Here is a 57,671-nt window from a genome sequence, read left to right as displayed (position 1 = left end):
CCAATCATCTCGTCGTCAAGGGCGCTGCCATGCTCGATGGTGTCCACGCCAGCCTTGAGAGCGGCCTTGACCCCCTCCGGGCTCTGAGCGTGCGCTGCGACGAGCACACCAAACTCATGGGCCTCATCGCAGACGGCAGCCATTTCCTCCTCGGTCATCTGCGGGCTGCCGGCCTCGCCAAGCTTGGTAGCATCGGTGACGCCACCGGTCGCAGCCACCTTGATGGCATTGACCCCATGATCCAGGTTCTCCCTGGTCCGGCGTCTGGCCTCTTCGGGAGAGGAGCAGGACAGGGCGATGAAAGGATCGCCATGCCCTCCGGGAATCGCCAGGAGGGGGCCAGCAGCCAGCATGCGTGGACCAGTCAGCTCGTCGGCGTCAATCCTGTCGCGCAGACGAACCGCCTCATAACCCACATCACCCAGGGTACGAATGGTCGTCACTCCCGAGTTCAACAGCGTGGAAACGTTGCCCTTGATCCTGGCATCCATAAGGACTTTCCCGGCAGGGCTGTGCACCACTTTCAAACCAGCATCGACCACACGCGGCGACAGCTCCGTGCCGCCAGACAGGGGCTTGCCGTCGGCGAAGAGGTGGGTATGGGCATTAATGAGGCCGGGTGCCACAAACTTGCCCGTAGCGTTGATGCGATGGTATCCGGAAGGCACGTAGGCCAGCGGGGTCGGACAGACCTGCTCTATCCGGCCGTCCGCGGACACCAGAACAGACATATCCTTCTGGACCGTGCCTTTTTCATCACCGGTCGCGATACTGGCATGCTCGAGCACAAACGGCTCGCGCTCTTTCCTGCCTTGAAGACGCCCCATGGTCGTACCTGCCTTCCCATCTCCGATGCACTCATTGCGAGGAATCGGGCATATATGGCCAATAATATCCATGGCAGGACGAACCATTCAAGCTTGACAAGCCTGACGCGTAGGCGAAGATACCATTCAGACGCAGCCTGATAGCATGATTCGGACCAGAATTTCCGAAACGCAGCAGACATCCGAAGTCATCGCCAAAGACCGCTGTCGGCCTCTCCGAGCAGAAAACATCATCTGGAGTCCGGCACGCTGTTGATGACAAACTCTATTTCGGAATATGCAGGCGGTTGAAGAGCCACGCCGAATGCCACCACCGAACCGAATCCGTCAAAGACGGTGGAGTCCATAGCCAGCACAGGCCGGGCCTTGTCCACATGAAAGTACCCGGCGATCCGCGAATCGACATTTTCAATGCGAACCACGACTTCGTTCCTGGCGAGTCTGACGTCGTAACGACCTTCGATAAAGTCATAGAGGGATCCATGGGAGAAATCGTGCTCAAGTATCTCCGGAAACTGAGCATCCGGCAGGTAGGTGCAGACGTATTGCTGCAGGTTGCCATTGACATAGCGCAGTCGCTCCAGCTCTATCAGGTCCGCATCAGCCTCCAGACCCAGCTTTGTTGCAATATCAGCATTCGTGACAATCCTGTTGCCCAGCACCCGAGTCTTGACCGTTCTGCCCAGATCATGCTGCTGGCGCCAGAATCCTCTGATGCGGCCATTGATCACCTCACGGGAGGAAGCGGGCGACTTCAGCTTGAAGGTTCCTTTGCCCTGACTGCGAACGATCAGCCCCTCACGAATCAGATCTTCTATGGCATGGCGAACCGTGATCCGACTGACCTTGTACCGTGCGCAAAGTTCGGACTCAGTAGGCAGCTGCGCCCCATCCTTCATCCGTTTGATGCTTCCGCGCAAATGGTCCCGCACGGATACATACTTGGGAATTCCATCTACCATTGCAGAACCGACCCCCCACCCGACTTCATCGCATTCATGAATTGCAATCCTGCCTACCGTGCCAACCGGGGATTGTCATCCTCAACGATATCGCACAAGCTCCGCGTTTACGCGCTACAGCAAACTACTGCGGAGCATCCAGCGACTGCGGAGGGGCCATGGTATCGATTTCGCAAAGCCCGTCGAACACCATGGCCCTTCATCGCCATCGCTGTTGACTTCAGACAGGATCAGGTTTCAGCCTCAGGCAGTGGCCTTGGCTTTGTCGGCTGCATCAGCAGCAGTCGAAATGGCCTTCTTGCGCTTGTTCATGAAATAGGAGACCACATAGACCAAGATCAGCACGACTATTATTCCCACAATCATGGCAATTTGCCCACCTGCCTTGTCGAGATAGCCCAGGAAAAGACCGGCAACGCCGAAATCGGGGCCGGAATACGTGGCGGCTCCCTTGCCAAAGGAACCCAGCACTGGAAGGAGCAGGTAGGGCAGGAAGGTAATGGCTAGTCCATTGACAAAGGAACCGAGAACGGCACCACGTCGCCCGCCCGCGCCGTTGCCGATCACGCCTGTGGCTCCACCTGTCATGAAGTGAGACACGACTCCGGGGATGATGACGGTGGTGCCAGCCAAAGCCAAGATGGCCATGCCCACAATGCCGCCGACAAAGCTTGACAGGAATCCGACCAGGACTGCGTTGGGAGCAAAGGTGAAGGTGACGGGGACATCCAGGGCAGGCTTGGCGTTCTTGACCAGATGTTCACTGATGCCCTTGAAGGCTGGAACAATCTCACCTAGGACCACACGGACACCCGCCAGGATAATATAGACGCCGGCTGAGAAAGTAGCTGCCTGAATGATCACATAGACGATGAAGTTCTGTCCGCCGCTGAGCTTGCTCTCGATATAAGCAGAACCCGCGAAGAGCGCCACAATGACATAGATCACGGCCATAGACAGGGCCACGATGACCGTGGTATCGCGCAGGAAGCTCAGATTCTTGGGAAAATTGATCTCCTCAGTCGATTTGGATGGATGCTTCTTGCTGCGAGTGAGCGTAGCCACCAGACCACCCAGAGCGATGCCCGAGCCACCAGTGTGCCCAAGGGCCACATCATCGGTGCCAGTGACTTTTTTCATGAAAGGCTGCACAATCGCAGGGGAAAGAGTCATGACCAGCCCCTGGGCGATGGATCCCCATAGCAAGGTCTGCCAGGTAGGGAATCCTGCTGTGACGAAAATGACAGTTATCATCGTGGCCATATAGAAGGCCACGTGTCCTGACAAGTAAACATATTTGAAGTATGACGTTGCCGAAAGCAAGATGTTGACAATCATCCCAAAGAAAAAGATCAGTGCTGCAATAGAACCGTATTTGACCAGGACCCTACCGACAATGGCCTCATTGTTGGGGACAACGCCCTGGACGTGGAAAGCATGCTGGAACATATCCCCAAAAGGAGTCAATGCGTTGGTCACCACGCCCGCGCCTGCAGTCAGAACCAGAAAACCCACGAACGTCCTAACAGTTCCCTTCATGATGTCTGTGGCAGACTTGCGCTGAAGCGTCAGGCCGATCAGGGAGATCAGGGCGACAATGACGGCAGGCTGTCGGAAGATGTCTAAAAGGACTTTCAGCGCACCGTTCATGCCGTCTGCTCCTCTTCATGGATATCCAGACCGTGGCGCTTGAGAGCCTCGGCCAGCTTCTCTTTGATCTCCTTCATGTCAATCAGGCTGTTCAGAACGACCACGTCACCCAGATCCTTGGCCGCATCAGCAATGTCACGCCCGACAAAAATAACATCAGCATCGCCTTTGTTGACAGAGCCCAGATCGCTATGGTCGGTCTCGACACCGGTCACGCCAAGTTCTTTTAAGGCCTTGTCGATGTTGAGCTGAGTGATGAAGCTCGACCCCAGTCCAGTGCTGCAAACCGTCAGAATCTTCATATTGATTACCTTTCTTCCTTGAGAATCGCCCTTAATTCTTCAACGTTCGTGGCCTTGCCCAGCCGTTCCTGATTCCGCCCGTCACTCAAGAAGGTCGCCAGTGATTGCATCAGGCTTAAATGACTTTTGGAGTCCTGCGCAGCCAGGCAGAAGAGCGTGCTGATCGGGTGGTCCTGGGAATCATCCAGTAAGAAAGGCCTGCCCACTTTCAGCACCGACAGGGAAGTGGCTACAACACCCGCCTCAGGTCTGGCATGGGCCATGGCGATGCCTTGACCCAGATCAATATAGGTACCGCCCGGTTTGCGTATCGAAGCCTTGATGGCATCGACATAAGAAGGCTTGATCTTTCTAAGATCAAGCAGCGGACCGGAAACCACGTCTACTGCTTCTTCCCAATCGGCTACGCCGTCCCTGTACATGACGGTGCCTTCTGAGAAATACTCGTCCAGCAATTTGCCTCCTCGCATACGATGAAGCCCATCCGCTCCGTAGCGAATGATCGTGGAAGAATGCCTCCACGAAACTTCAACCTCGAACTCCAGAAACATTATAACAACATGACAATATGATGTCTAAAAATGCGTGTTCAAATGTCGAATCCCGGGCCGGTGAGAAGGAACCCGGGTTTTGAAGCATACTATTGATCAGGCAGCGAAAAGAACCTTGAAAATCGCGGCTCCGACGATGGCACCAATGATGGGCGCCACTACCGGAATCCAAGCCTCACCCCAGCGTGAGTCCCCCTTATTGGGCACAGGCAGTATCCAGTGCAGGAAGCGCGGCACCAGATCGCGTGCGGGGTTCAGACCAGGGCCGGTGGGACCGCCCAGAGAGGTGACCAGCCCCCAGACGATCAAGCCGACAACGATGGAGGCGGCAGCCAACCCCTTAGACCCCCATGGACCCTGTAGACAGCAGAGGGCTCCCAAGACCAGCACAAGCGTGCCAAAGAACTCATTAATAAAATAATTGACCAGCGATCCCGCGGCATCAGTGGTGCAGAAGGTGCCCAAAATCGGCATAGGTTCCTTGGTCATTCGGTAGTGCGGGAAGTAGCAGACATAGACGACCAGCTGGCCCAGGGCCGCCCCGACCAGCTGCGCCAGAATATAAGGCAGTACCTGGCTCCATGGGAAGATACCGATGACGGCTTGTCCCAGAGTCATGGCCGGGTTGATGTGGGCTCCGGATATCCCTCCGAACATGAGCACGGGAAACATGACTCCGAAGCCATATCCCATGGCAATTGTGAGCCAGCCGGAACGGTGGCCCTTGGTACCATCCAGATCCACGTCGGCGACCGCGCCGTTCCCGAAGATCATCAATATGGCGGTGCCGACACATTCAGCGGCCAACTTGGTCATGAGCGAATATTCCATTCGACCCTTCACTCCTCTCTCAATGCCGCCTTGGGGCCTTCACCCCAACCGGTCATACATGGGCCAAGGCATGGGCATCATTCAATAAAAAAGGTGATGGCACTAGGCAAGTAGCGCTCGTGATCTCCATTGATTCAAATAATTCGTTGAAATCCGATATCGCACCAGCTCCAACCGCGTGTCACCATCAACACGACTGCACTCATACCGGCATAAATATTCTATACCAGCCACTGCTGATTATAGCGCATTGAGAACCACGCACAGCAATCCATATCCCAGACGGATCGCGTACTCTCGGCAAACCACCGAAGTACCCCCCCCCCGCTGACTCATCTATCCACTTGATTCGTAAACACAAGACTCACGAACTCTCCTTCTGGTCAGGAATGACCGACCGCTGTTTTTGCAGGCTTCTATGCCAAGAGTGCGCACGGAAAGCTACGCTAAGGCTGAGATCGCTGGCAGGGAAAGCAATAGGCAGGGAACTTGAGAAACCCGCTGGCTGATAAACAGATAGGCTTTGCACCCCGCTTCGTCAAACTTTTTCCTCTGCCAGGACTTTTGTCACATAGATGTCGCGCAGAATCGATTCTCGTACGGATACACCGGGCATAAAAAAGCCCCGCAACCTTTACGGATGCAGGGCTTTGACTCTGTGCCCCCACGGGGGCTCGAACCCCGGACACGCTGATTAAGAGTCAGCTGCTCTAGCCAACTGAGCTATAGGGGCAGGGCACTTTCAAGAGCCAAGTAGATACTATACACGGTTTCGGCAGGCCCGCAACACGGCGCGTCACAGGTCTGCCGAATCCATGCATTGCCTGCTCAGACGATCTTGGGCATGGGCGTGGTCAGGGAAGTGGTCAGGTTCACCTGCAGGAGACCGGCACCCGTATGGGCCTCGACCTTCTTCAGAGTGACCGTGCGCCTGTCCTGGTCGGCCCGGTCATCGTCGGTCATGGTAGCTGGCGACTTGACCGCCACCACCACCAGATCCTCAAGAGGAATGCCTGCCTTGTTGCAGAGGTCAGAGGCCGCCTGAAGGCTGCCCTGGAAGCCCTCACGCTCAATAACCCGATCAGCCGGCACGCCGTAGGCGCTCTGGGCGATCCAGCGAATCCGATTCGGCACGGACATACCATGGAGGCTGGTCGTGCCCGCCTCAGCTTTCGCGGTCTCCTGCAGGGCCTTGATCAGATCGTCCAGCTGGGGCTCAAGGGCCTTGCCCCCGTCACGGAAGAGGTTGCCAGCGATGGGCCTGCGGAAGCCCAGACCATCGGCGGTCTCCCGCAAGGATTCCACCTGCTCGTCCTCACCCTCCCAGAGGTTGATCAGCGGGAAGGTGGGGATGCCCAGTCCTTCCAGACGATGCACATGGAAGGGATAGCGCCAGCTCAGCTTAGGATCGTCCCGCCAGGTGGTGGCACGTGTGACGACCACGGCGGCGGCCGGCCATTGGGCCCCATATTCACGGGCGGCGATGTCCAGCCACTTCTGGGCGCCGGCATCGGCTCCATAGCCCGCCTCGACAACGACCACGTCGTGCCGGGCGCAGGCCATCTCCACGGACACCAGGCTGGGAATGCCGATGGAGACGTTGGCGAATGGCCCGCCATGCACGTAGACTGGAGAACCCTCCAAGGTCTGGGTGAAAGCGGGCTTGACCGCATCAGTCAGGATGCCGGTGATACGCCAGAGGTCCGCAAACTCTCCGAAGGTAACTGGACGGCCATCCAGGGTCCCCGCGACCATGGCGGCCACGCGCTGCTCAATCTCCTTCATGCTCCGGGAGAGCACTACAATCTGCATGAGCTCGCAAGTGGGCGTCAGCACGGTCCGCTCAGGCAGGTCGCCCTTGCCTCGGTCCACGGTGATCTGCCGCAGGGACCGCGAGGGCACCTCGCTGACCCGGGGCACTAGGACAGTGTCCAACCGCCCCTCGTCCACTGCCTTTTCCGCAAAGGAGACCAGCAGGTTCTGAGCGGATTCGATGGCAGCCATCTCCCCACACAGACCCCAGTCCACCAGCTCAGGATGCGTCAGGGAGGATTTGCCGCCACCGGAGGCGCCACCCTTGGACCCTGCGGCGGTAATGCCCATGCTGGGCTGACGCAGGACGGCAGCGGCGTCCACGCCCCGGGCGCGCAAGGCGTCGATCAGGGCGATGGTGGTGGTGGTCTTGCCCTCTCCCCGCGATGCCTTCAGCGGAGTGTCAGCGGTGACCAACAGCACCCGTCCATGCTTGCGCGGCATATCCGGATGATCCCGCAGATCCTTCAGGTAGCCGAAGGCATCGATCTTGTCAAACAGGCCGTATGGCCTGACGTAATCGCCGAAGCCCGTCATGCGGCTCTCCTCCCTTATGATCCTTGTCAATCGGATGGCTCAGTTGTCGGACAGATGGTAGCCGTTGCGCATGCCCATGCTGGCCGTATAAAGCACCTGGCTCAGCAGATCGTCGGTTTCCTTGCGCAGACGTTCGGCCATGTCCTCGTTGGCAGCCTCCAGCACTTGGCGAACCTCTGGGTTGTCAGTGCCCTTGTCGGCGCCTTCCAAACGGGCCACCTGCTCGTCTGCAGCGGTGATCATGCGATGACCCTCAGCGCCTACGCTCTGCTGATAGCGTTCGACGGCCGCCGAAGTACCCGCAAAGGCCGAGTCGCACAGGGCGGCGACCAGCCGGTCGGACCAGTAGAGGCTGTCGGTGGAGACCCGCCCCGTGGTGTTGGCCAGATAGTCGGGTGTGCGATCCACATTGGTATAGAAGGGAACCAAGGCATTGAAGGCGTTGGACCCATATGAAATCCACTGGATGGCCCTGCATGATTCAGGCTGGTAGGGGCGCAGCTGGATCAGGGACAGCTGGTCGTTGCGATTGATGCCGATGGGGCGGTAAAGTCCCTTGGTATGCTCGTCGCCGGTCCGCCCATAGGGATCGTAGGGTGTGCCCTGATAGTGGGAGCTGAGCAGGTACTTGACATCCTCCACGGCAATTAGCCGCTCAGGCTGACGGCACCAGGGAATGTTGTCGCTGGCGGGAGTGTGATCGGCATCCGGCCCGTCCCAGATCTCGTCATAGGGATTGAGGAAGCGCTGCATGTACCAGGCCCGAGGCGTGTTATATACGTGGTCTGAATCACTGTGGGATCCAAAGGCGTCACGCGGGTTGAAGGGCGAAGCCGACTCCACGGACAAGTCCAGGTGGTTGTCGGCGATGAACTCCCGCAGGTCGGCCGAGCAGAGGTGGTCGGTCTGGTCTCCGAAGGCGTCGTCCAGATCGAGCTCGTCGATGCCCAGCTGGTTGGGCATGGTCACATAGGAGTCATCAGGCACACGCTTGGCGATCCAGTGATGGCCGCCCACAGTCTCCATCCACCAGATCTCGTCCACATCGCTGAAGGCGATGCCATTCATCTCGTAGGTGCCGTAGCGCTCCAGCAGGGAGCCCAGCCGCTGAACGCCCTCCCGAGCCGAGTGGATATAGGGCAGGACGATGGTGACCAAGTCCTCCTCGCCGATGCCTCCGGGCGCTGCGGCCAGGTAGTCCTTATCCCCAGGACGGCCCTGGGCAGTGGTGGGCTCAACCAGAGGATCTGCACCCAGAACACGTTCGTTGGTGGTAATCGTCTCGGTGGCTGACATGGCCACGTTGGCGCTGTTGACGCCTGCAGCAGCCCAGAGCCCCTGATCGTGCAACGCGTCGGGCACCGAGGTATATCGCATGGGATCCTCGGGCAGGTCTATCTCCAGGTGGCTGATCACACTGTGGTAGTGCCGTGGCTGCTGGTCAGGAGTGACTAACACGAAGCGCTTGGGACGAAACTCTCCGTTGGACGAGTCCTCATTCCGAGCGATGATGGTGGACCCGTCATAACTGGCATTCTTGCCTATCAGAAGCGTGGTGCAGGGCATATGAGCGTCTTCCTTTGTCTGATCGCGGTCAGCGTCATCACCAGTCAGAATGTCGGTGGATGCCTTTCGAACCGACTGCGTGGCAGGCAGGGATGACGGCCGTCTGCGCACTTGGGGGCATGGCCTCACTCTAGTGCTAGACCGCCCCAACCAGGTCAGGCATCAGCTGGCAGCCAGGCCCGAGCTGCTGCGGCCACCGGCTGGGCGGAATGGATGGCATGGGCCAGGGCATTCAGCCAGAACCCCTCCTCTAGGCCCGGCAGAGCCTCTCGTGTGGCCCAGACCGACAGCACATAGTCATGAACCCGGTCCGGAGGCGTAGGACCGTTGTAACGCATAAGCACGGCGGGGTCGTCAGCGATCTCCTCCTCCATGACCAGGGGCGAGGCCGCCGAGGTGCGCCCTTGAGGCACACCGGGAATCAGGTTAGACAGATTTCTGGAGAAGTCTTCGGGAATCGCCAGAACAGAGCTTCCGGTCCCCTCGGGCTGCAAGGCGAGCAAGGCCTCGATGGGCAGGTTGGCCAGGGACCAGTGAATCCAAGGGAAGCCGCACACGGGCACGGAGTCAGGATCCACCAGCATCCAGTGCAGGCAGCGGGCCTCCTGAGGCACGTCCTCAAGGCGGAAGGGGAAGGAGACTACAGGACGTCCCTTGCGGGTAAGGGACTGAGGGGCGCGCTTGGCATACCGATCGGGAATGGTGCCGAAATCAGTGATAATCCTCATGATTCGATTCTCGCCCGCCCAGCCGACGAGGTCAAGTTCATCCTTGAAAACAGCCGCGAACAGCGTCCAGCATAATAAATCCCGCCGCCCTACGCTAAAAGTGCAAGGGCCGCCTGGATCCTTCCGCATGGAAATGATCCGGGCGGCTCTGAATTGGACTGGAGAAGGGAATCAGCAAGACCTTTCTCCTTGCGCTTATGTGGCGAACTTGTGCATGCCTATTCGGCCTTTGCGGCCTTGGCCTGGGCACGGGCGGCCTTGGCGGCTGCACGAGCCTGAGCCTTGGCCTCCTTCTCTTCAGCCTCGACACTGGCGATGAACTCAGCATGCTTGGTGGCAGGCATCCATCCGGTGTTGACCACCTTGACCTGCCAGATCCAGGCCAGGGCGAAGATCACCACAGCCAGGACCACCAGGACCACGGCCCCGGCAGGGACACCCAGCTGGGCCAGCTTGCCGACCACGGTGCCGTACCAGGCGAAGTCCGCATCGCCGAAGGTGGCGTTGGACAGGCCGAAGCTGCCCAGAACCGTCATCAGGATGGCCGGCAGGAAGGTGATCAGCAGACCGTTGATGAAGCCGCCGACCACAGCCCCGATGCGGCCGCCGGTTGCGTTGCCGAAGACGCCGGCGCCGCCGCCATCGAAGAAGTGGGGCACCATGCCCGGCAGGATCAGAGCCAGACCCCAGACGGGCCCGAGCCAGACGGCTATGATGACCAGAGCCACCAGACCGCCGGCGAAGGAGGACAGGAAGCCGATCAGGGATGCGTTGGCACCGTAGGGGAAGACAATGGGGATGTCCAGGGCAGGACGGGCGCCAGGGACCACCTTGTTGGCGATGCCCTGGAAGGCGGGCACCAGCTCGCCCAGGATGATGCGGACGCCGTAGAGGATGATGCTCACACCGATGCCGAACTGCAAGGCCTGAGCGAAAGCGGCCATGAAGAAGGCACCCCAGTTGGCCGGATGTGATGGGAAGACGGCGAATGCGGCCTTGGCCGGCACCACTAAAGCGGTCCAGACAGCGAAGACCAGGTAGAGGACGACCATAAGCAAGGTGGTGGAGACCATGGAATCACGCAGGAAGCTCAGCCCCTTGGGGAAGTCGATGTCCTCGGTGGAACGCGACTTCTTGCCCACAGCGCTGCCAACCGCGCCCGAGACCACGTAGCCCAAGGTGTTGAAGTGGCCGATGGACAGCTTGTCGCTGCCGGTCACCCGGTTCATGTAAGGCTGGGCGAAAGCGGGCATGGCCACCATGATCACGCCCATGAGCAGGGCGCCGATCAGCACGATGAGCAGGTTGTTGCCCTTGCCGAACCCGATCGAAAGGACCAGGGCCAGCAGGGTGGACATGAAGACCATATGGTGACCGGTCAAGAAGACGTACTTGAGTGGGGTGAACCGTGCCAGCAGGATCATGACGATGAAGCTGAGCACGATGATGTAGGCGGAGGCCGCGCCGAACTGGCTGGAGGCCTGGGCCACGATCACCTCGTTGGTGGGGACGACCCCGTGGGCGCCAGTGGCCTTGAAGACCAGCTTGCCGAAGGGATCCAGGGCGTTGGTCACCACAGTGGCGCCAGCGCCTAGAATCAGATAGCCCATGGCCGCCTTGAGGGCACCCGAGATGACCTGGCCTGCGCTCCGTTTCAGGGCGATCAGGCCGATAGCCGCCACAATGCCGATCAGATAGGCGGGCACATTCAGAATCTCCTGGCTGATGAAGTTCAGCACCGCAAGGAAGACATTCATTATTGGTCCTTACTATTTCTCTCTTGTTCTCAACTCGAAAGAGCGGGCGTCCCATCGGCCTAGCGATGATGAATGCCCGCCGGGCGCATCAGTCGGCGTACTGCTCCAGGATGCCCTTGATCTCGTCCTTGTCCATGAAATTCTGGACGGTCTCGACCGGGGTGGTGGTCCCCTCCAGCTCGGGTGCCAGCTGAGGTGAGGTCAACACCAGATCGTTCATGTTGGCCGTGCCCTTGGCGCTACCTGCGTCGGAGGTGGTCACAGTCACATCCATGCCCAGCTCCGATGCCACCTGCTCGACGTTGACCTTGAGCAGGACCGAGGTGCCGATGCCGTTGCCGCATACGCAGAGAATATCCATGAGTTGCTCCTTTGTTCCTTGTTTGCTCTTACTGCTTCTTGTTCACGATTGAAGAATGGCGCGGACCTCGTCAGGGGTGCCGGCCTTGGCCAGTTGCTGGGTCTTTTTCGCGTCGGTCAGCGCACCGGCGATGGCGGACATCACCTGCAGGTGCTCCTGCTCATCCCGTCCGGCCAGACCGATCACCAGGGAGACCGGATCGTTGGCCTTGTTGCCGAACTCGACAGGCGTGGACAGCCTTACCCAGCTCAGGCCGGTTCCCAGGACCGCCTCGCTAGGGCGCGAATGGGCCAGAGCCAGACCGGGGGCGATAACAATGTAGGGGCCCATCTTCTCGACGGTCTCGATCATCTGATCCGTGTAGGCATCGGTGGTGAACCCGGAGGCCACCAGCCTGTCGCCCGCCTTGCGGATGGCATCCCGCCAGTCAGTCGCCGGTACATCCAGGGCAAAGGATGTGTCGGGAAGGAAGGCTTGGAAATCCGTCATGTCTGCTCCTTGCTCGTGCTGTTTGACTTGCTCGATTGCACCGGATCCGATGGATCTGCACAAATCCGGCCGGCTGCTCACCACCCCTGGGGATGGTAGAACTCTCCGTCCAGAGCCCTGGCGGCCAGCGCCTTGGCCTCGTCCATGGTGTGCTTGGCCAGCTCGGCGCGAACATCATCCAAGGCGACCGGCGTCATGGACAGGCTGGTCACGCCGATGCCCGCCAGAACCACGGCCAGGTCCGGATCGGCAGCAGCCTCACCGCAGACTCCGACAGGCATGTTATTGGCCTGGCCGGCGTCAGCGATGAGCTTGATGGCCCTCAGGACGGCAGGATGCCAGGCGGTCTGATAGGAGGCGACCGAACCCAGTGTGCGGTCGGCAGCCAGCGTGTACTGGGTCAGATCGTTGGTGCCGATGCTGACGAAATCGGCCACCTTGGCCACCTTGTCGGCCATCAAGGCAATCGAGGGAACCTCGGCCATGACGCCCACGCGCTTGAGCCCCTTGCTCTTGCCCAGACGGACGAAGTAGTCGGCCTCGTGTTCGTCGGCGACCATGGGCGCCATAACCCACAGGTCAGCGTCAGTCTCGGCATCGGCCCGGGCCAAGGCCTCCAGCTGATCCTCCAGAACCTGGCTGTGGACCTTCAGCGTGCGCAGACCACGCAGCCCCAAGGCCGGATTGGGTTCGTCGGCCTGGGTCAGGAAGGGCAGCGGCTTGTCGGCGCCGGCATCCAGCAGGCGAATGACCACCTTGCGACCGGGGAAACGTTCAAGAAGAGCACGGTAGGCCTTGGCCTGCTCCTCGACGCCGGGCGCCTGCTCGTTGCCCAGGAAGAGGAACTCCGAGCGGAAGAGTCCAACGCCCTCGGCTCCATACTCCAGGGCCGGATCGGCATCGGCAGGCTTGCCGACATTGGCCAAGAGGGGAATTCTGGTTCCGTCCTTGAGCTGGCCTGGGTGACCCCGCAATGCCTTGGCCTGATCCGCATCGCGACGGGCCTGCTCAGCCTTCTCAATCTGTTCCTTGGTAGGATCGGCTGTCACCCTGCCAGCAGAGGCATCGACAATGACTGTCTGTCCGTCGGACAGCCCGGCTGCATCCTGGGCGCCGACGACGGCGACGATCCCCCGGGACCGGGCCAGGATGGCGGTGTGGCTGGTGGGGCCGCCCTCAATGGTGACGATGGCCAGGACCTTGGTCATGTCCAGGCTGGAAGTGTCGGCTGGAGACAGGTCAGGGGCGACCAGGACGAATGGCTTGTCGCTTTCCGGGACGCCCGGGGCCGGCACCCCGAGCAGTCGTGCGATAACACGCTGGCCCACATCATGCAGGTCGTTGGCCCGCTCACCCATGTAGCCGCCGATGGCCTGGAGCTTTCCCTCGAAGTCGGCAAATGCCTCATAGACGGACCGCTCGGCGGTCCTGCCGTCGTCCAGCAGGGATCGAATCGAGGTCTTCAGGGCCGGATCCTGGGCCATCTGGGCCAGGGCGATCAGAATCGGAGCGGCGTCCTTGGCCCCCTGCCCATCCTGGGCGGCCTTGGCGCGCACAAGCAGGTCCTTGTTGACCGAAGCCAGAGCGGATTCGACTCTGTCGAATTCAGCATCCGCCGTCAGGTTCCCGGACCTGGCTTCATCGCCGGGCACATCCAGTCCGGCCGCCATATGGATGACCGGGCCAACGGCAACGCCGCGGCCAATGCCCACGCCTTGAATCTCCATGTCGCACTCCTTAGTGCCTGCCACTTCGTCCGCGCTGAACCGGGGGCCAACTCGGAGGCAGAAGTGGAAACGTTCTTTGAGCAACGGTGTTCAGTATACACACATTCATTTTATTTTCAACGGTAATCGATTTCTGGCATCTGTGGGCTATCGTGGTATGATATCCAGCGTATCCATCACCCGGATGCCGGTCCATCAAGGCCGGCCCCACCACGGAGAGAGCTGATCATCATGGCAACAGCACAGCGATCCACCATCATCACCGATCCAGTCGGCATCCACGCCAGGCCCGCTTCGGAATTCTCGCAGGCCGCCGCATCAAGCGGTTGCAAGGTCACCATAGCCAAGGGCGACGGAGCTCCTGTGGAGGCGGGCAGCATCCTGATGGTCATGAGCCTGGGCATCGCCAAGGGCGACCAGGTCACCGTGACCGTCGATGGGGACGATGCTGGATCCGTAGCCGATGCTCTGGTCACCAAACTGACCCAGGCCGAATAACCCCCAGCCCGCATCAGGCGCCAACGGAAAGGACCTTCAAGCAGCCAATGGGACGATCGGCGGACAGTCAGCCCTCCATTGCCAACGTCGCAGCCTTGGCGGGCGTCTCGACGGCAACCGTATCCCGCGTTCTTTCCGGCCATAGACGCAAAAACGACGACATCAGTCGGCGGGTTCACGCAGCAGCCGAAAAACTCAACTATTCTGCCAATTTTGCTGCCAGTGCCCTGCGTTCGGACCGCAGCAGGACTTTGGGCCTGGTCCTGTGCGGTGCCACTGGGAGCGTGGCAGGATCCATCTTGGATCTGCTGAGCCGGCGACTGACCAGACAGCAACGTTATCTGATGGTCGCCTCCGTAGACAGCAATCAGGCCTTGGAAGCTGCCATGAGGTCAATGGCGGCCCGTCGGACCGAGGGGATCATCGTCGTTCCCTCCCTGGATGAAGACCCGTCCGGAGTGCCAGTCGATTTGCCCGCCGAATTGCCGGTCGTCCAAGTAGGAGGCAAACCTCTCTCCTATCACACCAGCTGGGTCGGCATGGACCAAGCGGCCTCCATGAAGATGATCATCGCCCACCTGGCCGAGCAGAACGCGCACGCCGTTGCCTATCTGAGCCGCGAGTTGAACACCAGCGCCGCCACAGAGCTTTTCACCACCTTCTCCGCCCTGACCAACACTCTGGGCATTACGCCAGAACCGGACTGGGTCCAGTTCGGCCCCTGCAGCATGCATCGTGGCCATGATAATGTCATGGCCATGCTTGCCGATAGCAGCAACCATCCGGATGCCATCATCTGCGGGGACGACTCGCTGGCGCTGGGAGCCCTGATGGCCTGCCGGGAGCTAGGGATCCAGGTTCCCGATCAGCTCAAGGTTGCAACCTTCGTTGACAGCCCGGCCTGTCTGATCAGCAGTCCGACCCTGACCGCAATCAGGCCGCCATTGGAGGACATCGTCCGGGAGGCTCTGCGGCTGGTTGATGCCAAAGGGCCATTCATCCTTCCCTCGCATGTGGCCTTGCCACCCCAGCTGCAATGCAGGGAATCGACCTGGTCACCAAGAATTGGCAGCAGCGACATGACCTCGCCCGGCACCTTCACATATTGAATTCGGTTTACACCAGCAGGGCGCATAGGAGGGCCTCAAAGACCAGCAATGGGGCGCCGTTGGCCGCGAGCCTTCCGCGAGCACGGGCGATCAGCTGAATGCGGTCAATGGCCCCCTGCCTGGAAAGTCTGACGGACAGATCAGCAATTGCCGCCCGATTCTCCAGATTGACCAAGCCGACTTTCTCCTCGGCGCCATTCTGCAGGACGCCCACATCCCGGTAAACGCTGGCCAGGGTGCTCAGGTTGCGGTCCAGCACATCCCGGGTCAGTCTGGTGACCCGCCGACGGACCTGATCCTTGCCGCCCAAGGCATGATAGGCCCCACGAAGCTGCCGGGGAATGCGTTCCTTATCCCTAAGACCGTTTATCTGCCGAAACTCCCGCTCGTTCCTGGCCACCTCATCGTCCACGGTGGCAGTGGCCTGATCGCGGGCCGCATCCACCACCCGGCCAGCCAGGACCACAGCATCCGAAGCGCGTCTAAGGCCCAGCAGGCCCACGACCAGCTCATCACGGTCGGCCAGAACCTGATCCCTTGTGGCGTAGAGGCGAGCGATGCCGATGTGCCCCTGGGCCAGACGGGCGGCCTTAGCAGCCAGGGGCTGGTCCACCCCCACCTGGTCAGTCAGGAAATCAACCACTGCGGTGTTGGATGGCACCGCCAAGTTGAGCACCCTGGTCCGTGAGCGGATGGTGGGCAGCACATCCTGGGCGCTGGGTGCGCACAGAAGCCAAATCGTATGCTCGGCTGGCTCCTCGATCTCCTTGAGCAGCACATTGGTGGTCCGCTCCAGCATCCGGTCCACGTCTTCGATGATGATGACCCGCCAGCGCGAAGTTGAGGGCATCTGCTCCGAGGTCATGATCAGCTCCCTGACCTCGTTGATGCCGATGGTGACCTTGTTGGTGGACAGTATGGACACATCCGGATGGGTTCCGGCCAGAACCTGCTGAGTGACGCGAGTAGGCTGGTCGCTCAGTCCCTGATCCGGACTGATCAGGGCTGCCGCAAAAGCCCGGGCCAGATTGGATCGCCCTGATCCAGGAGGGCCGCAGATCAACCAGGACTGGGCCACCTCGTCATGACCCCGCGCCTGAGCGGCCACCGTCCGCTTGAGCAGCTCGACCGTGGGCTGCTGGCCCACAATGGCGTCCCAGACGCTCATCGGGTCTTCCGCAGGAGCCGGGACCGGAGCAACCAGCGAGCGCGAGAACCTGCAGGAACCGAATTATCGTCAGCGTCACCGCCGACTGTCCCTGCCTCCATGGGCTGGTCATCCTGGTCAGCATCAGCCTCCGGTGCCTGAGCGGACGTATCCGCAGCCTCGGTCCAGTCCGACTCGGCACCCTGCTCATCATCCTCATACCCCGCCGTCGATTCATCCTCGTCGGCATCGTCCTGAGCATCAGTGTCGTCATTCTCATCATCGACCTGTGGCAGATCTGGCTCGCGCCCTTCGACCAACTTGTCCAAATCGTCCTGGATGATCTGCCAGACCTGGTCGATGGATTGGGTGGCGTCGATAACCAGGAACCGGTCGGGCTCCCTCTGGGCCAGCTGCAGGAATGCCTGACGCACATGCTGCTGAAAGTCGTCGCCAGCCGACTCCAGCCGATCGGGCTCATGGTCCAGACGCGACTTGGACTGAGACGGATCCGCGTCCAGCAGGTAGGTGCGCCTGGGCAGAAGGCCCTGACTGGCCCACAGACTCAGCCGACGAATCACACCCACCGACAGATCACGGCCTCCGGCCTGATAGGCCACTGAGGAATCCAGGTAACGGTCGCAGAGCACAATGTCTCCGCGATCCAGAGCCGGACGCACCACCTGGACCACATGCTCAGCCCGATCCGCCGCATAGAGCAGAGCCTCGGTCCTGGGGGCCAGATCGTCGGAGGCGTCAACCACGTCGGTACCTCCGGTCACGGCGACCGAGGGAAAAGCGGCCAAGCCGTGGAGGACGAGTTCCCGAATGGTCAATCCGACAGGGGTGCCGCCTGGCTCGCGGGTAACCAGGGATCGCAGGCCTCGCTCCTGCAGATAGTTGTGTGCCTGTTGGACCTGGGTGGTTTTGCCTGCACCATCCACGCCCTCGAAGGAAATGAACAAACCATCGCTCATGCCTGATGCTCCGTAGTCTTGGAAGTCTTGGTAGTTTTAGTCTTCGTTGTGGCTTTGCGGGCACGATTGGCCGACTTGCCAGCTACAGATTTGCTGGACGCCGACTTGCGGGCGGTGGACTTTCGTGCAGTCGACTTGCGGGTGGCCCGGCCCCGTCGCTTGGCGGGTCCAGCCGCGCGCTTCTCTGCCAGCAGGCGGAAGGCCACCTCCGGCTCGATGGACTGGGCCGTGTACTGCTTGGGCAGGGTCCTATTGGTCTGCCCGTCAGTGATGTAGACACCGTAGAACCCGTCCTTGATGGTGACGGGCTTGCCGCTGTCAGGGTCCGTACCCAGCTCACGAAGGGGAGGCTTGGCCGCGCTCCGGGAACGCCGTCCGTACTTGGGCTGGTCGAAGAGAGCCTTGGCCCCGGCCTGGTCGATGGTGAAAATCTGCCCCTCGTCAGTCAGCGAACGCGTCTCGGTGCCGCCATCGGCCTTAGTAGCCGTCAGGTAGGGGCCATAACGGCCGTTGCTGGCCGTGACGGTGGCATGGTCGACTTCTCCCGTTTTTGCATTGGTCAGTTCGATGCTGCCCACCGTCCTAGGCAGACTGAGCAGCTTCAGAGCTTCCTCCAGGGTGACCGTGTCTGGATCCATGGTCTTGAAGAGCGATGCCATCTTGGGCTTAGGACCTGTCTGTTTGGTTGTCCGTGCGGTCTTGCCGGTCGGCTTTTTCTGCTCGGCCGCTTCCTCCTCGGGGCTGATCAAGGCCACGTAGGGCCCGAATCTGCCCTTGCGCACCTCGACCCGACCGCCGGTCTGCGGATCCTTGCCCAGCTGACGGGGACCGCCAGCGTTGGCTGCAATCAGTTCATGGCCCGCAGCCACGGTCAGCTCGTCCGGAGCCATGGTGGGCGGCAACGAGGCCCGCTTGGGGTTGCCATCGGCATCCAGGTCGGCCGTATCCTCAAGATAGGGACCGTAGCGGCCGACCCTCACCTGCAGGCCATCGCCTATCTCGATGGTGTTGATCTTGCGGGCATCGATGTCTCCAAGCTGGGCCACCTGCTCCTGCAGGCCCTGGTGGGCCTGGTCAGCGTTCTGAGCGGCGCCCGGCCCTGAGCCGAAGTAGAACCGGGTCAGCCAGTCCTTGCCTCGCTCCTTGCCATGGGCGATCATATCCAGGCCGTTCTCCATCTGCGCCGTGAACTGGTAATCCACGTACTTGGGGAAATTGGTCTCCAGCAATCTGACTACCGAAAAGGCCAGCCAGGAAGGTATCAGGGCACGGCCGCGCTCGTAGACGTATCCACGGTCGATGATGGTCGAAATGATGCTGGCATAGGTAGAGGGCCTGCCTATTTCCTTGGCCTCCAGGGTCTTGACTAGAGATGCCTCAGTGTAACGGGCCGGCGGCTGGGTCTCATGGCCCTCGGGATCGACGGAGGCGGCACGAAGCATGTCCCCCTGCTGGACTGGAGGCAGGGATGAACCCTCATCGGTCTGCTCAGAGCCTGCACCCATGGCCTTGAGGAAGCCGGGGAACTTGATGACGGTACCTGAAGCCTGGAAGAGGGCCCTACCCTCTTTGCCCGTCTGCGCCGACAGGCGGATGGTGGCTGTAGACCCGGTGGCGTCGGCCATCTGCGAAGCCAGGGTGCGCCGCCAGATCAGGGTGTAGAGCTTGAGCTGGTCAGGGGCCAGACGATCGGCCAGATCCTGAGGCTTGTGGAAGGTGGAACCGGCGGGCCGGATGCACTCGTGGGCCTCCTGGGCGCCGGCAGTCTTGGTCACATACTGCCTGGACTCAGCCGAAAGGTATTCGGCGCCGTACTCACGCTCGACCCCCTTGCGGGCAGCGGCAATGGCCTCCTGGGAGAGGGTGACCGAATCCGTACGCATATAAGTGATGAACCCGTTCTCATAGAGCCCCTGGGCAGCGCGCATGGTGGCCCGTGAACTCATGCCCAGCCGGTTGCCAGCCGTCTGCTGCAGGGTAGACGTGGTGAAGGGGGGCTGGGGACGCCGCCGATATGGCTTGGTCTCCATACCCGTCACTGTGAAGTCCTGATCCTTCAGCGCATCAGCAAGGTTCCGGGCATGCTGCTCGTCCAGCTGCAGGACTTGCTCCTTGGTGGCCGTTTCCGTCAGCTGACCCTTGGATGTGAAGTCCTTGGAGACAGCCAGCCGCCGCTCCCCCAGACCGATCATTCGTGCCTGAAAACCGCTCGACGAAGCCGATTCCCCGGCATCCTTCTGCACCAAACGCGCCAACAGATCCCAGTAGGAGGTTTTGACGAAGGCCATACGCTCACGCTCACGCTCCACGATCAGCCGGGTCGCCACAGACTGGACACGCCCGGCGCTTAGCCCCGGACCTACCTTGCGCCAGAGCACCGGTGAGAGCTCGTAGCCATAGAGCCGATCCAGGACCCTGCGGGTCTCCTGGGCATCAACCATGTGGGCATCCACGTCCCTGGTGTGCTTGAGCGAATTCTTGATGGCCTCTGGGGTGATCTCATGAAAGACCATGCGTTTTACCGGCACCTTGGGTTTGAGGGTCTGGACCAGGTGCCAGGCGATGGCCTCCCCTTCCCGATCCTCATCAGTGGCCAGATAGAGCTCGTCAGCGTTCTTCAGCGCCTTCTTGAGCTCGGACACCGTGTGTTTCTTTTTATCGTCCACGATGTAATAGGGCTTGAAGCCATCATCCACGTCTACGCCGAACTTGCCGTAGGCCTTCTTATGGGAAGCCGGGATCTGCGATGGCTGGGCCAGGTCGCGGATATGACCCACTGAGGCCATGACCGTGTAGCCCTTGCCCAGGTACCCGCCGATCTTCTTTGCCTTGGTTGGCGACTCAACAATGACGAGCTTATTGCCGGATGCCATGGCCTCTCCTTATATCGTGGTCTTTCGCACGCCATCTTACTCACGAGGTTCCGTCACCATGCAAATCAAGGGATCATGTGCACGGGTGTGGAATCCCTGCGTCTGATGGCGGATGAGTCAGCGGCGATCAGTGCTCCCAGGGATCAGCCTCAGTCGTTCTGGGGCGGAGCCGGAGGCCGACCGACAAGGCCCATCCTGGTCAGAGGCGAGGCCGTGATCTGCCTTATCGCCAGAACCAGTCCCAGGGTCAGCGACAGCACAGATGCCATCATTATGACGGCCGAGCAATGGACCCCGTAGGCCGTCCACCGGGCTCCGATCTCCAGCCCAGGACTGACCTGCCAGATGACATAGCAGGCGTAGAGAATCCCCAGGAAACCCGCAACCAGCATCAGGGTGGAGACAATCTGAATCGAAGCCGATGACATTCTGGTCCCAGGAACATCCATCCCGGTTCCCCGCGTAGCGGCCAGAGCAATAAGACAGAGACCGGTCGGAATAAGAATGCCCATAATCACGTCTGAGGGGCGATGCCAGCCACCCTGCACCAACGAACAGCCCACGGACAGGTCAAAGGCGAACCCCACCAAGGCGACCGGGGCCCTCCAAACGCGCGGCACCACACAGAGCAGGGCCAGGACCACCGCCAGAGCCAGGATGGTATGCCCGGATGGAGTTGAGTTGACTGCGGAGGCCTGGGCATGGATAAGCACAGGACGCGGCAGAAAGCGTTTGAGAATGCGGGCCACCCCGTAGACCATCAGAGCATATACGGCAACCTGGCCGAGCAGCCACCACCGGTGTCGCGCCAGAACAACCGCAAAAGCTGCAAGACCCAGCACCACGCAGATCACCACAGTCAAATAAGGAATAGTGAACAGTCCCAGGTAGGCCTTGACCAGGGGCGCCTGGTCAAGGAAACCGCGGAAGTTGGTCAAGGCCATGTCGTCATAAGTCTGCCCGGGAACAGTCCAAACAGCCGCCCACCAGACAAAAGCAGCCAGACCCAGACAGGCCAGACCCGCGACCATGCACAGAACCAGGGCTGAAATCCGAGGTCGGGACGTCAAGGGATCACGGTCAACATGACTGCCGTCCCCTTCGGTCTGTTCATTCGGGTCCCGGTACCAGGTCTCCTGTGCTTCGCCCTGCTTATGCTTGCTGCTCATACCTCAAGACTCTATCCAACGCCTTGGCCGACACCCGACGCTACCGGCCGACGAGCGCGTTCCTTTCACGACCTTCGCGATAATCCAGCGTGTAAAACGGCGATATACAAGCAATCAGCACTACCAGCCAAAAGCCATTGCGGGTTCCGCTGCAAAACTATATGACCTCCCCCTCAATTTGTGTACGAAGTTAACAAAAGATGCTATAGTATGTCCCATACTTGCCAGCATCGGAGCCAGAGGCGGTTAGCGCGATGGCGGCATATTCCAACAGACGGAAAGAAGCGCCATGTATCTCAAGGTGGATCGGGAACCGACCCGGTGTGAACGCGTAATCCGACAACCTGTCAGCCCATATGTGGACACAGCCCTGTCGACTTGCCGGATCCGCAGTCACGAGAAACTCGGAGAACCTGTACCGCTGACGCTCTTCCTGGTGGACACACGCAGCGAAAGACCGGAATTCCGGCCATTCAGAATTGGAACGACCTGGTTCGAGCTGAAAGGAAAGATACCCGTCGGCATGCAGAACCCTGCACTCGACCTGTCCATTGAATTGGACATCGATTTGGGCTGGCATTCCGATTTCGCAGGAGGGCGCATTGAAGGAATGGTATTCCGACCCGATGGCACGGTCATCAAGGCCGTCCACACGCTAAACGCCTGGGTGCCCCTGATAGGCTCAGCCAGAGTCGATTCGGCCATTGCTGCCGATGTCTCCTTCATCCTCTGTCTGGAGTCGCTGATTTTTCCCGACTCGGACACGGATACAGGCATTCACGACTTTCGCCGGACCGCCTCAGCCAGCTGCAGCTTAGTCGACACCCTGGACGAGGCCAGTAGAGTCAAGACGCCAATCCTGAGCGACGTACCCGAAATCGAGCCGCCGGTGGTCCTGGACTCCCTCCAAAGAGCCGTGGTCATCTTGATCAAACTGGCCGACGACGGGACCGGAGACCTGATCAGCGCCTCTACGAGGCAGCCGGATCCACCGCCAAAGTCCGTTTGCAACCATCTTCGGCTTTCGCCGAAGCCGTCATACGTGAAACAGACACCCTTGAAGGCGATAATCTGCCTGCTGACGAGCCTAGAGCCCTCACCAGCCCCAACGGTTCGGCAATCAGCTCAGCTGAACTCGTCTTCTCCCCCTTCCAGTTGGCCACCCTGCGAGTGACCCGCTGACCAAATATCTCACCCTCATGTATCAACAGATGGAAAGGAACGCAATCATGAACACAACCAGGATCACGAAACTTGCAGCAGCCTGTGGGGCTATCGCCATGATGACGGGACTGGCATCCTGCGGATCCTCAGATACTAGCGCCGACAAGGCAGACGGTACAATCAGCTTCCAGACCAAGAACCTTGAGAGCGTCTACAAGAGCTACTTCCACAAATTAATCGCCAAGTTCGAAAAGCAAAATCCCGGCATCAAGGTCAAGTGGATCGACCAGCCCGGCGACGGATACGCCAATAAGCTCTCGACCGATGCCGCTGCCAACCAGTTGCCCGATGTGATGGACATGATGCCCAAGGATGCCTACATCCTGGCTAAGTCCGGAGCCATCGACAATATCTCCAAAGCCAATCCAGGCATCGAAAACGAGTACACCAAGGGAACTTGGAAGAGCGTGACCTTCAAGGGCTTCGGCGCCGACGGAACCTATGCATACCCCTGGTACCTGACACTCGGTCCAACTTTCTACAATAAGAGGATCCTGACCGAATGCGGCATGAATACAGCCAAGCTGCCGGACTCCTGGGAGTCCTACTTCGAGGCCTCCCATCAGATGGCCGGAACCTGCAAGGACAAATACCAGTGGTCCGCGATGCTCCCTACTATCGGCAGCTTCGGCGAGTACGGCGCTGAAATCATGAACAAGGACCAGACTAAGTTCACCTTCAACTCGCCCAAGGGCGTGGAGCTGGTCCAGCACTATGTCGATATGTATAAGGACGGCATGATAAGCAAGGAGGCCGTCGCCGCGTCAGGATCGCAAAGCACCGACCTGTTCAAACAGGGATCAGTGGCCACCCGTAGCGGCTTTATGTACGACCTGAAGGACTTCAAGCAGAATGCACCCGAAATCTATCAGAATCTTGCCGTGGCACCAGCCATCACCCGGGGGCACCAAAGCCTGAACGAAGAGATTCTGGCTGTGAGTTCACAGTCCAAGCACAAGGACGCCGCCCACAAGTTCGCCGCCTTCGTGACCAACAACACTAACCAGGTGGACTTCGCCAAGAGCTCCCAGACCTTCCCTTCCACGGCCAAGGGCGTAGATGACCCCTACTTCCGGAAAGATGACGGGAGCATCGAGTCCAAGACCGTCGTCATGCTAGCTTCCAAGGTCAAGAACGGCGAGGTCATGGATCCTCCGCAGTTCATCCAGTCCGATCTGGACGAACTGGGCGAGCAGCTCCAGCAGGCCGTCACCGGGCAGATCACAGCCAAGCAGGCCTTGGACACCGCAGTCAAGGATGCCAACGACAGGCTGGCCCAATGAGATTGCCCACCAGCCACCAAGCTGGGGTCTGCGTGACCCCAGCCCATGATGCTGGTCAGCATCAGCCGGGAAAGGCCAAGGGCTCAAGGTCCATTTCGACCATGAAGCCCTGGTCCCCCTGGCTCTTTCTGATCATTCCCATCATCTTTACTCTGGTTTTCACGATTTATCCGTTCCTGAACACCATCCGTCTCTCTTTCACGAATTCGACGCTCCTGCGTAGGGGGCAATTCGTAGGCCTGAGCCAGTACTCAGCCGTTCTGGCCGATCCCAAAGTTCACACAGCCCTGCTGAACTCTACGATCTACGCCTTGTGCATGGCTCCGTGCATGGTCATACTGCCTCTTATCCTGGCTGTACTGGTCAATAAGAAGACCAGGATCATGAGCTTCTTCAGGACGGCCTTCTATGTGCCCGCCGTGGCTGGATCGGTCATTTCGGGACTGATCTGGACCAATATGATGAGCGCCAAGGGCTTGGTTAATGCGCTCTTCCTAGGCCTGAAGTGGATCAAAGAACCCATTCCCTTCCTCCAGGATCGTTGGCTGCTGCTCTTCAGCGCCATGTTGGTCACGGTCTGGGGAGGTCTGGGATATTACATGGTCATCTATCTGGCAGCTCTGGCCAACATCGACGACAGCCTTTATGAGGCTGCATCCATCGACGGAGCCGGCCCTGTCCGTCAATTCATTTCGGTGACCATGCCCGGCTGCAGGATGACCATGGTGCTCATCCTGCTCCTTTCATCCATCGCGGCTTTCCGAGTCTTCAACGAGGTCTACATGCTTACCGGAGGCACCGGAGGACTGGGCGGAAAGGACATCACCATGTCCATGCTGATCATGCGCGAGGGTACGGGTCTGACTGCCAGAACCGGCTATGCCAGCGCCTTGAGCATCATCATGTTCTTCATCCTGGGCATCATCACGTCAATTGAGTTCTATGTGCAGAGGAAGGCGGACCACTGATGCGCGCGAACAGAATTACTCCGGGGACCGTCATTCGGTACCTGGCATGCACCGTCTTGTTCATCCTCTTGGTAGGTCCCATCATCTGGCAGGTTTCCTTAGCATTCAAAGGGCGTGGAGACAACATCTACGCCGTCCCGCCCTATTTCATCCCCAAGGATTTCACTTGGGACAACTTCACCCGGGTCTTTCATCAGATCCCGATTCTGCATTATGCCCTCAACTCGCTGATCGTCACTGTGATCAACGTCGTAGGCAATCTGGTAACGGCCACGCTGGCAGGGTACGCCTTGGGCAGGCTCAGGTTCCCTGGCAAGAAGCTGGTGGCCGGATTCATTTTCGGCTGCATGCTAATTCCCGGCGAAACCGTCCTGGTCTCGCAGTTCCTGACCATTCGAGGGCTGCATCTGAACAACTCCCTGCTGGGAGTCGTCCTGCCCGGACTGTGTGGAGCCATGAACATTCTACTCATGATGACAGCATTCGCTTCGATCCCTCACGAGCTGGAGGAGGCGGCCGAGGTGGACGGCGCTAATGTTTGGCAGAGGTTCATTCACATCTGCCTGCCCCAGGTCAGAGGTACGGCCATGGTAGTCGCCATCTTCTCTTTCGTAGGTGCATGGAACGACTTCATGTGGCCTCTGGTGGTCATCGGGGACGAGTCCAAGTACACCCTGACTGTAGGGCTGAACAAGCTCAAGGGCGCCTTCGTCACTGATCCGCGACTGATCGCAGCCGGCGCAGTCATTGCTCTGGTCCCTATCATCATCTTCTTTGTGGCCTTCCAACGGTACTTCTTCGACGGCGTGGAGACCGGCGGAGTCAAGGAGTAAGCAGGGATGAGATTCGGCGTCAACTACACACCCTCGCATGGATGGTTCCATACCTGGCTGGACCCTGACTGGCAGGCCATCGGCAGAGATCTGGATCAGATTGCCTCCTTGGGGGCAGACCACATCAGGGTCTTCCCCCTCTGGCCGATCCTCCAGCCCAACCGAACCTTGATCAACAACAAAGGGCTAGAAGACCTGCACCATATGGTCGACCTAGCCGGGCAACGCGGGCTTGACTCTTTTGTGGACGTGGTTCAGGGACACCTGTCGAGCTTCGACTTCCTGCCTTCATGGGTGACCACATGGCATGCCAGGAACATATTCACCGATGAACAGACCATTCATGCCCTCGCCGACCTTATCTTTCAAGTCTATCAGAGCCTGGAAGACCTGGACGGATTCCGAGGAATAACAGTGGGTAACGAGTGCAACCAGTTCCTTGGAACAGCCCATCCCCTGGGTATGACAGCGACCAGCGAGCAGATCGACGCTTGGCTTGATGCTTTGATCAGCCCTTTGGCTGCTCGCGCCGAGCAGGACCATCGCATTCTGGTCCATAGCGAGGATGATGCGGTCTGGTACCTGCCCGGCCATGCCTTCACCCCAATCCAGCAAGGTCATATCGGTAGCCTGTCTACGATCCATGCTTGGGTATTCAACGGTGTCATCAGCAAATACGGACCCGGCAGCCAAGAGTGTCTGAGCCATGGCCGTTATCTGATCGAATTGGCCAAGGCATATGAGAACCGAGCCCACCGCCCGGTTTGGGCCCAGGAGATCGGCGCCCCGCTCAACGTCATGACCGTCGCCCAGGCACCGACCTTCATGCAGGAATCCGTCAGAAGGATGGCGCAGGCCGACGACCTGTTCGGCATCACTTGGTGGTGCTCCCACGACGTGAACCGTGGCTTGGCTGACTTCCCGGAACTTGAGTATGATTTGGGATTGATCGATCAGGACGGACGGGTCAAGGAGCTCGGATGCCTCTTCTCCAGTCTGGCCGAAGAGGTCCACAGCCTCTCGAATGGTCGGCAGAACCGGCCCAGCGGTAATCGCGTCGCCATCGTTCTGCCCTCGGACCCTAAGGGAATGTCGCAAATTCGTGGTGCTTGCGCACCTGGCGGGCGAATTTTCGAAGCTTGGATGAAAGACGCAGCCTCGGGCGAATCCCTCCTCTTTACCAACCGGGATCGTGCGAATGACACTGCATACCTGGCGGAACGCGGAATCGGCAGGCTGATCCCAGCCGAGTCGCTCTAGCAACGGCATGAGCCGACACAGCTACCGTTCGACCCGGATGCCGAAATACTCCATGACAAGTTCGCAGAACATCATATTGGCCCAGCTGAACCAGGGACGGGTGTACCTGCTCGGATTGTCGACATCGAATCCCTCATGCATCAGATGAGTGTCGGCATCGGTTTGAACCATGACATCCAATATTCTGCCTTGTTCATCATGGTCCCTGCACGTCAAGCCTTCCATGGCCAGCGCCATAGGCCATACATAGCCGACCGGGGTGTGAGAGGACCCGATTCCCCTGGCCTGGGAACCTTCGTAATAGTAGGGGTTCTCCGGGCTGAGCAGAGTACGCCGCGTCTCAAGATAAATCGGTTCGTCATAGGGGCAGAATCCCAAATAAGGGGCCGCAATCAGATTGGGAACATTGGCATCATCCATGATGCTCACCCCGCCCAGCCCATCCACCTCATAGGCATAGACGGCTTTCCCGGACGCATTCCTAGTGACTCCATACTGTTCAATGCCAAGATGTATGGAGCAGCCGAGCTTGTCCGCACGGTCCGCCAGACCTGAATCATCCAAAGGGCCAGTGAAGATTCGTTTCAGAAGATCCACAGCCACAGCGGCAAACATGTTGGAGGGAACAAGATAGTTGTAAGCGCAGGCATCATCGCTGGGGCGGAAGCCCGACCAGGTCATCCCTGTCGGAGCCGTCGGATGACCGCGGCCATCTTCGGCCAGCGTGTCCTGAGAAAGATCAGTCTTCCTGATGAAGAAGTATGGTGAGCGAGCGTGGTCCTGCTCCAGCTCGAAGACATCCAAAATTCGGTGGACCCCATTGATGAAGTCGGCGTTGAACTGGTCCGTCCGTCCCGTATTGCGGTAGAGCAGCCAGGCGAGCTGAACCGGATAGCAGAGGGAATCCACCTCATATTTGCGCTCCCAGAGCCACGGGCTAGTGAAGTCCGTCCGATCATTCGGATCCCAGGCAGCACCAGAAGGAGTCTCATTGAAGGCGTTAGCATATGGATCTATACAGATGTAGGCGAATTGCCGCCTGACCAAGCCCGATATCATGGCGGCCATATCGTCATCGTCGCGGGCTACGACCAGATAGGGACGCACCTGAGCCGTAGAGTCCCGTAACCACATGGCTGGGATGTCTCCAGTGAGCAGAAATGTGGTACCGTCCTTCTCCCTCCTGACTGTGGTCGAAAGCGTCTTAGCGAAAGCCTTCCGAAAAACCTTGGCCCAAGCCGGATGCCTGACCCCGCATAGATCGGTAATCCGCTCGATGAACAACGATACCGAAGTCGGGATTTCCTGGTAAGTCATAGTTCGCGCCCTTGCCTCCCGCATGACAGTGGATGCCGCTGATGCCGAAAGGCATCAGACCAATCCATGGCCAAAAAGACGAATATGGAAAACTCCCACGCACCCGCCAGAGGCCACTTACCCTTGCTGCATTCCTGCCCTGGGGGGATTGGGTGACATAACGCCACGTGAGAGCAAGTCACTATTGTAGCAGATCGGCTCCACTTGTCCATTGCAAGCCTCAACCATCCAAACCAAGTGCGCATTCAGTCGACATCGCTGCCTACCGCTTTCCCGACCGGGCCTGTCCGCTAACATGTAAGCAATAGGATCGCCGCACTCAAAGCGGCTGATCATAGCTCAGGCCGGGCCCTGGCGATAGACAGTCCCGACTTCACAACAACAAAGGACGGACGGCTGAAAACGAATGGCTGACATGGACGTGGATTTGGTGGTTGTAGGGGCCGGGCTCTTTGGCCTGACCGTGGCCCAGCAGGCGGTCGAGCACAGCGGCGCCCGGGTACGAATCATCGACGTACGCGACCACATAGGCGGCAACGCATACTCCTATATGGACGAGGAAACCGGGGCCGAAATCCACAAGTATGGGGCCCACCTCTTCCACACCTCCAACCGCAAGGTCTGGGATTATGTCAATCGCTTCACCGAATTCACCGACTACACCCACAGGGTCTACACCACCCACAAGGGCGAGGTCTACCCCCTGCCCATCAACTTGGGGACCATCAACCAGTTCTTCCACGCCCGCTACACCCCCCAGCAGGCCCGAGAACTGATCCGGGAGCAGGCCGGCGAGCTGGCCGGAACCGACCCGGGCAACCTGAACGACCAGGGCATCTCCCTGATCGGCCGCCCCCTGTATGAGGCCTTCATCAAGAACTACACGGCCAAGCAGTGGCAGACCGACCCCTCCCAGCTGCCGGCCTCGATCATCAAGCGGCTTCCGGTGCGGTTCAACTACGACAACCACTACTTCAGGGACACCTGGGAGGGCCTGCCCAAGGACGGCTACACAGCCTGGTTCGAGAGGATGATCGACGACCCACGCATCCAGGTGAGCTTGAAAACCGACTTCTTCGACAACTCCCAGCCCTGGAACCGGGATGCTCTGGTGGGGCAGGTCCCCGTTGTCTACACCGGCCCGGTCGACCGCTACTTCGACTACCGCCTGGGCGAGCTCAAGTGGCGGACCGTGGACTTCAAGGAGCGCCGCTACGACGAGGACGACCACTTCGGCTGCCCGGTCATGAACTTCTCCGATCCTGACGTACCATACACCCGCGCCATCGAGTTCAAGAACTTCAACCCCGAACGCTACGACCGGCAGAACCATGAGCGCACCGTGGTCTGGGAGGAATACAGCCGCTTCGCCGGCAAGGGCGACGAGCCCTACTACCCCATCAACACGGATGGCGATCGGGCGCTCTACACCCAGTACAAGCAGCTGGCCACCCAACAGCCGAAGGTGGTCTTCGGCGGGCGCCTGGGCACCTACGCTTACTACGACATGCACCAGGTCATCAATTCAGCCCTGGATGCCTGGGACAGGCGGATCGCTCCCCTGGTAGGCCACGCCAAGGACTGAAATCGGAACCGAATTCCTGCCGACCTTCTAGAGGTAATCGTCCCACTGGGGCGACGGGAAGAGAATGGGTTCCGCTTTTGTCCAAAGGGCGATCAGGTCGTCGTCGGGGTTGGTCAACGCTTGGATCTGCACACCGTCCATGGTGCAATAGACGGTTCTGACCAGCCGATGGAAGGCCGGCCGATCCTGATAGGGCTCAGGCAGCTTCCAACGAATCCCGTCCATAAAGTCGATCATCCGGACATGTCGATTTCGGTAGTACTCGTGTGCAGGATGAGCCGGATCATGAGCCTCTACGGCCAGATGCATGAAAAGCATGACCAGGACCATGCGCTCGGCGTTTCCCTGGACCAGACTCCGCAGGTAGCCCGGCAGCGAATAGAGAGGACGACCTTTCTGGTCTAGACCGATGACCAGCTCATCACGTTCGCCGGGCTTGGACCCAAAGGTGAAGGAATCCTGGTCGTAGTAGACCTGGATGACCAGGGAGAGCAGCTCCTCGCGCGTGCGGACATAATGACGCAATCCCGGCAGAGTCAGGCCGACAGCGTTCGCTATGGCCTGCATGGAAACGCCATAAGTGCCGTAGTAGGCGATCATCTGGGCAGCGGCCTGGGCTATCTGTCTGCGACGCTCATCCGGGGCCATCCGCCGGCGGGCGCCGATGGGACGCCCAGGAAGGCGGTCGACCTGCTCTCCGCCTACATTGTTCTCGATCTTCCTGTTCGCACTCATCTAGATCATCATACCGTTGACTGTCAAACCGTCATAGGACCTGCATAGCCCCCTTTCTCCAGACCGTCCGCAAGGCGGAAACCGCCCGCAAGCACCCGCCTTCTTGCTTATTTCATATTTATAATATATAAAACAATATGGGAAGCACGGCGCTTCCCCACTGTGCACAGACGCACCAAAAGAAAGGGAGCTGGATAGTGACACAAACCGATTCAGCAGGCGGGCAGGAACTCGGCACCGCAGCTAAAAGCCGATACTGCATTGCTTTCTTCATCTTCAATCTGTTCTGGATGATGGCCCTGTCCATCGTCGCCTCGGTCTTGCTGCCCCAACGCTTGACCGACATCGCTCCAGGGTCCAAGGTGGCCATATCCGGGGTCTTCAACGCTACCACGGCCCTGACATCCCTGGTGTCCAACCTAATCGTGGGCAACCTGTCCGACAGGACCCGTTCCATCTTCGGCCGCAGAACCCCCTGGGTCGTTTCCGGCGGCCTTATAGCCGGCGTCTCGCTCTTCCTTATGGGCGTCATTGCCAACGTCTGGACCATCGGCATCTTCTACTGCCTTGCTATGGTCGGCCTGAACATGATGATCTCCCCAGTGGTCGCCTCCCTGTCCGACCGTGTTCCCGAATCACAGCGAGCCACCATGTCAGCATTCATCTCGGCAGGCAATCTGGTGGGCAACTCACTGGGCACGCTGGTCGGCGCCCGGTTCATCACCATGCAGATCCCAGGCTGGATCATGTCCGGCATAGTCATGGGCGTGGCTGGACTGGTCACGGTAGTCATCTGGCCCAAGGAACCCTCCTCAAAGGACATGCCCGCTTTGAGCAGCAGCCTGCGCTCCATCATGGAATCCTTCCGCCCGCCTCGTCACGCGCCCGACTTCTGGATGGCCTTCGTGGGACGTTCCCTGCTCCTATTCAGCTACTACATGATCCTCAACTACCAGCTCTTCATCCTCCAGGACTATATGGGCCAGTCCGTCAAAGACTCGGCGGCCACCATGTCGACCATGTCCCTGGTTCTGATTGTGGTCTCCATGATCGCCGCCCTGGGTGCAGGCCCGATCTCCGACAAGATGGGCCGCAGGAAGATGCCCGTGGTCATCGCCAGCCTGCTTCTGGCTCTGGGCTATGCCATGCCCTGGATCACCCATAGCCCCCTGGGCATGATCCTGTTCACCGCCATCGGCGGCTTCGGCTACGGCATGTACGGATCGGTCGACCAGGCGCTTAACGTTGACGTTCTGCCCAACGCCGAGGAGGCCGGCAAGGATCTGGGCATCCTCAACATCGCCACCACCCTAGGCCAGATGGTGGGGCCCATGGTGACATCGCTGATCGTCTCGGTAACCAAGTCCTACCAGCTGGTCTTCCCCACCGCCATCGTCCTGGTGCTGCTGGCCTGCATCTTCATCAGCCGCATCCACACCATCAAGTAAGGAGTTCAAACAGTGAGCATCCACATCGACCCGCGCCTGACTACCGGCACCATCAGCCCCTACCTGCACGGCCAGTTTATCGAATTCCTCGGCGAATGCATCGATCAAGGACTATGGGTTGGCACGGATTCCTCCATCCCGAATATCGACGGCATCCGCACGGACGCCATCAAAGCCCTGAAAGCGCTGAAGCCTCCCCTGCTACGCTGGCCCGGCGGCTGCTATGCCGACACCTACCACTGGCGTCAGGGGGTTGGGCCCCGCAACCAGCGTCCGGTGGGATATAATGAGAACTTCGGCACCTACCAGCCTGACGGGCATGGTTTCGGTACCGACGAATTCCTCAGACTTTGCCAGGCCGTTGGCGCTGAACCCTGGATCAACGTGAACATGCTGAGCGGATCCGTGACCGAAATGCGCGACTGGATGGAGTACTGCAACCGTCCATCGGGCACAGCCATGTCAGCCATGCGAGCCACCAACGGCCACCCCTCCCCCTATGGGGTGAAGTTCTGGGGGCTGGGGAACGAGCCCTGGGCCGGCGGGGGGACGATGACCCCGTCCATGTATGCGGACCGCTATCGGATGTTCGCCTCGGCCATGCCCACCTTCGCCGAGAAGGGGGACCAGTCCCCGATGATCCGGCCCATCGCCTGCGGCCCAGACGGAAATAAGCCTATGGAACGGGTGCGCTGGACCAGGGACTTCTTCCAGGCTTTGGCCCAGTACCGCCAGCCGCCCATCGCCGCCTACGACCTGCACTTCTACAACTGGAACATCGACCACGCCGACGACACTTCTACCCAATTTGATCAGGTTGGCTGGGATCGGGTGATTCGAGGCGCCCTTGAGCTCGGTGAGGTCATCGACCAGCAGTGGAATCTAATGCAGGCCTGCCTGGCCACCATGCCCCACCCTGAGAGCACCATGGATTCCAGGCTGACAAAGGTCGATCTGGTCATGGGCGAATGGGGCAACTGGCATGGCGATGCCTTCACGGCTCGTCCGGCGCTCCGGCAGCAGGTGACCATGCGTGACGCGGTCACCTCGGCCTTGACGCTGGATATCCTCCAGTCCAGGTGCAACAAGGTGTCCATGGCCTGCAATGCTCAGACCCTGAACGTTCTCAACTCGTTGATCCTGACCGAAAACGAAGACACCATCCTGACCCCCAACTACGATGTCTTCATGATGTACCGGTGCCATCAAGGGGCCCGTGCGATCCAAAGCCTGCCAGAGGCCGGCAACCCGTCCCTGCACGTCTTTGCCTCGGTCAAGGACGGGCACATCATGGTGGACCTGGTTAACGCCGACATGGCCTCTGCCGGCGAAGCGACATTGACCCTGCCCGAGCCTGTGCGTCCGGCGGGCATGCAAAGCCTTTCAGCGGAGGATCCGCATGCCTGCAATACCCGATCCGACCCAGACCAAGTAAGGGCTCGCCAGGTCGACGTCTCGGACATTCCCGAAGGACGTGAAATTACAGTCCGTCTGGATCCAGCCTCAGTGAATGTGCTTGACTTGGCCATGCCTGAGAGTTAGCAGCAGCAATCGGCGGATTGGGCACTATGCCTGTAATCCGCCGATTCGAATCTACGATCCAACCATATAAGCCTGTGGGCGACCCCCGAAAGAGGTCGCCCACAGGCTTATATCAAGCGCCTGACAGTGCCCGACTGAGTTCTACTCAGGCGTGCCAGACGTCCTTGCCGTTCTCCTTGGCGGCCTTGACATCGGCATCCAAAGCGCTCTCGTCGCTCTCCACCTTGCCGACGATGTAATCCTCGACCAGCTGACGGGCCTCGTTGTCCTCATGCTGGACGGCGGGGGACTTCATGAAGTAGGAGCTGGGGGCCAGCACCGGGCCGGCCAGGTGGCGGTCCAGGGCGATCTTGGCGGCACGCAGGGCATCGATGACGATGCCGGCCGAGTTAGGTGAATCCCAGACTTCCAGCCTGTACTCCAGATTCAGAGGAACATCGCCGAAGGTGGTGCCTTCCAGACGCACAAAGGCCAGCTTGCGGTCATCCAGCCAAGCCACGTAGTCAGAGGGACCGATGTGGACGTTGTGGGGATCCATATCATGAGGAACGATAGAGGTAACGGCACGGGTCTTGGAAACCTTCTTGGATTCCAGACGAGAGCGCTGCAGCATGTTCATAAAGTCCATGTTGCCCCCCACGTTCAGCTGGTAGGTGCGGTCCAGACGCACGCCGCGATCCTCGAAGAGGCGGGCCATGACCCTGTGTGTGATAGTGGCGCCCACCTGGCTCTTGATGTCGTCGCCTACGATGGGCAGGCCGGCATCGCGGAACTTCTGGGCCCACTCGGGGTCGGAGGCGATGAAGACGGGCAGGCAGTTGACGAAGGCGCACCCTGCCTCGATGGCAGCGGTGGCATAGGCCTTGTCAGCCTGCTCAGAGCCGACGGGCAGGTAGGAGACCAGTACATCGACCTTCTTGTCGCGCAAAACCTGGGCCACATCAACAGGCTCGGCGTCCGATTCGGTGATCATCTTGCTGTAGTACTCACCCAACCCGTCACCGGTCGGCCCGCGCAGCACCTCCACGCCTTTGTTGGGAACGTCGCAGAACTTGTAAGTGTTGTTCTGCGAGGCGAAGATGGCCTCGCTCAAGTCCTTGCCAACCTTGAGTGAATCCACATCGAAGGCGGTCACGAACTCCACGTCACGAATTCGGTAGCCGCCGAAATTGGCGTGCATGATGCCGGGGATCTTGTCATCATCCTTGGCGTCCTTGTAATACTCGACTCCCTGTACCAGCGAGGAAGCGCAGTTGCCCACGCCCGCTATAGCTACACGGATGCTCATACAAACTCCTCTGATTTACTGAGTTATTCCAACTTAAGCATACCTTCTCCCGATGGAAAGCATGAATGGAATTAAACCGTATCTTCGCACTCAGTAGCAGAACTCGCTTCGAGCTGGGCACAAACGTACGAAAATGATGAACGTTCAGCCCTAGGTCGAACAGTTTTCAGCCCTGCCGGATAGCGTGGTTGGCATGGCCAATCAGACTCGTTCAGTCAGTTCGACCTCGCCCTCACGCAGGACCCGATCCGGGACGCGCGGCGGCAGGAATCGCACCGACAGGCTCACCTCGCGGCATGCCGACCGGAATCCTCGTGGCGGCGGCCCCCGTCGCGGACGACCCCGCAAGTCGCATCGTGTGCTTAAGTGGACCCTGGCTTTGCTGGGACTGGTGCTGGTCGCCGGAGCGGCGGCCTTCGCGTACCTGTATCTGACCACTGAAATCATCCCACCGGAAAAGCAAGCGCTAGCGCAAAAGACCACGGTCTACTATGCGGACGGCACCACCCCCATTGGAACCTATGCCGACCAGAACCGGGAAATCATCGACTGCGCTGTCCTGCCCAAGTATGTGGGCAATTCAGTCGTCGCTTCGGAGAACCGCTCCTTCTATAAAGACAACGGCATCGACCTCAAGGGCATCGGTCGGGCCCTGCTCAACAACGTGACCAAGGGCACCCGGCAGGGCGGATCCACCATCACCCAGCAGTACGCTGAGCGCTACTATCTGGGTGAGACCACCTCCTACAAGGGCAAGCTGCGCGAGGCCATCCTCTCTTTGAAGATCTCCAGGACCGAGAGCAAGGACACGGTCCTGTGCAACTACATGAACACCATCTACTTCGGCCGCGGCGCCTACGGGATCCAGGCCGCCGCCCAGAATTACTTCGGCAAGGATGCCAAGGACCTGACCATGCCCGAGTCGGCCATGTTGGCTGGCATCATTCCTGCGCCGGCCTCCTGGGATCCAGCGGTCAACCCCAAACAGGCCGAATCACGCTTCCACCGGGTGCTGGGCATCATGGAGGAGGACCACTACATCAGCCACAAAGATCGGGTCGGTGCCCAGATGCCGCAGACCATCAAATACTCGCCGGAGAACGTCTACCAGGGACCCAACGGCTACCTGCTACGCATGGTCCGCAACGAGCTGTCCTCCGGTAAAAAGGCTCCCTTTACCGCGGACGATCTGGATACAGGCGGCTACCGGATCATTACTACCATCCAAAAGGATAAGCAGGATCTCATGTTCCAGGTGGCCAGCCCGACCACCGGCAATAAGAATCAGCCTCCCACCCTGCAGACCGGGGGGCTCTCGGTCGACCCCAAAACTGGTGCCATCATCTCGTTGTACGCCGGGGACGACTACCTCACCCACCAACTCAATAACGTGGACCAGGCTAACTTCCAAGTGGGTTCGACGATGAAGGCCTACACCCTGTTAGGAGCCATCCAGGATGGAGTCAGTCTCAACACGGTCTTCAATGGGAACTCTCCTCGAACTTTCTCCAGCGTGGGCAAATCCGTTGCCAACGCCGGGCAGGTCAGCTATGGGTACATCAACCTCTACTCGGCCTTCGCCAATTCGGTTAACACGGTCTTCATGGACCTGGGCGAGCACGTGACCTCGCAGAAAACGGCTCAGCTGGCCCACACGGCTGGCATTACCGGCAAGATCGACGACACGACCACCTTCGACACCCTGGGTCTGGATGCCCTTTCGGTCTATGACGTGACACAGGGATACGCCACTCTGGCCAACGAGGGCAAGCGACCCTTGCTGCATCTGGTAGCCCAAGTCAAGGACACCAAAGATCAGGAGCTCTACACGGCGGCTATCCAGTCGGACCAAGTCTTCAACGCCGACCAAGTGGCCCTGCTGCAGAAAGCCATGACCACTACGGTTCAGTACGGCACTGCGTCCTATGCACGTTCCCTGGGTCGGCCCATCGCTGGCAAGACAGGCACAGCCAACGACCAGACTGCCATCTCCTTCATCGGATTCACTCCCTCGCTTCTGACCACTTTCGCTGTCTGGAACCAAGGGGAGGACGGCAGCGCCCTCAAGGTACCTGATGTATACCAGAACGAGTTCTATCCGGTCCAGCTGTTCACCCAGTACATGAAGTCGGCCCTGGGCAACAGCCCGGTGGAGCGCTTCCCTGCGGCCGAGGACCATGGCAAGATCGGCGGACCGGACGGCAGCTGGGGCACCGGGTATAAGCAGAGCTACTCCTATATGCCCAAGCGTAACTACAATTATGAATACGTGCCTCAGCGACGCAACCAGCAGCGAACAACCCCGCAGGAGGAATCAGGAGCCGGAAGCGGTTCGGGCTCAGGCAATGGAGGCGGGGCCGAGGGCGGCAACAGCGGAACCACCGATGGCAATTCCGAGTCAGAGTCATCCCAGCAGTAGGTCTGTCCGGACAACCCGGTCTGATCTGAACAGATCGACTGCGTCCCGATCGGACCGCAAGATTGACAGGGGGGGGTCTACCCCCTATGACCTCTAGCCGCGCTGGAAGCGGTTGAGCGCCGAGATAATGGCCTTGAGGGAGCTGGTGGAGATGGACGAATCGATGCCCACGCCCCAGATCACCCGGGACCTGGCCGGTTCGCCCACCTGGCATTCCACATAGGAAGCCGCCAGAGCATCCGTGCCGGCGGTCATGGCGTGCTCGGCGTAATCCAGGACGGAGACGGTTTGGTCCAAGGACTTGAGTGCATCCAGGAAGGCCGCAATCGGGCCGTTCCCATGCCCCTGAACACGACGGCGCTCCTCAGGATCGCCTGGGGCAAGTCCTCGGTCCAGCAGGGTGGCATCCAGCACGGTGTCGGAGCCGTCCTCGCCGGAGGTGACTGCCACATTCAGCAACTTGAAACGTCCCCACTGATGCAGGGTCTCATCACGCTGATCGGCCATGGACTCGCCGCCGACCACGCTTCCCCCGGCCTCGACGGGCAGGTACTCATCCTTGAAGAGCCGCCAGATATCGGCATCCTTGACCTCGTGCTTGGTCCTGTCGGCATAGTCCTGAACCAGCCGTTCGAACTCCACCTGAAGGCGCTTGGGCAGATCCAGATGATGGTTGGCCTTGAGCAGGTAGGCCATGCCGCCCTTGCCCGACTGGGAGTTGACCCGGATGATGGCCTCATAGTTGCCGCCCACATCCTTGGGGTCGATGGGCAGGTAGGGCACCAGCCAGAGGAAGTCATCGGGGTTGGCATTGGCACGCAAAGCCGCCTGCTGCCGGGCATCCAGTCCCTTCTTGATGGCATCCTGATGAGAGCCGGAGAAGGCCGTGAAGACGAAGTTGCCCGCATAGGGGTGCCGCTCGGAGACGGCGATCTGATTGCAGTACTCCACCGTCCGACGGATGCCGGGCATATCGGAGAAGTCCAGCTGGGGATCGATCCCCTGGACCAGCAGGTTCAGCCCCACCGTGCAAATGTCAACATTGCCGGTACGCTCGCCATTGCCCAGCAGACATCCCTCCACCCGGTCGGCCCCGGCCAGCAGGCTGAGCTCGGTGGCGGCAACAGCCATGCCCTCGTCGTTGTGGGGGTGCAGGGAAAGCACCACCGCATCCCGGTTTTTGAGGTTGGTGGATATGTACTCCACCTCATCGGCGAAGACGTTGGGGGTGGTCATCTCCACGGTGTTGGGCAGATTGATGATCATGGGATGCTCCGGCGTGGGCCGGATCACGTCGATGACCGCGTTGCAGACCTCCAGAGAATACTCGGGCTCGGCACCGGAGAAGGACTCGGGCGAGTACTCATAGGAAAGATCAGCGCCCCCGGCATCGGCCTCCAGGGAGCGGCAGAGTTCGGCGGCATCGGTGGCCAGTTTCTTAATACCGGCCTTGTCCTTGTGGAAGACGACTTCCCGCTGCAGGACCGAAACCGAGTTGTAGAAGTGGACCACAGCCCGCTTGGCCCCACGCAGGGCCTCATATGTACGGCGAATCAGGTGCTCGCGGGCCTGGGTAAGGACCACGATGGTCACGTCGTCGGGAATCAGCTCGCGTTCTATCAACAAGCGGATGAAGTCGTAATCGGTCTCGGAGGCCGAGGGGAAGCCCACCTCGATCTCCTTGAAGCCCATGGAAATCAGCAGATTCCAGAATCTCAGCTTGCGCTCGGAATCCATGGGGTCGACCAGTGCCTGGTTGCCGTCACGGAGATCCACCGAGCACCAGCGGGGCGCCCGCTTCAGGGTCTTGCCCGGCCAGGTACGCTGCGGATAGTCAAAGGGGACCTGCTTGTTGTAGGCCACATACTTGTTGTAGGGCATGGCGCTGGGCTTTTGCGGCGAACCCACGAACCTGGGGGGAGGCAGCAGCAGGTCGTTGTTCCCTCCATTGGACGCCGCGGCCTGGGCCGCAAGATCAAACACGGATGCACAATCCTGATCCATCTCTCCTCCTTCTTTCGTTCGTCGAAAACCACATATCACCCGGCATAGGTATTTGGGCAGACCGAAAGCGTACCGGGGGTGCCATTATCCTACCGGAGGAGAGCCGGGATATGCGGTGCGGGTCCGCATTCCGACTCAGAGGATGGCGAGCGCACAGAGTCCGGCATGATTCGCATGGTCGCCCAAGTTGCAAACACCACACGATGCAAGCACTGACAGAGCGCTCACTGGAAGAGGGAGACGCCGCGGCGGCCCTCGCAGTAGGCGTTGCCCAGCCAGGTGTGGCGCGAGTTGGGCCAGACCGAGCCCAGACGGGGTGCGTTCTGACTCATCCAGATGCTGGGCACGCGCCCGTCGGCGCTGTAGGAACCCAGCAGGTTGAAGCCATTCTTGACCGCCAGCCAATCGGGATGCTGGGTGGCGATGGCCAGCCCCTCCTCCAAGGTCAGAGGGAGCCGGTCGTCGGAGTCTATCAGCTTACGTGCTACGTCCGGTTCTCGGTTGGTATAGCAGGTGCCGGTGTGCGGCTCCAGGACAATGTAGAAGGGTCCCTCGGGCGGCTCGAACCCGTTCTGGGGCAGGAAGCTGGCGATGTCGCGCGGAGGCATGGTGGTGAAGCCCGCCATGCGATTGATGCTGGTCCGGGCGATCAGCGACTCGGGCGAGACCAGCTCCCTGGTAGGAATGAGCAGAATCTGCTCGCCCAGCTCAGTGGACTCCAGCGCAGAGATCAGGGGCTGGGCCAAGGCTCTGAAAGCGGCTGCGCTGATGTCCGCCACATCCGGATAGCCCAGGGCCACGATCCGATCCAGTTGCCGCTGCACTTCTTGGGAAGATCTGGTCATGGTCTCCAGTCTAATTCGAATCTGCCACGGCGAGCACCTGCACTGTTGACGCTCACCTGTCGGGGCGAGGTATCGTATTCAGCCTCAGTGCTGGCCGTACACGTGCTGGTAACGGTCGTTCAGACTCGCCACATCCTCGTCGGACAGGGGCACTGGCGTACCGATCTGCTCGGCAGCCCACACCGTACGCGCCACTTCCTCCGTCATCGCCGCCGCCTTAACCGCAGCCTCAGCATCAGCACCGACAGTGAAGGGGCCGTGATTGCGCATGAGCACCGCAGGGCTGCCCGGATGTTCCGCCAGGGTCTCGACCACCCCACGACCTATCTGGTCTGAACCGATCAGGGCGAAGGGCCCCACCGGCACCGGACCACCGAACTCGTCACCCATCATCGTCAATACGCATGGAATTGACCGGCCCACTGCAGCAAAGGCCGTCGCAAAGGTCGAATGCGTATGCACCACGCCAAACACTTCAGGCATATGCCGGTAGATGTAGGCATGTGAAAACACATCCGAGGAGGGGGCGGCAGATCCGTCCACCACATGCCCTTCCAGATCCGTAACCACCATTGATTCCGGCGTCAACTGTTCATAGCGCACCCCGGACGGCTTGATCACCAGCAAGTCGGCCGAATGCAGACGCTGCGAGACGTTCCCGGCCGTCCACACCACCAGCCCCCACTTGATCAGCTGGTCATGCAGGGCGGCAACATGCTCACGGACCAGCCCCACTTCAACACGTACCTCATCAGGAAAATCAGCCAAGGACGTCATAAGAACCACCACCATTCCCAATATGGGGCCGACCCTCCCTGTGAAAAGCCGGCCCGGTTTGCTTACCTGTGTGCGCAGACCCTGCTGCCCGTCCTCACAGGCTTTCCAGATCCTTGCCCTTGGTCTCCTGGGCAAAGAGGTATATAACAGCGCCGATGACCAGGCAGACACCGAAGAAGGTGAATGCCGTGGTGACAACGCCGATGTTGATGTGCTGGGAGACATAGTCGCCGCCCACCAGGAGCCCCATGAATATAGGGCCTACTATCTTGGCTGTGGCACCGATGCCGTATCCCAATCCCAGTCCGGTAGAGCGAACATCGTTGGGGAACTGCTCGCCACCGAAAGCGTTGAGGATGCCGAAGACGCCGTCTGCGAAGGTCATGATGACCAGGACGGCGATGTAGAACTGCCAGCCGGAATTGTGGAAGAAAGCTGCATAGAAGCAACCCAGGGCCCCGATGATGCCGAAGGAGAACATGGTCCAACGCCGGCCGATGATGTCAGCCAGCCAGGCAGAGCCGAATCTGCCTATGCAGTCGGCCACGGAGACGCCCATGAACAGGTAGGCCACCATTTGCGTTGAAAAACCGAAGGCATCCTTCATCAGCGTCTGACCCCAGGATTGGATGGCGAAGGAACCCAGAATAAAGCAGAAGGATCCGACAGAAATGATGACCAGCGGCTTCAAATGCTTGGACAAGAGCAGACGATAGCTGGCCTTCTGTTCCTGCTCAACCTCGGGCAGGGCACCGACCTGGTCCACAGGAAGCTCCAGAGCCCAGGCCAAGGCCTTGCGGGCATCGTCGTCACGTCCCACACTCTGGTAGAAACGGGGGGACTCAGGCACCGTCGCCAGCCAGAAGAGAAGGAGGACGGGGATAACGCCCAGGGCCACCAGCACGCGCCAATTGTCGCCGATCAGGCTCTGCGAGACGGATCCCAGGAGCAGACCCATAGGAATGAAGACCGAGGCCAAGCCGGAGAGCATGCCGCGTTGCCTGGTCGGGACGAACTCCTGGACGTAGGGAATGGAGATAATGTTAAGGCCGCCTACGCCGATGCCCACGCCTATGCGCAGGATGGCCAGCAGGATCCAGGCACCGTCAGGCAGGAAGACCGACAGGGCCGTAAAGACCACGAAGCAGAGGACACACCACTGGAAGGCATGCTTGCGGCCGAAGCGATCGGCCAAACGCCCCCAGAGGATGGATCCGATGACTGTGCCCAGCCCGGAGCAGGCCAGGATGATTCCTGCGGAGACCCCGGTCAGGTGCCAGGCCGAAGTCAGGAGGGAGACCACGAAACCGATCAGGAACATATCGAAGAATTCGGATATGTTGCCGGCTATGGCCAGGCCGATGATGCTTTTCTGATGTCCGGTCAGGGGACGAGAGTCTATCTGCTCGTAAGCGGTCAGCAGCTCTCCGGCCTGTGTGACATGTGTATCGCTCATAATGGGTTGCTTTTCTTTCTCGGATGATCATGATGATGGCGGCCCGACCCCGGTATGGTCTGACCTGAGGATCCAGGCCGCCTTCTCCGACCTTGGAGAAGGCTGCGACGGGCCTGGATCGTGAAGGAACGGTCAGCGATTGATATCCCCGCCCAGCGGAATATCAAGTTCCTGGGCGCGGATACGGGTCAGATCGCCCATATGCGTCAGGGCGTACTCGGCGGCCCGCTGCCCCCATCTGACACCGCACTCCACATCATCGGAGAGGAAGCCATGGAGAGTGGCAGCCACGAAGGAGTCCCCGGCGCCGGGACGGTCCACCACCGGAACCGTGGTGGTGACGTATTTCTTGATTCCTTTGGAGGTCCTCAGGTAAGGACCATCCAGGTGATTGGTGGAAACGATGTACTCGTTGCCGAAGCGCTGGTAGAGCTGTTCGCAAACCTCCTCGCCGGTCCCCTCGATGCCGAAGACGCTTTTGGCGTCCTTGATGGAGCAGAAGAGAATGCGGGCCTTGTGGGCAATGGGCTCCAGGACCTTTCTGGCCTGGTCACCGGTCCAGAGCTTGCTGCGGAAGTTCACGTCAAGGGCGATGTCGATGCCGCGCTTGTCCGCCTGTTCGGCCGCATAGGTCACCACCTGGGCTGTGGTATCGGTCAGGGCCGCCGTGATCCCGGTCAGGAAAAGCAGGCGGGTGTCCAGCATCCGGTCCCAGTCGTAATCATCGATCCCCGTCGATCTGAAGGGGGTGTACTCGCGGTCATAGATGACGTTGGCCGGCATAGGGGGCTCGCCCGGCTCCATGAAGTAGAGGGCGATCCGGCTGGCCGGCTTGCGGACCATGGTGCTCAGGTCAACGCCCACGGACCTGTACTCGCTCAGGACGTATTCGCCCAAGTCCCCCTCTGGCAGTGAGGAGGTCCACAGGGTCCTGCGCTGAAGCTGGGCTAGGACTCCAGCCACATTGGCCTCGGAACAGGCGGGATTCATCAGGACCGACCGGGCGTTCATCAGCCGCTCCCCCCTCCTGACCGTGAGCCTGATCTGCCCCTCTCCTATGGTCGAAAGGTCATATGCATGTTCTGCCATCACTTGCTCCTTGTCTACACGGTCGCTTTTCTAGGATGGACCACGACGTCCGCTTCAGTCCGTATTACGACCTGTCACATTCAAACTCGCACCGATCGGGTCGACCCATCAAGGGCGACCGCTGGCATCATTGCCTCCCTGCCGATGCCAAGGGGGTGGAGGACCGGCACAACCACCCCCGGGTCGCAACCGTGACGGCTGCGACCTTTACCTCAGCCTTTGGGATCGAGCACATCTATGTCGGCCCCTCGCAACCAGGTTTCCACTTTCTCCCTTGCATTCATGACGATCTGATCGGCCTGGTCCGAATCATCGTTCCACATCTCCAGCATGATCCGCCCCGACCAGGACTGCCGGGCCAGCTCGGCGAAAGCCACAGGAAAGTCGGCACAGCCCTCGCCCATGGTGATGCGACGGGGTTGCCCTGGGAGCACATCCTTGACGTGGATGGCCAGCATTCTGCCGGCTCCAGCCCTGAGCTCAGCCACGGCATCCAGCTCCTGCTCATAAAGGTTGCCGATATCCGGGTACATGCTCAGCCAGGAGGACCCGACCTGATCGCAGATGGACAGACCCTTGGTGATGGAGGTGATGTCATTGCCGTCCACATTCTCTATACCCAGCATGACGCCGGCCTGGGCCGCATACTCAGCCGCCCTGGCCAGAACCTCCACATACCTGGCGCGCTGGTCAGGATCAGGGTCCTCGTAGTAGGCGTAGTAACCAGCTACCTGGATCAGGGGAATGCCCGCCTCATGAGCCAGATCGATCGCCTTGAGGAAGATCTCATAGGCCTGACGGCGGACAGCCGGATCGGCGGAGCCGGGGCCCACCTTGCGGTGGCAGCTCAGGCAGATCCCTCCGACCCGGACGCCCTGGCGGTCAGCGGCCTGACGGAAGGCGGAAGCCTGGGCAGCCGTCCAGTCCAAGCGAGCCATCCGCTTGTCGCTTTCGTCAATGGACAGATCCATAAAGGTGAACCCATCGGCCACCACCTGGGACATGAACGCATCCCAATCATCCGGCTCGGCGGGGGACTTCAGGGCCTTCTCATAGATGCCCAGGGTGACACTGCCACTCATTGCGGCCACACCCTGCCAATGGTCTCCCGCAGCTCGGTCGCAGCGGCCAGGGGGTCGTCAGCCTTGACAATGCCGCGACCCGAAATCACCACTCCAACGGGAACTCCTTGGAAGAAGGGCAGGTCCTTGGCCGTGACCCCGCCGGTCACAGTGACCTTGAAGCCCATCTGATGCAGCTGACGGATGCGGTCCTTGTCGTCCTCCCCCCAGGTCAGCTTTCCGGCCGCTTCAGCATCACGAGAACGGTGGACGATGACCTGGGTGGCTCCAAGTCGCCGCCATTCGCGCGCCTGTTCGGGATCGTAGGTTTCGCCCAGCTCAATCTGGACCTCGCCGCCGGACTCCTGGGCCACCTTCACCACCTGTTCGACCGTGGTCATGCTGGCCCCGGCGACCACCGAGACCCAGCTGGCACCCGCCTCGAAGCAGGCGCGGGAGATGACCGCACCGGCCTCGGCGATCCTGACATCCGCCAGGATGGTCTTATTGGGATAGAGGGCACGGATCTCGCGCACGGATCTCAGCCCTTCGGCGATGATCAGGACGGTTCCGCACTCGATGACATCCACCTGGCTCACGGCCGCATTCAGAGGCCTCAGGGCCGAGGGCATATCAAAGGTGTCCAGCGCGATCTGCAGCTGGGGGCGTTCCAGGGTCTTGTCTGCTGCCATCGCGCTCAGGCCTCCTTACGGAAGGAGAAGAAGTTGTGGGCGTTGCGGATGAGCAGCTTGTCCACGTAGTCGGGATCAAAGCCTTCAGCGATCATGCGGGGGCCGTCCACTGCCGGGTTGTAGTCCACGCCACTCACAGAGCCGTAGACCTTCTGGTAGGAGCGCTTGCCCGAGTCCGTGCCTAGGAGGATACGGTCCTCGTAGCCGTCTTTCTTGAAAGCCTTGAGCTCCATCATCCTGTTGGAATCGGGCTGATACTTGATCCTGTTGGTGCCGTCGATTTCCAGGTAAACGCCCAGATCCAGGATCTCCTCCAGGTAGTAGACATCGGCATTGCGCTGGATGTGGCCGATGGCGATCTGGTCGGCGGGGACCCCCAGTCCAATCAGGGTCTGGGCCTGTTCCAGACCACAGGTTCCATAGGTGGTGTGCGTGTTGATGGGAGCGCCGGTTTCGATGGCCGCCTTGGCGGCAGCCTCCATGCACTTGTGCTCGAAGGGCGTGATCTCGCCGTAAGCAGTGCCGATCTTGATAACACCTGCCTTATAGGGGCTGCGATCCACCAGGGGGCCGGTGTAGTCGTTGCGGTCGATGCCCTCACGGATATCGGCGATGACCAGGTCGGCGATCTGATCCACGCTGTAGCGGTTGATCCAGTGGGACTGGGTCTCCAGGTAGACATGCTCACGGTGGAAGCCGGTGGCCCCTATGATCTGCAGGTTCTCCACCGAGCGGGCCACCTCGGCCAGCTTCTCGATGTCACGGCCGCAGTTGATGGGGCACATATCCACCACGGTGCCGCCCTGCTTGCTCCAGTTCAGCGAGGCCTTGGCGAAATAGCCGGCCTCGGTCTCTGCCTTCTCGACTGAATCCAGTTGGTGGTCCTTATCCAGGTAGACCTCACCGGCTCCCACCCGGATCAGATGGTCGTGGCTGTTGACTACGCCAAGCGTGCTCGGATCGACATCACCCAGAATGGTTCGTGCGAATGCCATGTGAACTCCTTTGTTGTTTGTGCTCTGCGACTTCGCGGCACCGGTCTTTAGGCTTTTCCATTCGGTGCCTTTGACAGGAGACAGACTATGTGAGCAGTCAATAAACAACAAGGATATTGATGAACATATGTACTTGAACTACGAGTTCAAACGCATATAGATCGCATTCTTACCCTTGAAAACAAGTATTTTTCGACCTTCAGGAGCAGATAAGCAGTTTTTCATTGATTCTGATAAAATGTACATATGTTCAGCGATTTACAGATGATGACCAGTTCGGATGCCCGCAAGCGGGTCCAGCTGCTTCTTCGCGTAGCCCGCATGTACTACCAGGACCACATGCTGCAGTCCCAGATCGCCACAGAGACAGGCTATTCCCGTCCCTCCGTCTCCCGGATGCTGAAGGAGGCCCAAGAGCGAGGACTGGTGAAGATCTCCATTGAGAATCCACTGGAACGGCTTGAAGACCTGGAGTCCAGGTTGATCCGACAATTCAACCTCCGTTGCGCTCGGGTCTCGGAGCCACCCCAAGGATGCACCGGGTATGATGTCGTACCCCGAAGCGCGGCGGCTCTCCTGGTTGAGCAGACCAGACCCGACTCTTTGATAACCGTCTCCAATGGCAACGCGGTCGCCTACACGGTTCGTGAAGTTCCCCTGCAAAACTGGGCAAAGTCCAAGGTCGTGCAGATGATCGGCTCCCTGTCGCCGACCAATCCCATGACGGATTCACCGGAGATATGCCGCATGCTAGCCCAACGATTGGGCGGCAGCTACTCGACGCTGCCAGTGCCCATGATCCTGTCTTCAACTCCTGTGGCTGAAGCCATGCGCAAAGAACGCCAGATCGCCGACACCCTGTCCCTGGGCGGACATGCCGATGTTGCGGTGGTAGGAGTCGGGTCCGTCAAGGAGGGAAGGTCAGGACACATTTTCAAGGACTACGAGAATGCGGCTTTCGTCAAGGAGGTGACCGAGCTCAAGGCTGTGGGGCACATCTGCGGACACCACATCGATGCACAGGGTCGCCACATCCAAACCAGCCTGTGCGAACGCACTATATCGATTGAATTCGAACGTCTCAAGCGGATCCCTCTGGTCATAGGCGTAGCCTGGGGACCGCAAAAAGTTGCCAGCATCCTCGCCTGTCTGCGGGCCGGGCTTATCTCGGCACTGGCCACCGACCGCGACACGGCCGAGGGAATACTCGATCTGGATCAACAGCAGAGGGGATCGGGCAGACAAGCCTCACAAGCTTCGAGCCGAGCAAAGGCCAAACAGGACTGACCCTATATGAAAGCCATCAGGCTGACAAGGCCTGGTAGAGCCGGTCTTCCCATACCCAAGAGATATGCGGGATACTTTAGGTCTGCCAAGCAATCAGCCCAGATGCACAATCAGATCCTGTCAGCGAAATGCTTGCGGACGATCAGCTCGGCGATCTGCACGGCGTTGAGGGCGGCTCCCTTGCGCAGGTTGTCATTGGCCACGAACATGGACAATCCCCGCTTGCCTTCCACGGCCTGGTCCTGGCGGATGCGTCCCACGAAGCTGGGGTCCTTGCCGGCGGCATCCAGAGGAGTGGGTATTTCCGCCAGACTTACTCCGGGGGCCTTGGACAGCAGGTCACGGGCCTGATCAGGGGTCACATCGTGCTCGAACTCGGCATTGATGCTCATGCCGTGGGCTGTGAAGACCCCTACCCTCACGCAGGTGCAGGAGGCGGCCAGATCAGGCAGGTGCAGGATCTTGCGGCTCTCATTGCGCAGCTTCTGCTCCTCGTCGGTCTCGCCGCTGCCGTCATCGGCCAAGTCGCCTATAAAAGGTACGGCGTTGAAGGCAATGGTGCGCACCACCTTGGTGGGCGGGGGGAACTCGATAGCCGATCCGTCGAAGACCAGTCGGTCAGCACCCTGCTCCACGGCGGTTTTGGCCTCGTCGCGCAGCTGGAGGACGCCGGCACGCCCAGCCCCTGACACGGCCTGGTAGGAGGAGACGATCAGGCGGCGCAGACCGTATGTCTTGGCCAAGGGACTCAGCACCGGCATGCAGGCCATGGTGGTGCAGTTGGGATTGGCTACGATCCGCCGGGGGATAAGATCCAGGTCCTCGGGGTTGACCTCAGACACCACCAGGGGGACCTCGGGATCCATCCGCCAATGGGAGGAGTTGTCGACCACGTAGGCCCCGGCCTCGGCGAAACGCGGAGCCCAGGTTCCTGAGGTCGAGCCACCGGCGGAGAAGATGGCCAGATCGATCCCGCTCAGGTCGGCCTGCTCCACATCCTCGACCGTGATGGTCCTGTCACGCCAGCGCAGCTGCTCTCCGGCCGACCGGGACGAGGCCATGAATCGCAGGTCGGCCACGGGGAAGTTCCGTTCGTCCAGCATGCGGCGCATGACCATGCCTACCTGGCCGGTGGCACCCAGAACGGCTACATTGATGCCGCGACGTCCGTTGCCCGCCAAATCAGCCTTATTCGTCATTGCTCTCTCCTCTCCGCTCAGCGACCCGTGCCGCCATAAACGACCGCCTCGACCTGATCAGCATCCAAGTGGAAGGCCGTATGGATGGCCCGTACCGCCTCGTCCAGGTCCTGGATGGGCACCAAGGCGGAGATGCGGATCTCGGAGGTCGATATCATGAGCACGTTGATATGTCGGTCGCTTAAGGCCCGGAAGAAGGTGGCAGTGATGCCCGAATGGGTTTTCATCCCTACGCCCACCAGGGTCACCTTGCCCACCTCGGGATTGATGTCCACTGATCGGAACCCCAATTGCTCGCGTGAGTCATCCAGCATGGGAACCACCTGATCAGCCTGAGCGGACGGCAACGTAAAGGAGATGTCCACGGTGCCGGTAGCCGCCCCAGCCTGGACGATCATATCGATGTTGATGCCGCCCTCGGCAAGGATGGTGAAGAGCTGTGCGGCCACGCCAGGTCGGTCGGGCACGGCACGCAGACTGACCTGAGTCTCACTGCGGTCGTGGGCAACCCCTGAGATGATGGGTGACTCAGGGCCGTTCAGGTCCGGAAACAGGTCACCCATGGATTCGCCGTTGGTCATGTCCTTCCTTCCGTCATATCCCGTCACTTGTCAGCGCGTGCGGCGGGGCGATCCGGCAGCTGGCCGGTCTCCAAATTGGGAATCTTGTCAGCATCGACATCGTCGGGCATGATCAGCGTGCCTGGGCGATGGGAAAAGGAACTGCGCACATGGATGGGCATGCGGAAGCGCTGGGCATACTCCACGCAGCGCAGGGCCAGCACCTTGGATCCGCCGGCCGCCATCTCCAGCATCTCCTCATATGAAATGCGGGCGATTCTACGGGCGGTGGGCACAATGCGCGGGTCGGCGGTAAAGACGCCATCCACATCGGTATAGATCTCGCAGACATCCGCCTTGAGCGCCACGGCTAGGGCCACAGCCGAGGTATCCGAGCCGCCACGACCCAGGGTGGTGGCGTCGCCATCGGGGTTGACCCCCTGGAAGCCCGCCACAATTCCCACCTCGCCTCGGTCCAGGGCCTTCATGACACGCTGAGGTCGGACATGGCGGATGTGGGCTGCGCCGTAGCGGGCATCGGTCATGAATCCCGCCTGCGAACCGGTGAAGGAGTGGGCGCGCTCGCCTTGTGCATGGATGCTCATGGCCAGCAGGCTCATGGAGATGCGCTCCCCCGCCGTCATAAGCATGTCCATCTCTCGGGCAGGAGGATTGGAATCCACATCCATGGCCTGATCAATCAGATCGTCAGTGGTGTCCCCCATAGCGGAAACCACCACAGCGATGTCATTGCCAGCGCGCTTGGTGTCAATGATGCGCTTGGCCACACGCTTGATGGAGTCCGAGTCCGCCACCGAGGACCCGCCATACTTCTGAACGATAAGTGCCACTGCTGTTCCATCCCGCGACGGTTAAGCCACTAGACCATCATCTGCAACATGTTGATTACATGGATTATACGAACGACACCGTTCTATCAGACCCCCTCCACCAATATGCGAAACATTGACGGCAGCCAGGGAACCCGTGAATCAGTGACCGCAGGCCTTACAGATCGCGACGGCCGGATATTGCCCGGCCAAGGGTGATCTCATCGGCATATTCCAGATCGCTACCGACGGGCAGACCGCTGGCCAACCGGGTGACCCGCAGATCCAGAGGGCCCAGCAGCCTTCCCAGGTAGGTGGTGGTGGCCTCGCCTTCGATGTTGGGGTCCAAGGCCAGCATGACCTCCTTGACCTGATCCGTCCCCAGCCGCTTCAAGAGCTCGGGAATGCGCAGATCGCCAGGTCCGACGTTGGACATAGGGTCGATGGCCCCGCCCAAAACATGGTAAAGGCCCCGATATTCTCCGGTACGTTCGATGCTCATGACATCCTTGGGCTCCTCGACGACGCAGATGATGCTGCGGTCACGACGCGGATCCTGGCAGATAGGGCACGGGCTGGTCTCGCAGACGTTGCCGCAGATCTCGCAAAACCGAACCTTCTCCTTGGCGGCGACGATAGCATCGGCCAAATCCTGAGCGCTACGCCGATCGGCTCCCAAAATGTAGAAGGCGATGCGCTGAGCACCCTTGGGGCCAATGCCCGGCAGTTGAGCAAAGGCATCGATCAGCTCTTGAATAGCTCCATCATAGGTAGCAGCCATCATTCACCTCCCTGTCGCTGCGCCTGTTCCTGCCGGCGCTTTTGGACGTTGATCGGATTCTGGGGGTCGTCAGCAGCAAAGTCCTCCACCTTGGTCACGTCAAACAATTTGGTCAGTTCATCCTGGTTCATGGCATTGTCCGCCCCGAGCCTGGCATCGTCCATGGAATAGACATCGTCCTCAGGATCCACTGACGGCCTTGCAGCCTGGGAGGAGACTGCAGCAGGCGAGGCCCCATCCTGATCGGAACCACTGGAGGACGGACCAGCGAAGCCTGCCGGCACTCTCCTGCTCTCAGCTCCAGCAGCCTTTGCCATTGCCTGGGGGCCATCCGAACCGCCGACAGACTCGGAACTGTGAACGTCGCTCTGCGCATCCGACGAGGCTGATATGCCAGTCGCCATGACACCTTCATCGGAAACCGCTCCAGTCCCCGATGTCGGATCCGAAGTTGCACTCGAGGCGCTCCCCTGACCGGATGAATCAACCGACGGAGAAACTTCATGGCTTTGACTGTCGGAGGACACTGCAGAGGCTGCGGCGCTGGTCCCGGAATCGGGCACGGCCCAAGGATCCGTGTCGTCGCTCATGTCCGGCAGAGCTACTTTTTTGGATTCATGGTCTTTCTGACCATTGGATCCGTCGCTGCCCTCACCGGGCTGCCAGACCTTTTGCGGCGCATGAGTCGCTGGCATGGGGTGGGCCCAGGGATCATCGTCTGGCAATACCGTCGAAGCAGTGGAGCCAAAGCCTGCCGACGGCAACGCTTCCGGAGACGACTGGACCGGACCGCCGACTGGGTGGTGAGCGTCGTCGGAATTCCCGTCTCCTGCAGCTTCTCCAGAGGTGGACCTCCCCTCCGATGCCGATGCTCCAGCCCCACCCTCATGACCAGCAGATGCCGTCATCTTCCTAGGGGCATGCCCCTGTTCCGTGGCTGCATGAGGCATAACCGCCGCTCCAAGGTTCATAGTGGCCAATCCAGCTCGCGCTAGAGCCACCTCCTTTTTGACCTCTGCGCGACGCTGGGGAGACATCCTGTTGACGGACTCCACAGTCTCGCCGTTGGCAGCCGTCCCCGATGGAGCAATCATGGTGGACTGTCCGAACTCCTGGCGAGCGCGGACCATGACGATACGCGGCACCTTGGTCTCCCCATCAACCGACTGTGCAGCCACAGCCATGGCAAAAGCATGCTGGCTGAGTGGACGGTCGAAGGTCATAGACAGTCTCTTGCGTCCGGATGGGTCTGCTTTCATGGCCACGGTAGGCACACGGTCCCGCACCACATACTGACGTACCTCATCCGGCAGGGCAGCCACCAGTGCATCCCAGCGCTTGTCCAGCTCTGTGCCGGTCGGAACCTCTGTTTCCTGTCCCCGCGAAGTATCATGCTGCGCCACAGGCTGTTGAGCCGGCGAGGAAGGAACTTCCTTCCGCACGGGTTGGGCGGAACCGGAATGATCAGGCTGCCCTTCGCCTTCCTGCTTTCCCTCAGCCGGGGAATCAGAATGGGAACCTGCCATGTTCCGCGACCCAGCCGAGGTGGCGGATGCCGCAGCAGACGACGAACCCGCCCCGCCAGACTGTTCAGGGCGAACAGCACCGTCAGCACGACCAGATTGTGATGCTTTGGGCGGTCGACCGTTCTGCTGAGACCTGTCAGCGCCAATGAACCCGCTACGGGCGGGCGCCGGGGCCACGCCACTGGTGGAAGTTCCCCCTGCAACCGTTGCTTGCTCCATAGGTTCGCAGCCAATTGCCAGCAGCCTGGCGGCCAGCAGCTCCAAGCGCATTCTGGGCGAAGTGGCCCCGTTCATTCCCGCCAGCGCATCGTTGATGATGTCGGCCATTCTGGTCAGGACCTGCAGATCCAAAGCATCCGCCTGCCGACGCAGATCGGCCACCTGGTCGTCGTCGGCATCTTCGCTAAGCACGCTTTCAGCCCGTTCCCCCGCCAGCTTGAGAACCAGCAGGTCGCGGACATGGGCCAGCAGATCCTCAACGAAGCGCTGGGGCTCGAACCCGCCGACGACCACCTTTTGAATGACCCCGTAGAGACCAGCACCATCGTGGTTGATCAGCGTATCCACAGCTTCGCCGATCAGTGCGGCAGGAGTGAACCCCAGCAGAGCTACAGCCGCATCATAGGTGATGGTGTGCTCGTCAGCGCCTACCATGAGCTGATCCAACACAGAAAGGGTGTCACGCACCGATCCGCCTCCAGCCCGCATGGCCAGCTTGAGGACACCGGGCTCGGCCTTGATGTCCTCCTTTTTGCAGATGCCCTCTAGATAAGGCCCCATGACTTCCTGGGGCACGAGACGGAAGGGGTAATGATGGGTGCGGGAGCGGATGGTGCCGATCACCTTCTCCGGCTCTGTGGTGGCGAAGATGAACATGACGTGTTCCGGCGGCTCCTCGACGATCTTCAACAAGGCATTGAATCCTTGCTGGGTGACCATATGAGCCTCGTCCAAAATGAAGATCTTGTAGCGGTCACGCACAGGGGCAAAGCCTGCCCGCTCCCTGAGCTCCCTTGCATCGTCAACGCCATTATGGCTGGCGGCGTCAATCTCCACCACGTCGATGGAACCGGGGCCTCCCGTGGCCAGATCCCTGCAGCTGTCGCATTCGCCGCAGGGATGGCTGGTCGGTCCCTTGGCGCAGTTGACACAGCGGGCGAAAATCCTGGCACTGCTGGTCTTTCCACATCCCCTGGGACCGGAGAAGAGGTAGGCATGGGTCAGCCGGTTCTCATCCAGAGCTCGGGTAAGGGGCACGGTGACCTGCTTCTGACCGATGATGCCGTCAAAAGTGTCAGGCCGATACCGCCGATAGAGTGCTAGTGCCATGGTTTAAGGCTATCCATTTCTTTAGACACGTTCACTTTCCTTCCTAAGGCTTCCGACCATGCTTCCTTTTCTCATTCACAGGGCTCAGGCCCTGCCCGGGCAGACTGGACCAGACGCGGCATCATCGAGACTCCGGTGTCTACCCCCACCGAGACTTTCACGTCGCTCCCATCCACCTGGCAGTCTGTCAGGACCCCGCGGTTGAGACGGGCAACCCGGGAGGCCAGAGTACAGGGCTGCGCCTGCCCTTCGTCCAGGGCGGAAGCTGCAGCCAGAGCCGAGACATCGGCACCGGTGCGTGCATGTGTCCGGCAGATCATGAGATTGCCCAGCAGGGCGGCCAGAACCAGACTCAGGCCAACCAGAGCCATCAGCATGATGCCCAAAACCGTACCAGAGCCAGGATCCGAACCTCCTAGCCACGAACCGGTACGCTCCACGCGCGTCCTCCTGACATGTCCGAACATGACTCATTCCTCCAATATGGCCACGGCATCGCCGTGGACCTGCGCAGGCAGCACGCCCATGGGGCCGGAAACCACTGGGCATGACACCCTGACTGTCGTCTGCCCGGCCGATGGGCTCAACTTCACTTGAGCATGCGGACCGGCCATCCGATGCACCAGCCCTTGGGGATCACCCTTGCTCCGGGTGACGATCAGGTCTCTGGCAGCCGCGTTAGCCGCATCCTGACAAACCATGCCGGTTCTGATCGTCTGGGTCAGCGTCAGCAGTAAGAGAGCCAGAACCATGACGGCGGGAAGAACGATGGCGAACTCGGCCGTTACCGTACCGTCATCGGATCGCCACCGTCGTCTCCACTCGAACCGTCTTTCAGCCAGCGGCACTGAGCGCCTTCTTCACCAAACCCATCAGCAAAGTACGCGTGGAAGAGGATTTGACGATGGCCAGCAATACGCCAGCCAACGTGGCAGCTGCCACCATGATCACGGCGTATTCAGCAGTGATGGCCCCCGATTCAGGCCTGGCCAGCACCACACCCATCCGCGCACGCAGAGCACCCACTGCAGAGTCCATAGCTTGGCTGATGCGAATGTACAGAGCCGTCATGAATCGGTTGGAACGCTGCCTCATTCTTTGCAGCCACCGGGATCCGGCACTGGCAGCAGTCCATGTCTCAGTTGGCACCAATTGCCCTCCTGCCTGTCTGGTCTGCAGATGGAAGGCCGTCGCAACCTCCTGTGAATATGTCATCGTTCTCACCTTTGCCTTTCCTTGTCTTCCCCGCCCCGGCGAATGGCCGTTCCTCATAGAATCGGCATCCGATACCTTTCACTCTGCCCGCCCCAGACCCTTTCTGTCTCCTTGTCAGATGCATGTGGACGAGTGGACCTGCATCGACAACCTGTGGACAACTGTGTCAGCATGGACTCCATGCCCTCAGGACATCCCGCCCACGAAGGCCGCAATGCAGGGGATGACTCCGATCAGCACGAAGGCCGGCAGAATGCACAGCCCGGTCGGCACCAGCAGCCTGACGGTTATCGTCGCCGTGGCCCGGGCCAGCACGCTGCGTGCATGGTGATCCAACTGGCGCAAAGTCGTCTCGATCCGCGTCAGAGGTGATGATCCCAAACGCCAGGACGGCTCCAGACAGTCAGCCAGGACTCGCATGGACTGCCCATAATCAGGATCCCCGATCGCTCCCGACCAGGACAGATCCCATCCGTTGCCACGTCCGAGCAGGTGAGCCACGCGAACCATCCGAAGCCCATAAGGGCCTGGCAGCAGCCCGCCAACCACACCCAGGGCCCTGGGCAGGGAGGCCCCCTGGCGAACAGCGACTCCCAACAAGGCCAATACCAGGCTCAAGGATGGCGTGGAGACCTGCTCATCGGCTAATCGATCACCCGGGCCGTCGGATTCCACCAACAGCAAGGCCAGTATGGTCGACAGAGCGGCAATCAGTGGTTTCAGATCCATAGATCCTCCCTGCCCAAATCGTTCATCAGCAGATCTATCCAAACCAGACCGAGAACATAGAAGGCCATCCCAAGTATCAGGCATATAGTTCCCAAGCCTGGGCGACATAGGAAGGACAACGGTCGCGCACCCATGAACTCCCCCATGATGATGGTCAACACCGGCAAGGTCGACAAGAGGCGGATCGTGGCCCTGGGCACAGCAAAGGCTTTTTCTCGGGCCTCATCCAGAGCCGCCCGCCGCCTCTGCATAGCTGCCACGGTCCGCAGCCCATCAGAAGCCCGACAGCCCAGGATGGCGCTGAGCCCATAGCAGGCCATCAGAGCCTGAGCCATAATTGTCAAAGTCGGCCCCCGTTCCTGAGGCAAGCATCGGTTCTCCAACATGACCATGACACGTTCCCACGTGACCTCCTGAGTGGCGAACCGCCGCCCGGATGCCTCCTCGAAAGCCTCTACCAGACCGCCTCCATTGTCGACATAGGCCAGCAGGGAAGTGACCAGCACCGCCAGGCCGGGCCGATCCGACTGCCTCGAGGGCCTGACTGACATGGCCTTCAGTCGTGCGGCTGCGCTGCCGCTAGGCGCAAGCAAGACCATACAGGCAATAGCCGTCATCATTGCAGCCAGCCAGGCCGCAGTCTCATCATTCATAATCCACCTCAACTACGGAACGCTCGCCTGGGCGCTGGTCACAATGCCCCACCGCCTGGCGAACTTCGACCAAGCCGTTCCATATGTAGCGACCCCTCGACCCGTCCAGGAACAGACGGCCTCCCCAAGAAGCCGGCCATCGGCTGCAGTTGTCAGTCGACCAATTTGAGCGATATGTCTGTGGCCGCCGGAACGTTCCAGATGGATAACAGCATCGAACGCCCCCTGCGCCAGAGCAGCCAGGGCCCTCGGCTGCAACCCCGCCAACAACCCCAGAGTCGCCAGCCTGGCAGGGACGCGTTCCACGTTGTCAGCATGCAGCGTTGCCATGCCACCCCGATGACCGGAATTGAAAGCACGCAGCAGATCAGCTATCTCCTCACCCCGACACTCGCCCAGGATGATCCGATCGGGCCGCATGCGCAGTGTGGCCTTGACCAAATCGACCAGCCCCACACCCCCCGCCCCTTCAACGTTGGACTCTCTGACAGCCAGGGAAACCATATTCCTGTGGCCGGCGATACGTCCAAGCTCACGGACCTCCTCCACGACGACCAGCCGTTGCTCCTGCGGGCACATGCCAAGCAGGGCTCGTAGGAATGTGGTCTTGCCGGCACCCGTGCCTCCGGTTACCAGAATGCTGGCCCGATTGACCACCAGCGCCCGAAGGATGAAGAGCCAGCTGGCGGGACACAGCCCAGCAGCCGCCAGCTCTTCCAGACCTGGCGGGTGTCTGTTGGGCAATCTGATGGAAATGGCGGCACCCTCGGGAACGAGTGGGGCCAGCACGGCGTGGACTCTGATCCCCTCCCTGCTGGAAGCATCAGCCATAGGCCGGGCATCGTCCAGGCGACGTCCCAGCTGAGCG

General features: G+C 60.1%; 50 protein-coding genes, 1 tRNA gene, 1 other RNA gene and 1 pseudogene (2 of these 53 running past the window's edge). 12 read left to right on the top strand and 41 right to left on the bottom strand.

What is annotated here, in order from left to right:
- The 14 genes from J3T92_RS00705 to ptsP form a co-directional block, all read right to left on the bottom strand.
- Positions 1-827 carry the 5' portion of a metal-dependent hydrolase family protein gene (locus J3T92_RS00705; protein WP_267399273.1) on the bottom strand. It extends 520 nt beyond the left edge of the window, so the window shows 827 of its 1,347 coding nt (coding positions 1-827); its start codon is at positions 825-827; its stop codon lies off the left edge, out of view.
- A 230-nt stretch (positions 828-1,057) separates the two neighbouring features.
- Positions 1,058-1,789 (bottom strand): GntR family transcriptional regulator, encoded by a 732-nt coding sequence (locus J3T92_RS00700; protein WP_267399272.1) that lies wholly within the window; start codon positions 1,787-1,789, stop codon positions 1,058-1,060.
- A 243-nt stretch (positions 1,790-2,032) separates the two neighbouring features.
- Positions 2,033-3,439 carry a PTS ascorbate transporter subunit IIC gene (locus tag J3T92_RS00695; protein ID WP_267399271.1) on the bottom strand — a complete coding sequence of 469 codons (1,407 nt, stop codon included), beginning with the start codon at positions 3,437-3,439 and terminating at the stop codon, positions 2,033-2,035.
- Positions 3,436-3,741, bottom strand: a complete 306-nt coding sequence (locus J3T92_RS00690) for a PTS sugar transporter subunit IIB (RefSeq protein ID WP_267399270.1) — start codon at positions 3,739-3,741, stop codon at positions 3,436-3,438. The genes J3T92_RS00695 and J3T92_RS00690 overlap by 4 nt, the downstream gene beginning before the upstream one ends.
- Positions 3,742-3,746: 5 nt before the next feature.
- The gene (locus tag J3T92_RS00685) at positions 3,747-4,292 is read right to left on the bottom strand and encodes a PTS sugar transporter subunit IIA (protein WP_267399269.1); all 546 of its coding nucleotides are present in this window, start codon (positions 4,290-4,292) and stop codon (positions 3,747-3,749) included.
- 96 nt (positions 4,293-4,388) lie between these two features.
- Positions 4,389-5,123: an MIP/aquaporin family protein gene (locus J3T92_RS00680; RefSeq protein WP_267399268.1), complete on the bottom strand. Its 735-nt coding sequence runs from the start codon at positions 5,121-5,123 to the stop codon at positions 4,389-4,391.
- Positions 5,124-5,782: 659 nt separating this feature from the next.
- Positions 5,783-5,856 (bottom strand) — tRNA-Lys (locus J3T92_RS00675).
- A 95-nt stretch (positions 5,857-5,951) separates the two neighbouring features.
- Positions 5,952-7,472: a formate--tetrahydrofolate ligase gene (locus J3T92_RS00670; RefSeq protein ID WP_267399267.1), complete on the bottom strand. Its 1,521-nt coding sequence runs from the start codon at positions 7,470-7,472 to the stop codon at positions 5,952-5,954.
- Between the two features lie 39 nt (positions 7,473-7,511).
- Entirely contained in the window at positions 7,512-9,038 is a 1,527-nt protein-coding gene (locus tag J3T92_RS00665) for a C69 family dipeptidase (protein ID WP_267399265.1), read from the bottom strand.
- 155 nt (positions 9,039-9,193) lie between these two features.
- Positions 9,194-9,766, bottom strand: coding sequence for a YbhB/YbcL family Raf kinase inhibitor-like protein (locus J3T92_RS00660; protein ID WP_220236428.1), 573 nt, complete (start codon positions 9,764-9,766; stop codon positions 9,194-9,196).
- Between the two features lie 218 nt (positions 9,767-9,984).
- Positions 9,985-11,523, bottom strand: a complete 1,539-nt coding sequence (locus tag J3T92_RS00655) for a PTS ascorbate transporter subunit IIC (RefSeq protein ID WP_267399264.1) — start codon at positions 11,521-11,523, stop codon at positions 9,985-9,987.
- An 88-nt stretch (positions 11,524-11,611) separates the two neighbouring features.
- Positions 11,612-11,884, bottom strand: a complete 273-nt coding sequence (locus J3T92_RS00650) for a PTS sugar transporter subunit IIB (RefSeq protein ID WP_024626949.1) — start codon at positions 11,882-11,884, stop codon at positions 11,612-11,614.
- Between the two features lie 42 nt (positions 11,885-11,926).
- Positions 11,927-12,373, bottom strand: a complete 447-nt coding sequence (locus tag J3T92_RS00645) for a PTS sugar transporter subunit IIA (RefSeq protein WP_121914979.1) — start codon at positions 12,371-12,373, stop codon at positions 11,927-11,929.
- A gap of 77 nt (positions 12,374-12,450) precedes the next feature.
- Complete coding sequence (ptsP, locus tag J3T92_RS00640; protein ID WP_267399261.1) at positions 12,451-14,100, bottom strand: phosphoenolpyruvate--protein phosphotransferase; 1,650 nt, start codon at positions 14,098-14,100, stop codon at positions 12,451-12,453.
- A 231-nt stretch (positions 14,101-14,331) separates the two neighbouring features.
- On the opposite strand from ptsP, the gene J3T92_RS00635 reads away from it, so the two are divergent.
- Positions 14,332-14,598, top strand: coding sequence for an HPr family phosphocarrier protein (locus J3T92_RS00635; RefSeq protein WP_267399260.1), 267 nt, complete (start codon positions 14,332-14,334; stop codon positions 14,596-14,598).
- A gap of 47 nt (positions 14,599-14,645) precedes the next feature.
- A complete protein-coding gene (locus J3T92_RS00630; protein WP_267399259.1) occupies positions 14,646-15,707 on the top strand; it encodes a LacI family DNA-binding transcriptional regulator in 1,062 nt (353 codons plus the stop codon).
- Positions 15,708-15,714: 7 nt separating this feature from the next.
- On the opposite strand, the gene J3T92_RS00625 is transcribed toward J3T92_RS00630, so the two are convergent.
- From J3T92_RS00625 to J3T92_RS00610, 4 genes and pseudogenes are all read right to left on the bottom strand, one after another.
- Positions 15,715-16,875, bottom strand: coding sequence for a DNA polymerase III subunit delta' (locus tag J3T92_RS00625; RefSeq protein WP_267399258.1), 1,161 nt, complete (start codon positions 16,873-16,875; stop codon positions 15,715-15,717).
- A 302-nt stretch (positions 16,876-17,177) separates the two neighbouring features.
- A pseudogene (tmk, locus tag J3T92_RS00620) lies at positions 17,178-17,831 on the bottom strand (dTMP kinase); the annotation flags it as partial.
- Entirely contained in the window at positions 17,828-20,704 is a 2,877-nt protein-coding gene (topA, locus tag J3T92_RS00615; RefSeq protein ID WP_267399257.1) for a type I DNA topoisomerase, read from the bottom strand. The pseudogene tmk and the gene topA, both read right to left, overlap by 4 nt.
- Before the next feature lie 149 nt (positions 20,705-20,853).
- A complete protein-coding gene (locus tag J3T92_RS00610; protein ID WP_267399256.1) occupies positions 20,854-21,873 on the bottom strand; it encodes a phosphatase PAP2 family protein in 1,020 nt (339 codons plus the stop codon).
- 523 nt (positions 21,874-22,396) lie between these two features.
- Here J3T92_RS00610 and J3T92_RS00605 point away from each other — a divergent pair.
- Genes J3T92_RS00605 through J3T92_RS00585 form a run of 5 tightly spaced genes read left to right on the top strand, consistent with a single transcriptional unit; the run spans position 22,397 to position 27,441 of the window.
- Entirely contained in the window at positions 22,397-23,047 is a 651-nt protein-coding gene (locus J3T92_RS00605) for a hypothetical protein (protein ID WP_267399255.1), read from the top strand.
- A gap of 55 nt (positions 23,048-23,102) precedes the next feature.
- The gene (locus J3T92_RS00600) at positions 23,103-24,380 is read left to right on the top strand and encodes an ABC transporter substrate-binding protein (RefSeq protein ID WP_267399254.1); all 1,278 of its coding nucleotides are present in this window, start codon (positions 23,103-23,105) and stop codon (positions 24,378-24,380) included.
- On the top strand, positions 24,377-25,348 hold the full coding sequence (locus J3T92_RS00595) for a carbohydrate ABC transporter permease (protein WP_267399253.1): 972 nt from the start codon (positions 24,377-24,379) through the stop codon (positions 25,346-25,348). Before J3T92_RS00600 ends, J3T92_RS00595 begins: the two co-directional genes overlap by 4 nt.
- Entirely contained in the window at positions 25,348-26,181 is an 834-nt protein-coding gene (locus tag J3T92_RS00590) for a carbohydrate ABC transporter permease (protein ID WP_267399252.1), read from the top strand. Before J3T92_RS00595 ends, J3T92_RS00590 begins: the two co-directional genes overlap by 1 nt.
- A 6-nt stretch (positions 26,182-26,187) precedes the next feature.
- Positions 26,188-27,441, top strand: a complete 1,254-nt coding sequence (locus tag J3T92_RS00585; protein WP_267399251.1) for a glycoside hydrolase 5 family protein — start codon at positions 26,188-26,190, stop codon at positions 27,439-27,441.
- 21 nt (positions 27,442-27,462) lie between these two features.
- Here the strand turns inward: J3T92_RS00585 and J3T92_RS00580 are convergent, their stop codons facing one another.
- Positions 27,463-28,758 carry a glycoside hydrolase family 125 protein gene (locus J3T92_RS00580; RefSeq protein WP_267399250.1) on the bottom strand — a complete coding sequence of 432 codons (1,296 nt, stop codon included), beginning with the start codon at positions 28,756-28,758 and terminating at the stop codon, positions 27,463-27,465.
- Positions 28,759-28,844: 86 nt separating this feature from the next.
- Positions 28,845-28,935: signal recognition particle sRNA small type (gene ffs, locus J3T92_RS00575), an RNA gene on the bottom strand.
- A gap of 229 nt (positions 28,936-29,164) precedes the next feature.
- On the opposite strand from ffs, the gene glf reads away from it, so the two are divergent.
- A complete protein-coding gene (gene glf, locus J3T92_RS00570; protein WP_267399249.1) occupies positions 29,165-30,343 on the top strand; it encodes a UDP-galactopyranose mutase in 1,179 nt (392 codons plus the stop codon).
- Positions 30,344-30,370: 27 nt separating this feature from the next.
- On the opposite strand, the gene J3T92_RS00565 is transcribed toward glf, so the two are convergent.
- On the bottom strand, positions 30,371-31,078 hold the full coding sequence (locus J3T92_RS00565) for a TetR/AcrR family transcriptional regulator (protein WP_267399248.1): 708 nt from the start codon (positions 31,076-31,078) through the stop codon (positions 30,371-30,373).
- A gap of 197 nt (positions 31,079-31,275) precedes the next feature.
- Between J3T92_RS00565 and J3T92_RS00560 the strand changes: the two genes are divergently transcribed.
- Both J3T92_RS00560 and J3T92_RS00555 read left to right on the top strand, forming a co-directional pair.
- Positions 31,276-32,526: an MFS transporter gene (locus J3T92_RS00560; RefSeq protein WP_267399247.1), complete on the top strand. Its 1,251-nt coding sequence runs from the start codon at positions 31,276-31,278 to the stop codon at positions 32,524-32,526.
- A gap of 12 nt (positions 32,527-32,538) precedes the next feature.
- The gene (locus J3T92_RS00555; protein ID WP_267399246.1) at positions 32,539-34,068 is read left to right on the top strand and encodes an alpha-L-arabinofuranosidase C-terminal domain-containing protein; all 1,530 of its coding nucleotides are present in this window, start codon (positions 32,539-32,541) and stop codon (positions 34,066-34,068) included.
- A gap of 145 nt (positions 34,069-34,213) precedes the next feature.
- Here J3T92_RS00555 and J3T92_RS00550 read toward each other — a convergent pair whose 3' ends face one another.
- Entirely contained in the window at positions 34,214-35,356 is a 1,143-nt protein-coding gene (locus J3T92_RS00550) for an inositol-3-phosphate synthase (RefSeq protein ID WP_267399245.1), read from the bottom strand.
- 193 nt (positions 35,357-35,549) lie between these two features.
- Between J3T92_RS00550 and J3T92_RS00545 the strand changes: the two genes are divergently transcribed.
- Positions 35,550-37,775: a transglycosylase domain-containing protein gene (locus J3T92_RS00545; protein ID WP_267399244.1), complete on the top strand. Its 2,226-nt coding sequence runs from the start codon at positions 35,550-35,552 to the stop codon at positions 37,773-37,775.
- A gap of 93 nt (positions 37,776-37,868) precedes the next feature.
- Here the strand turns inward: J3T92_RS00545 and leuA are convergent, their stop codons facing one another.
- The 8 genes from leuA to J3T92_RS00505 all read right to left on the bottom strand — a co-directional run bounded on the left by leuA (position 37,869) and on the right by J3T92_RS00505 (position 46,694).
- Positions 37,869-39,779, bottom strand: a complete 1,911-nt coding sequence (leuA, locus tag J3T92_RS00540; protein ID WP_267399243.1) for a 2-isopropylmalate synthase — start codon at positions 39,777-39,779, stop codon at positions 37,869-37,871.
- Between the two features lie 224 nt (positions 39,780-40,003).
- Positions 40,004-40,624: a DUF5701 family protein gene (locus tag J3T92_RS00535; protein WP_267399242.1), complete on the bottom strand. Its 621-nt coding sequence runs from the start codon at positions 40,622-40,624 to the stop codon at positions 40,004-40,006.
- Positions 40,625-40,708: 84 nt separating this feature from the next.
- Positions 40,709-41,401, bottom strand: coding sequence for an L-ribulose-5-phosphate 4-epimerase (locus J3T92_RS00530; RefSeq protein WP_267399241.1), 693 nt, complete (start codon positions 41,399-41,401; stop codon positions 40,709-40,711).
- A 94-nt stretch (positions 41,402-41,495) separates the two neighbouring features.
- Entirely contained in the window at positions 41,496-42,857 is a 1,362-nt protein-coding gene (locus tag J3T92_RS00525) for an MFS transporter (RefSeq protein WP_267399239.1), read from the bottom strand.
- Positions 42,858-42,989: 132 nt separating this feature from the next.
- Positions 42,990-43,946 (bottom strand): sugar kinase, encoded by a 957-nt coding sequence (locus J3T92_RS00520; RefSeq protein WP_267399237.1) that lies wholly within the window; start codon positions 43,944-43,946, stop codon positions 42,990-42,992.
- Between the two features lie 212 nt (positions 43,947-44,158).
- Entirely contained in the window at positions 44,159-45,028 is an 870-nt protein-coding gene (locus tag J3T92_RS00515) for an L-ribulose-5-phosphate 3-epimerase (RefSeq protein ID WP_267399235.1), read from the bottom strand.
- Positions 45,025-45,699, bottom strand: coding sequence for a 3-dehydro-L-gulonate-6-phosphate decarboxylase (locus J3T92_RS00510; protein WP_267399234.1), 675 nt, complete (start codon positions 45,697-45,699; stop codon positions 45,025-45,027). Before J3T92_RS00510 ends, J3T92_RS00515 begins: the two co-directional genes overlap by 4 nt.
- Positions 45,700-45,704: 5 nt before the next feature.
- Positions 45,705-46,694, bottom strand: a complete 990-nt coding sequence (locus tag J3T92_RS00505) for a phosphotriesterase family protein (RefSeq protein ID WP_045935859.1) — start codon at positions 46,692-46,694, stop codon at positions 45,705-45,707.
- A 246-nt stretch (positions 46,695-46,940) separates the two neighbouring features.
- On the opposite strand from J3T92_RS00505, the gene J3T92_RS00500 reads away from it, so the two are divergent.
- Positions 46,941-47,981, top strand: coding sequence for a sugar-binding transcriptional regulator (locus J3T92_RS00500; RefSeq protein ID WP_267399233.1), 1,041 nt, complete (start codon positions 46,941-46,943; stop codon positions 47,979-47,981).
- A gap of 110 nt (positions 47,982-48,091) precedes the next feature.
- Here J3T92_RS00500 and J3T92_RS00495 read toward each other — a convergent pair whose 3' ends face one another.
- The 11 genes from J3T92_RS00495 to J3T92_RS00445 form a co-directional block, all read right to left on the bottom strand.
- Complete coding sequence (locus J3T92_RS00495) at positions 48,092-49,180, bottom strand: aspartate-semialdehyde dehydrogenase (protein ID WP_267399232.1); 1,089 nt, start codon at positions 49,178-49,180, stop codon at positions 48,092-48,094.
- Positions 49,181-49,197: 17 nt separating this feature from the next.
- Positions 49,198-49,761 (bottom strand): ACT domain-containing protein, encoded by a 564-nt coding sequence (locus J3T92_RS00490; RefSeq protein ID WP_015022547.1) that lies wholly within the window; start codon positions 49,759-49,761, stop codon positions 49,198-49,200.
- 23 nt (positions 49,762-49,784) lie between these two features.
- Positions 49,785-50,591 carry an aspartate kinase gene (locus J3T92_RS00485; RefSeq protein WP_024626971.1) on the bottom strand — a complete coding sequence of 269 codons (807 nt, stop codon included), beginning with the start codon at positions 50,589-50,591 and terminating at the stop codon, positions 49,785-49,787.
- Between the two features lie 157 nt (positions 50,592-50,748).
- Positions 50,749-51,351 (bottom strand): recombination mediator RecR, encoded by a 603-nt coding sequence (recR, locus tag J3T92_RS00480; RefSeq protein WP_015022549.1) that lies wholly within the window; start codon positions 51,349-51,351, stop codon positions 50,749-50,751.
- Positions 51,351-54,206, bottom strand: a complete 2,856-nt coding sequence (gene dnaX, locus J3T92_RS00475; RefSeq protein ID WP_267399231.1) for a DNA polymerase III subunit gamma/tau — start codon at positions 54,204-54,206, stop codon at positions 51,351-51,353. Before dnaX ends, recR begins: the two co-directional genes overlap by 1 nt.
- A gap of 71 nt (positions 54,207-54,277) precedes the next feature.
- The gene (locus tag J3T92_RS00470) at positions 54,278-54,673 is read right to left on the bottom strand and encodes an Rv3654c family TadE-like protein (RefSeq protein ID WP_267399230.1); all 396 of its coding nucleotides are present in this window, start codon (positions 54,671-54,673) and stop codon (positions 54,278-54,280) included.
- A gap of 3 nt (positions 54,674-54,676) precedes the next feature.
- The gene (locus J3T92_RS00465; RefSeq protein ID WP_267399229.1) at positions 54,677-55,054 is read right to left on the bottom strand and encodes a TadE family type IV pilus minor pilin; all 378 of its coding nucleotides are present in this window, start codon (positions 55,052-55,054) and stop codon (positions 54,677-54,679) included.
- Positions 55,041-55,421, bottom strand: coding sequence for a DUF4244 domain-containing protein (locus J3T92_RS00460; protein ID WP_267399228.1), 381 nt, complete (start codon positions 55,419-55,421; stop codon positions 55,041-55,043). The genes J3T92_RS00465 and J3T92_RS00460 overlap by 14 nt, the downstream gene beginning before the upstream one ends.
- Positions 55,422-55,607: 186 nt before the next feature.
- Positions 55,608-56,150: a pilus assembly protein gene (locus J3T92_RS00455; RefSeq protein WP_267399227.1), complete on the bottom strand. Its 543-nt coding sequence runs from the start codon at positions 56,148-56,150 to the stop codon at positions 55,608-55,610.
- Positions 56,141-56,803, bottom strand: a complete 663-nt coding sequence (locus tag J3T92_RS00450) for a hypothetical protein (protein ID WP_267399226.1) — start codon at positions 56,801-56,803, stop codon at positions 56,141-56,143. Before J3T92_RS00450 ends, J3T92_RS00455 begins: the two co-directional genes overlap by 10 nt.
- Positions 56,804-56,815: 12 nt before the next feature.
- Positions 56,816-57,671 carry the 3' portion of a CpaF family protein gene (locus J3T92_RS00445; protein WP_267399225.1) on the bottom strand. 233 nt of this gene lie beyond the right edge of the window, so only the last 856 of its 1,089 coding nucleotides appear in the window; its start codon lies beyond the right edge, outside the window — the gene reads right to left on this strand; its stop codon occupies positions 56,816-56,818.

Origin of the sequence: Bifidobacterium sp. B4081 (assembly GCF_026537335.1) — a bacterium.
Lineage (GTDB): Bacteria > Actinomycetota > Actinomycetes > Actinomycetales > Bifidobacteriaceae > Bombiscardovia.
The sequence above is the reverse complement of the archived record's forward strand: the minus strand, read 5'-3'. Positions and strand labels throughout refer to the sequence as shown.

Coding starts and splice junctions, on each gene's coding strand:
- J3T92_RS00700 (WP_267399272.1), bottom strand. CDS start 1,789: ATGGTAGATGGAATTCCCAAGTATGTATCCGTGCGGGACCATTTGCGC.
- J3T92_RS00695 (WP_267399271.1), bottom strand. CDS start 3,439: ATGAACGGTGCGCTGAAAGTCCTTTTAGACATCTTCCGACAGCCTGCC.
- J3T92_RS00690 (WP_267399270.1), bottom strand. CDS start 3,741: ATGAAGATTCTGACGGTTTGCAGCACTGGACTGGGGTCGAGCTTCATC.
- J3T92_RS00685 (WP_267399269.1), bottom strand. CDS start 4,292: ATGTTTCTGGAGTTCGAGGTTGAAGTTTCGTGGAGGCATTCTTCCACG.
- J3T92_RS00680 (WP_267399268.1), bottom strand. CDS start 5,123: ATGGAATATTCGCTCATGACCAAGTTGGCCGCTGAATGTGTCGGCACC.
- J3T92_RS00670 (WP_267399267.1), bottom strand. CDS start 7,472: ATGACGGGCTTCGGCGATTACGTCAGGCCATACGGCCTGTTTGACAAG.
- J3T92_RS00665 (WP_267399265.1), bottom strand. CDS start 9,038: ATGCCCTGCACCACGCTTCTGATAGGCAAGAATGCCAGTTATGACGGG.
- J3T92_RS00660 (WP_220236428.1), bottom strand. CDS start 9,766: ATGAGGATTATCACTGATTTCGGCACCATTCCCGATCGGTATGCCAAG.
- J3T92_RS00655 (WP_267399264.1), bottom strand. CDS start 11,523: ATGAATGTCTTCCTTGCGGTGCTGAACTTCATCAGCCAGGAGATTCTG.
- J3T92_RS00650 (WP_024626949.1), bottom strand. CDS start 11,884: ATGGATATTCTCTGCGTATGCGGCAACGGCATCGGCACCTCGGTCCTG.
- J3T92_RS00645 (WP_121914979.1), bottom strand. CDS start 12,373: ATGACGGATTTCCAAGCCTTCCTTCCCGACACATCCTTTGCCCTGGAT.
- ptsP (WP_267399261.1), bottom strand. CDS start 14,100: ATGGAGATTCAAGGCGTGGGCATTGGCCGCGGCGTTGCCGTTGGCCCG.
- J3T92_RS00635 (WP_267399260.1), top strand. CDS start 14,332: ATGGCAACAGCACAGCGATCCACCATCATCACCGATCCAGTCGGCATC.
- J3T92_RS00630 (WP_267399259.1), top strand. CDS start 14,646: ATGGGACGATCGGCGGACAGTCAGCCCTCCATTGCCAACGTCGCAGCC.
- J3T92_RS00625 (WP_267399258.1), bottom strand. CDS start 16,875: ATGAGCGTCTGGGACGCCATTGTGGGCCAGCAGCCCACGGTCGAGCTG.
- topA (WP_267399257.1), bottom strand. CDS start 20,704: ATGGCATCCGGCAATAAGCTCGTCATTGTTGAGTCGCCAACCAAGGCA.
- J3T92_RS00610 (WP_267399256.1), bottom strand. CDS start 21,873: ATGAGCAGCAAGCATAAGCAGGGCGAAGCACAGGAGACCTGGTACCGG.
- J3T92_RS00605 (WP_267399255.1), top strand. CDS start 22,397: ATGCAGAACCCTGCACTCGACCTGTCCATTGAATTGGACATCGATTTG.
- J3T92_RS00600 (WP_267399254.1), top strand. CDS start 23,103: ATGAACACAACCAGGATCACGAAACTTGCAGCAGCCTGTGGGGCTATC.
- J3T92_RS00595 (WP_267399253.1), top strand. CDS start 24,377: ATGAGATTGCCCACCAGCCACCAAGCTGGGGTCTGCGTGACCCCAGCC.
- J3T92_RS00590 (WP_267399252.1), top strand. CDS start 25,348: ATGCGCGCGAACAGAATTACTCCGGGGACCGTCATTCGGTACCTGGCA.
- J3T92_RS00585 (WP_267399251.1), top strand. CDS start 26,188: ATGAGATTCGGCGTCAACTACACACCCTCGCATGGATGGTTCCATACC.
- J3T92_RS00580 (WP_267399250.1), bottom strand. CDS start 28,758: ATGACTTACCAGGAAATCCCGACTTCGGTATCGTTGTTCATCGAGCGG.
- glf (WP_267399249.1), top strand. CDS start 29,165: ATGGCTGACATGGACGTGGATTTGGTGGTTGTAGGGGCCGGGCTCTTT.
- J3T92_RS00565 (WP_267399248.1), bottom strand. CDS start 31,078: ATGAGTGCGAACAGGAAGATCGAGAACAATGTAGGCGGAGAGCAGGTC.
- J3T92_RS00550 (WP_267399245.1), bottom strand. CDS start 35,356: ATGAGCATCCGTGTAGCTATAGCGGGCGTGGGCAACTGCGCTTCCTCG.
- J3T92_RS00545 (WP_267399244.1), top strand. CDS start 35,550: ATGGCCAATCAGACTCGTTCAGTCAGTTCGACCTCGCCCTCACGCAGG.
- leuA (WP_267399243.1), bottom strand. CDS start 39,779: ATGGATCAGGATTGTGCATCCGTGTTTGATCTTGCGGCCCAGGCCGCG.
- J3T92_RS00535 (WP_267399242.1), bottom strand. CDS start 40,624: ATGACCAGATCTTCCCAAGAAGTGCAGCGGCAACTGGATCGGATCGTG.
- J3T92_RS00530 (WP_267399241.1), bottom strand. CDS start 41,401: ATGACGTCCTTGGCTGATTTTCCTGATGAGGTACGTGTTGAAGTGGGG.
- J3T92_RS00525 (WP_267399239.1), bottom strand. CDS start 42,857: ATGAGCGATACACATGTCACACAGGCCGGAGAGCTGCTGACCGCTTAC.
- J3T92_RS00520 (WP_267399237.1), bottom strand. CDS start 43,946: ATGGCAGAACATGCATATGACCTTTCGACCATAGGAGAGGGGCAGATC.
- J3T92_RS00515 (WP_267399235.1), bottom strand. CDS start 45,028: ATGAGTGGCAGTGTCACCCTGGGCATCTATGAGAAGGCCCTGAAGTCC.
- J3T92_RS00510 (WP_267399234.1), bottom strand. CDS start 45,699: ATGGCAGCAGACAAGACCCTGGAACGCCCCCAGCTGCAGATCGCGCTG.
- J3T92_RS00505 (WP_045935859.1), bottom strand. CDS start 46,694: ATGGCATTCGCACGAACCATTCTGGGTGATGTCGATCCGAGCACGCTT.
- J3T92_RS00500 (WP_267399233.1), top strand. CDS start 46,941: ATGTTCAGCGATTTACAGATGATGACCAGTTCGGATGCCCGCAAGCGG.
- J3T92_RS00495 (WP_267399232.1), bottom strand. CDS start 49,180: ATGACGAATAAGGCTGATTTGGCGGGCAACGGACGTCGCGGCATCAAT.
- J3T92_RS00490 (WP_015022547.1), bottom strand. CDS start 49,761: ATGACCAACGGCGAATCCATGGGTGACCTGTTTCCGGACCTGAACGGC.
- recR (WP_015022549.1), bottom strand. CDS start 51,351: ATGGCTGCTACCTATGATGGAGCTATTCAAGAGCTGATCGATGCCTTT.
- dnaX (WP_267399231.1), bottom strand. CDS start 54,206: ATGGCACTAGCACTCTATCGGCGGTATCGGCCTGACACTTTTGACGGC.
- J3T92_RS00470 (WP_267399230.1), bottom strand. CDS start 54,673: ATGTTCGGACATGTCAGGAGGACGCGCGTGGAGCGTACCGGTTCGTGG.
- J3T92_RS00460 (WP_267399228.1), bottom strand. CDS start 55,421: ATGACATATTCACAGGAGGTTGCGACGGCCTTCCATCTGCAGACCAGA.
- J3T92_RS00455 (WP_267399227.1), bottom strand. CDS start 56,150: ATGGATCTGAAACCACTGATTGCCGCTCTGTCGACCATACTGGCCTTG.
- J3T92_RS00450 (WP_267399226.1), bottom strand. CDS start 56,803: ATGAATGATGAGACTGCGGCCTGGCTGGCTGCAATGATGACGGCTATT.